Source organism: Desulfobotulus mexicanus (genome assembly GCF_006175995.1).
In the GTDB taxonomy this organism is placed as follows: domain Bacteria; phylum Desulfobacterota; class Desulfobacteria; order Desulfobacterales; family ASO4-4; genus Desulfobotulus; species Desulfobotulus mexicanus.
Map to the genome: position 1 here is coordinate 1 of NZ_VDMB01000003.1, position 57,671 is coordinate 57,671.

Sequence of the window (57,671 nt, forward strand, 5' to 3'; positions counted from 1 at the left end):
AGTTCCTTGGTAGGCCGACCCTTCCCGTCGYCAAAGAGATGAAACAGTTTCTTGACCGGAAGTCTGTGGAGGMTTTCTTCACGAAACAGATGCGCCCATGATGACTCCAGAAGAGCCAGCCTCTTTGGACCAAGATGCTCAAACGGGCTGAACATGTCGTACTGTTTGTGGTCTTTGACGTAGATCATGCAAAATCCTTATAATAGATTAATATCACAGGATATACATACCAAAAACGGCTCTTTAAATCAATAGCAAAATCATATAAAGACAACAAATTTAAACGGTTATGAAATTTTGTTTTTTTGCGAGTCCATCAAGAATATTAAAAGCCAGATCCTGATCTTCACTGGATAAAAGGGACAATCTGTGCCGAATGATGGTGGCACGACTGGGCCGGTACTCTGCTTCTGCAATCAGTCCTGCTTTTTCCAGAACCCGAATGGTATCCACCGGAATCACCCAGAGGGGAAATTCATCGGTGAGGTTCAGACCGGGACGTGCAGCCTCCACAAGATACATCAGAGTGAAGGAACAGTTTTCATCAAAGAAGAAATAATCCGAATAAATGCCCTCCATCTCACGGGTATGCCGGATCATGGCATCAAGCTCATGGGGCTCCAGATCCAGTCTGTACTCCCAGATATCCCGCTGATTTATTTCGCCGTACTCCTGCATTTTCTTATAATAAGGAAGCACGTTGAAATATCCCGGATAAAAACCGAAAATTCCCTTAAAAGCAAAAACAAATCCGTTGGTTTCCTGAGTAAATGCAGAGTAATTCACGGCCTTATCCAGCATTCTGGAGGTATTGTCCAGCCTCAGGGTCATCAGGGTATGGCCGAACATGGAAGCCGGGCTGTTCATGAAATAGGTGGGAAAAACAAGACGGGCTGAAGTGGGATGGATATCTTTAAGCTCTGGACAGACAGGCTCAGGAAAAATTCCTGGTTCCGGCTGAAGCTGTTCATGGAGCCAGTGGTACCGGGCAATATAAGGACAAAGGTTCTCAGCACTGCCGGAAAAAAGAAAACGTATGGCTGCATTCATTTCTTCCTTTGGGTTTTTTCTACCCACAGGTGAAATGAAAAAGGCAGGATCATCGATACGGCTTTTCACTCCCAGCCCCAAAGGATTGTGATAATGATAAAGAACATGCCAGTAGCTGTGCTCCGCCAGCTTCATCTCTTCTGCTTTAAGCACCAGTGTTTCTACCCTGTCTCCGGCTGCAACCCCGGAAAAGCCGAAGATCATAAACAAAAATAAAAACAAGGGCAGACGCATTCTTTTATTGTTCTGCAAAAGCTTATCCCCCAAGAAAAGATGCAAAAATCCGGTCTCCTTGATAAAAAGGAAGACCGGACTTTCAATTTCATAAGCTGCACAAAAAAAATCAGATATGTGCAAGAATTTCTGTAATCTGATCCACAACCTGAGTACCAGCTACCTTGCCGTCAGGGTAAATTTTATCAAAATTACCCTGCAGGGCAGCAAAGAAATCGCCTCTGCGGTTTTCATCCACTTCGGCCAGCTCAGCCAAAGCACCCAAAGTTTCTCCTTCACCCATGGCTATGTCCACTGCAAGGGCATCCATGTTGTCTGCCACAAAACGGTCCAACTGCTCACGCTTGGCAAAATTAGCGGGCTTTTCACAGCCAAGGGTACCGGAAGTAATACCGAAGGTCTGGTTACCGGAGGTACCGTTGGTGGAAGTAGCCATAATTTCCCAGAGAAGACCGTCTTTATCCTGCATAAGCATGGAGCCAAGACCACAACCTACATTGTCCCTGTTAACGGCAAAAGCAGGGGCGGCTACAAACAGACCAATGAGAACTGCTGCAAAAAACTTTTTCACAAAAGACTCCTTCCATTTCAGTTTCAGGTTTCCGGGACAAACAGTCTTAAGCTTATTATCCCGCAACAACAAATGCCATATCTGTAACCTGCCAAAAACAAACGGACAGCAGCAAAAACAAAACTCTGACATCAAAGCCCTACGATATCAGACATGCCGACTTCACAAACTCCTGCAAAACATTTTCTGCAAAAAATATTATTGTTTTTTTAACAATACAGCACCCAAAAAGCAAGAATATAAAATCATGGCTTCACGCCAACAGTATTATTTTTTATCTGCTGCCACTTTGAAAAAACCATCTTTATCAATACCATCAAAAACCATATCAGCAGCTCACTGATCCGACCCCAAAGAACTCCAGACCAGAAATACCAGACTTCAATTCATCTGAGGGCCCCTTGAAAACAGCAGCTTCATTCTCCTGCAAAACGCAGATAATGATAAAGTGCCCCTTCCTTTCCCATCACCCTTTCATGCATCACCTGAAAATAAAGGGCCGGGTCCGGAATTTCTCCCAGTACCGCTGTTATGGCAGCCAGTTCCGCTGAACCAAGGTACACTTTGGTATCATCGCCCATACGATCCGGGAAATTCCTTGTGGATGTGGAAAAGGCCGTGGTGCCCCTGGCAATGCGGGCCTGATTGCCCATACAAAGGGAACAGCCCGGCATTTCCATGCGGGCTCCGGTTCTGCCCATTACATTATATAAACCTTCCCTGCGAAGGGCCGATTCATCCAGCCGGGTTGGCGGACACATCCAGAGTCGGGCAGGAAGATCCTGCTTACCTTCCAGAAGGACAGCAGCAGCACGGAAATGAGCAATGTGGGTCATACAGGAGCCTATAAAAACTTCCTGAACCTCTGTGCCCGCCACTTCAGAGAGCAGTCGCACATCATCGGGATCATTGGGGCAGGCAAGGATGGGTTCTGTAATGGCTTCAAGGTCAATCTCAATAACGGCTGCATATTCAGCATCCTTATCCGCCTCAAGCAGGAAGGGTTTTTCACACCAGAGATCCATGGCATCGGCCCTGCGAATAAGGGTTTCTGCATCTGCGTAGCCTTCATTTACAAGTCTGCGTAACAAAGATGCAGAAGATCGCAGATACTCAGCCACCTTTTCCGGCTTAAGCCGGATACAGCTGCCCGCAGCAGAGCGTTCCGCAGAAGCATCTGTCAATTCAAAGGCTTCTTCCACTTCCAGATCCTCAAGCCCTTCAATCTCAAGAATACGACCGGAAAAAATATTTTTCTTCCCCGCCTTTTCCACCGTCAGCAGGCCAGTGTTAATAGCTGTCAGAGGAATAGCATTCACAAGATCCCTCAGGGTAATGCCCGGTTTTCTTTTCCCTTTAAAACGGACAAGCACGGATTCGGGAACATCCAGTGGCATGCTTCCCATGGCTGCGGCAAAGGCCACAAGGCCGGACCCTGCGGGAAAACTCAGGCCCACGGGAAAACGGGTATGGGAATCGCCGCCGGTACCCAGGGTATCCGGAAGAAGCATGCGGTTCAGCCAGGAATGGATGACCCCGTCTCCGGGTTTCAGGGAAACACCGCCCCTTTCGCTTATGAAATCCGGAAGGGTATCGTGCATGAGTATATCCACGGGCCTTGGATAAGCTGCTGTATGACAGAAGCTCTGCATGACCAGATCCGCAGCAAAGCGAAGACAGGCCAGCTCCGTGAGTTCATCCCTTGTCATGGGTCCTGTAGTATCCTGTGAACCCACAGTAGTCATAACAGGTTCACAGTACATTCCGGGACGAACTCCCTCAAGGCCACAGGCTTTTCCTATAATCTTCTGTGCCTGAGTGTAACCTTTGCCCGTATCTTCCGGCTGGGTGGGAGTAGCAAAAATGCCGGGCTCAGGTTCAAGCCCCAGGGCTTCTGCCGCCTTTGACTGTAATGTACGGCCAACGATTAAGGGGATACGACCACCTGCCCGGACTCCGTCCAGAAGCACTGATGTCTTCAGGGAAAAATCAATCAGGGTCTTTCCACCCTCATCTTCAATGCGTCCTTCATGGGGAAAGATACGGATGCGCTGCCCCATGGAAAGACAGCTCACATCACACTCGATGGGAAGAGCCCCGGAATCTTCAAGTGTATTGAAAAAGATGGGAGCAATCTTGCTTCCCAGCACCACCCCGCCCTGCCGCTTATTCGGAACAAAGGGAATATCTTCTCCTATATGCCAGAGCAAAGAGTTTGTGGCAGATTTTCTGGAAGAACCCGTACCCACCACATCCCCTGCAAAGACAAGGGGTAATCCCGAAGCCTTCAGCTCACTTATTTTTTCAAGGGGCTTTTCCATGCGGGAACGAAGCATGCTTAAGGCGTGAAGGGGAATATCCGGGCGGCTCCAGGCCTCTCCGGCCGGAGAAAAATCATCCGTATTAATCTCACCATCCACCTTGAAAACAATGCAGTCAATGGCATCGGCAACTGCAGGTTTTCCGGTAAACCACTCCGCAGCGGCCCAGGATTCCAGTACCCTTCGGGCCGTGGGCAGTTTTTCTGCAAGCTTTACCATTTCATCAAATACATCCAGGACCAGCAGGGTTCCGCCCAGTGCTCTGGCTGCGGCATCCCCAAGATCTTCATGGGAAAGGAGCGCCATCAGGTGGCGGACATTGTATCCGCCCCTCATAGTTCCCAGAAGCCGAACAGCCTCAAGGGGATCTAGCAGGGGGGATATTTTTGTACCCCTTGCAATATCCCCTAAAAAATCCGCCTTGACTTCTGCCGCAGGATCCACCCCCGGAGAAACCCTGTCCTGCAAAAGTGAAAGGAGAAAATCCTCTTCCTCCGATGGCGGTGAAAGCAAAAGCGCACACAAAGCCCCGGTCTGAACTGCATTAAGAGGTAAAGGCGGAAGGCATTCTTTGTCCCTCTCTGCCATATGACTCCGATATTGATCTATCATGGTAATCCTCTCATTCCTATTTATCCTGCAGGCCCCACGTTTCAGAGCCTGAAATCAGTGAACAGCCGCACACTTTTAAAATTAAGCCTGACAAGCCTTTTCAAACAGAAACCTTGTACTGAATCCGCCTTTCAGATTCAATCTCTTTTAAAAGATCATACCACAAGAAAAAATCCAAAACATACTGAAGGTCCACCGAAATGCTTCTCTAATCTGTCACCGCCAAGAAAATATATGCATCATTATATTCAAAAATCCCTGAAAGATGGGCCATCTACGGATGCTGACCGGATTTCTGACCTTGACAAAAGCTTGGTTTCTTATTAATCAGGCATCGTACTAAGAAATGAATGGTTGCCCAGCGGGGCAACTTTGGATCGCAATCCACATATTATAACCCCCCTTAAGAACAAAGGAGTAGAACGTATGTCCAATCTTGTAGCTCCCCATGGTGGAAAAGGCCTTACCTGCTGTCTTCTGGAAGGTGCCGAGAAAGAAGCCGAACTGAAAAAAGCAGAAGGCCTCAAAAAAGTAACCATCACCCCCCGTGAAGAAGGCGACCTCATCATGATGGGTATCGGTGGTTTCTCCCCCCTTACCGGTTTCATGACCAAGGCTGACTGGAAAGGTGTATGCGAAAACTTCCAGCTGGCAGACGGTACCTTCTGGCCCATCCCCGTTACCCTTTCCGCAGACAAGTCTGATGCCGAAGCCATTAAGGACGGCGATGAAATTGCTCTGGTTACGGTTGCCGGTGAAATTATGGCTACCATGAAGGTTACCGAAAAATTCGAGATGACCGAAGCCAACAAGCGCTGGGAATGTGAGAAGGTATTCATGGGCGAAGGCACTGCCACCGCCGAAGAATTCTGGAAGATTGCCGAAGAAGATCACCCCGGTGTTCAGATGGTTATGGGTCAGAAAGACTTCAACCTTGCCGGTCCTGTTAAGGTTCTTTCCGAAGGCATCTACCCCGAGCGTTATAAAGGTGTTTACCTTTCTCCTGCCCAGGCCCGTGCCATCTTTGATGAGCGTGGATGGAGCGATGTTGCTGCCCTGCAGCTGCGTAACCCCATGCACCGTTCCCACGAATACCTTGCAAAAATTGCCGTAGAAGTATGTGATGGTGTATTCATTCACTCCCTCGTTGGCAACCTGAAGCCCGGTGACATTCCTGCACGCGTTCGTGTTAACTGCATCGACACCCTGGTTGACAAGTACTTTGTAAAAGAAAACGTTGTACAGGGCGGCTATCCTCTGGATATGCGCTATGCCGGTCCCCGCGAAGGCCTGCTGCACGCAACCTTCCGTCAGAACTATGGCGTATCCCGCATGATCATCGGCCGTGACCACGCCGGTGTTGGCGACTTCTACGGCATGTTCGAAGCCCAGACCATCTTCGACAAAATCCCCTACCCCGCAGAAGACGGCAAGGCTCTTAAGTGCACCCCGCTGAAGATCGACTGGACCTTCTACTGCACCAAGTGCGACGGTATGGCTTCTCTGCGTACCTGCCCCCACGGCAAGGAAGACCGCGTTATCCTTTCCGGTACCATGCTGCGTAAAGGCCTTTCCGAAGGTGCACCCATTGCCGATCACTTCGGCCGTGACGAAGTTCTCGACATCCTGCGTGAATACTATGCAGGTCTGACCGAGAAAGTAGAAATCAAAACCCACTCCGCTGCAACGGGTGCCGGTCAATAAGAAGAATTCTGCCCCCGGGCGGATAATTTAATGATTTAAAGAAAGGGGTGCGGAAATTCCGTACCCCTTTTCTGTTTTAATAAGCTATATTCCTTCAAATGACTGTTACTATAAGACCGTCTCCAGCCTTCAGAATGCAATGCAGCCCCTATGGACCAGTTGAGGATGCACCATGATGTCTCGCATAAATCCCTATGATCACTTCACCATTAAACCAGTGCAACTGGAGCACTTGGAACAGTACAACGAGCTGCTCCAGTATGTTTTTCAGGTTACCAGCCATGATCTTCAGGAAATAGGCTACGAAAAAGGAGAGCTGATCCGGGCCAAACGACCTATTCTGCGCAAAGCCGATGTCATTGGATGGTTCGAGGGAGAAAAACTCATTTCCCAGCTGGCCGTCTACCCCTGCGAGGTGAACATCCGTGGATCGGTTTTTCCCATGGGATATCTCACAGGCGTTGGTACCTATCCCGAATATGCCAGCATGGGTCTGATGAGTGGGCTTATGAAAAAAGGCCTTGAAATGATGCGGTCAAACGGGCAGTGGATTTCCTATCTTTTCCCCTATTCCATTCCTTATTACAGAAACAAGGGATGGGAAATCATATCCGATAAAATGTCCTTCAGCCTGAAAGACTACCAGCTTCCGGCAAGAACAGAAGTTAAAGGTTTTGTCAAAAGGCAGGCCCTTAATCACAAGGATATTATACGCACCTACGATCATTTTGCCCGAAAAACCCATGGCGCACTTATACGTGATGATCTGGCATGGGAAGAGTACTGGCGCTGGGAAAATGAGGATGAACACTTTGCAGCACTTTATTATAATAAAAAAAAAGAGCCTTCGGGCTGCCTTTTTTACAGAATTGCCGAAGATATTTTTTACATAAAAGAAATGTTTTACCTGAATCAGGAAGCAAGAAAAGGCTTATGGAATTACATTTCCGCACATTTTTCCATGATCCATGAAGTGAAAGGTTTTTCCTACAAGGACGAACCCATTGCCTTCCTGCTGGAAGACAGTGAAATAACAGAAACCATCCAGCCCTATATTATGGCCCGCATCGTTGATCTTGAAAACTTTCTTCTGACCTGTCCCTTTGCGAACCTTGCAGACAAAGACTTCCATTTTATTGTTGAAGATCCTGTACTGGAATGGAACCGGGGTGTTTTCGGACTTTCCTTTGACAGGGATGAAAATCTGTCAATAAGCAGAACCCCCCAAGGCCAGCCCGTTTATCTGGATATTCAGACCCTCACCACCATGCTGATGGGGTACAAGCGGCCCTCCTACCTTGCAAGTATTGAACGCCTCCAGACAGACCCGAAAACCCTGCGTATACTGGAGCAACTCATCCCTCAGGCAACGCCCTATTTTTCAGACTATTTTTAGGAGAATGCTGACATCTAATTGTAACTGTTCAGTTTTCCAAGTACCATACCTGCAAGACAGATGCACAGGCCCCAGTACGAAGCTGCTGCAACTCAGCATTGGCAGTTCGGAATAAACCGTGCTGAATAATTACATCTGGTTTTTATATTGAAAAACAGGGGGAATCTGCATAAGCGTTTTCAGTTTATAATTTTGATCCGGCTATTGCTTTCTCCCCCCTGCCCATAAACTTCTGCTAATCAGAGACGAAACTATTATATATCAACCCAGCGCACGCCCCACCACCTCACGAATATCCGGTGATAAATTTTCTTTTGAATCTATATCTTTCAATGCCTTTTCCATGGCGCTGCGCCAGGGTTCTGCAAAGGTTTTCCATGGGTTGAACACAGAGACCATGCGGGAACCCACCTGGGGATTCAAAATATCCAGCTCCATAACCATCTCTGCCAGAAAATTATAACCCGAACCGTCCTTCTGATGAAAGCGTAAGGGATTACCTGAGCAGAAGGCTCCGATGAGCGCCCTGACCTTGTTGGGATTTTTCATGGAAAATGCAGGATGTGACATGAGTTCCCTTACCCTTTTCAAGGTATCCGGCCTGAGGGACAAAGCCTGTACCTGAAACCATTTATCCATCACAAGGGCATCCTTTTCAAACTGACGGGAAAAGGCATCAAGCATTTCCTTAACTCCCTGATCTTCAAAATGGGCTGCAAGGCTTAAGGCTGCCATGCGGTCTGTCATGCATTCAGCTTCCTTATATGCCCTGCCAACCATCTCAAAGCCTGTATCCGGCAATCGGGAAAGCCAGAAAAGGGCCAGATTTTTCATTTTTCTCCGGGCAACATCCTCTGCCTTAAAAACATAATCTCCCGGAGTCTGAAAATTCTCAAAAGCCCTTTCCCATAAATCCTTTAATCCAAAAGCAAGACGGTCCAGCAAAAAATTCCGGACGTCATGAACTTCAGGGGGAGAAACCGGTATCTTTTCTGCTGCCAGCAGATGATAAAGCTCAATTTCCGTGGGCATGCTTAAAATTTCAGCGGCAAGGGCAGGGTCTTTATCCGCATTTTCCAATACCGTTCCAAAGGCCAGAAGCAGTCCCTCGGGCAGATGAAGCTCCCGTTTTTCCCTGTAATCTTCCATCAGACCCAACAAGGTACGATTGATAAGAATGCGTCCTGCCTCCCAACGATTGAAGGGATCCGTATCCATGGCAAGGAGCAGGGCCAGATCCTTATCCTCAAGATTTGTTTTAAGGTGTACAGGGGCAGAAAATTCCCTGAGCAGGGAAGGCACAAGGCCTTCGCTGGCACCTTCAAAAACAAAGGTCTCCTCCTCAGACTCAAGGAGCAGCAGAAAAGCATCCCCTTTCCGGCCCCGGAATTCAAGGAATGCCTGTTCCCCTTTTTCGTTAAAAAACGCAGCCTTTACCGGAAGGGTCATGGGCTTTTTATCGGACTGCCCCGGTGTGTCCGGCACCTCTTGTTTCAGGGTAAGATAAAGGATGGATTTTTCCTTATCCAGTTCCGTACTGGCATAGACTATCGGAGTTCCGGCCTGAGAATACCAGAGCCTGAACCGGGAAAGATCTTTTCCAGAGGCATCTTCCATGGCCACCACAAAATCCTCGCAGGTGACAGCCCTGCCGTCATGGCGTTTGAAATACAGATCCATGCCTTTACGGAAACTCTCAGGGCCTATGATTGTATGGATCATGCGAATCACTTCCGCACCCTTATCGTAAACCGTGGCCGTGTAAAAATTGTTCATCTCCATATAGGCTTCAGGCCGGATTGGATGGGCCATGGGACCGGCATCTTCCGGAAACTGCCTTGCCCTTAGGCTTCTCACATCCTGAATGCGTTTTACGGATCTGGACTGCATGTCTGAGGTAAATTCCTGATCCCGGAATACGGTCAGGCCTTCCTTCAGGGAGAGCTGGAACCAGTTTTTCACCGTTACCCTGTTGCCGGTCCAGTTATGGAAATACTCATGGGCGATAACACTTTCTATACCCTCAAAATCGGTGTCAGTGGCCGTATCAGGCTTTGCCAGCACATACTTGCTGTTGAAAATATTAAGACCCTTGTTTTCCATGGCGCCCATATTAAAATCATTGGTGGCCACAATCATATAGGTGGAAAGATCATAGGAAAGACCAAAAACCAACTCATCCCAGTGCATGGCTTTTTTAAGGGACTTCATGGCATGACCGGACTTATCCGCATTCTCATGCTCAGTATAAATTTCAAGGGAAACATCAAGACCCTCTGCAGTATGAAAACGATCTTTTAAGCAGGCAAGATCCCCTGCCACAAGGGCAAAGAGATAGGAAGGTTTGGGATGGGGATCTTCCCAGACAAGGGAATGGCGTCCTCCATCCAGATCCTGTTTTTCCATGGGGTTTCCGTTGGAAAGCAGGGCAGGATATCTTTTTTTATCCGCCTCAATCCGTACCCTGAAAGTGGCCATGACATCGGGTCTGTCAGGATAAAAGGTAATCTTCCGAAATCCTTCAGCTTCACACTGGGTACAAAGCATTCCGCCTGCACGGTAAAGTCCTTCCAGAGCCGTATTCTGATCCGGGAAAATCCTTACTCGGGTGAACAGGGTAAAGGTATCCGGCACATCAAAAATTGTCAGCCCCTTGCTGTCCTGCAAAAACTCCTTTGGGGAAAGAAGGCGGCCATCAAGACTGATTTCTAAAATTTCAAGCTCTTCTCCGTGAAGAAAAAGAGGGGCTTTGATCTCGCTGTCCTTTTTACGGGAAAGTATCAGCCGGGTTCTCACCTCCACGGAATTGTCATGAATACAGATATCCATACGGGTTTCACTGAGATCAAAATCCCAGGGCCGATAATCTTTAAGATAATGCATAGATGCAGTATCACTCATCTTTCATCCTTTCAGTATCCGGTATAATGCTTAAAGTAACAACTATATGCGCAGGCGTGTAAAGGACACCTTTCCGCTGAAACATACATCCACATCACAGCCTGCGGGTCTGGGCCGTGCGTGCATATCCGCCGTATAGGCATAACGCTGGTCATCCACACGGATACAGGTGTCATAGGGTGTGGTTTCAGGCCATCCACTCTCCCATTGCGGAGTATTTCCCGGCGTCCCTGAAGCCTGAGGCAGATTGATATTGAAATACTCAAGGGATTTTACCTGCATGGCAAGAAACTCCGGCAACAGTACCTGCAATGTTTCCCTGGCTGCATTCCAGTCCGGCTTGCAATCTGCAGCAATATACTGGGACAGGGCCATGGCAGGTTTACCCTGAAAGGCCGCCTCCCTTGCCGCCGCAACGGTTCCGGAAAGATAGATGTCATATCCCAGATTGGCACCTATATTGATACCGGACAAAACATAGTCCGCCTCGGGAACAATCTCCCTCAGCCCTATGCGTACGCAGTCCGCAGGGGTACCGAAAACCCGGTAGCGGTTCTCCCCTTCCTGAATCACATCCACAGTTTCCCATATGGAAACCCTGTGGCTGATGCCGGACTGTGGGTGGGCCGGAGCCAGAACCACCAGACGCCCCAGAGGAGAAACAGCCTCTTCCAGAGCTTTAAGACCGGGGGCATCCATACCATCGTCATTGGTCAAAAGAAAAGTTTTCATAAATGCATCAAGCCTTTTTTTCAGTTAGATTTTCATAAACGGCAAGACTATATCAGGAATGATCTGCCGGTACCATGGATAAAAGCGGATGAATTACAATTCATATTATAAACTAAACATTCTCGCAACAATCTGATTTATTGCTAAAAAAACAGCTTGATTTTCATACCTCCCCAAGGTAAGTAATACTCACTTATTTAAATCTACATTAGTTTTAATACCTCTTTCCGACACAAAAATATTCATGCGAGGTCCCATGGCTCAGGCTGCCAGAAAACAACCGCCCGGCAGAATAAAAATCATGCAGGCCCTCCGGCTCCTCCTTGAGCAGGAAGGCTTCGATGCCATCACCACGGCGGAAATTGCCCGCGCGGCAGGGGTCACAGAAGGTCTCATCTATAAATATTTCAAGGATAAACGGGATCTTCTCTACCAGGTTCTGGAAGAAATGTTTGAAGGGGTAATTCTACGCATCCGTACCCGCATGGATCATGAAACTGATACTTTTTCAAGGCTCTATGCCTTCATTGATGAAACTGTTCTTGTATATTCCACCCAGCATGTCTTTGCCCGTATCATTCTCATTGAGGTCCGCAGCCTTCCGGATTTTTTCACAAGCAGGGCCTATGAGTGTGTACGGGTCTACAGCCGCATGCTCCAGAATGTTCTGGAAGACGGAATCTCAGAGGGTTTGATCAGAAAAGACATAGATGTCCGCTTTTTAAGGGACACCCTTCTGGGAGCCATTGAACATACCTGTCTCTGGGGTGTACTTTTCCACAGGGAAATGGATGTTCAGGGTGTTGCGGAACAACTCCTGCGTTTTGTCAGTGAAGGAATACGGCCTTCCGTCTGAGGGGTCCGGGACAGGGCAACGGGGGCACCCCGCAAGGGGGTTCTCTGTTCCGGATCTCTTTTTTTTTATAATTAAACGCACCTTGGTTATTTACCAGTGACCTTGCAATCGTTTCGAACAGAGCTTCGCAAACCTGTGCAGACCAACAATCATCTGCCCAAATGGGTGGGTATTACTTACTTAAATCAGAATGCCTTTAAAGGCAGGAGGTATTTTTTCTCATGGAAAAAATGTTCAACCCGGAATCCATCGCAATTTTAGGTCTTTCTGCCAAAGAGGGAAACATCCCCCGGCTGATCCTCGATAATCTTCTGCGCTGGGGCTATAAGGGTCGTATTTTTGGTGTGCATCCCGATGGCAGTGAATTTCAGGTGTCGGGCATTTCCATGTATCAGAATGTGGAAGAGCTGCCCATAGTACCGGATCTGGCCGTTCTTCTCATCCCTGCCCGTTATGTACCGGATATGGTGGAAGCCTGCGGTCGTTTCGGTATCCGCCGTCTGGCTCTCCTTTCCGGTGGCTTCAACGAGCTGGGCGAAGAAGGTGAACGCCTTGCATCCACAGCCCTTGCCCATGCAAAAAACTACGGCATTCGCTTTATCGGACCCAACTGCCTTGCTCTGGCGAATACAGCAAACGGCATGTGCCTGCCCTTTGTTCCCATACACAAACCGCCTGTGGGTGGGTTTTCCATGATTTCCCAGAGTGGCGGCCTTGGAATCTTCCAGTGGAACCATCTGCGCAACGAGAATGTGGGGCTGGCCAAGTTTGCCAGTATTGGCAATAAGCTGGATATATCTGAGATTGAGGTTCTCGAATACCTTGGAAAGGATCCCGCTACCCGTGTCATCGGCATGTATCTGGAATCCGTAGCCGATGGCAGGGCACTTGTTGAGGCTGCCAGAAATATTGATAAACCCATCCTTATTTATAAGGCCAGTGTCACCCAGGCGGGTCAGCAGGCCGCCATGAGCCATACCGCAGCCCTTGCTTCGGATGAAACCGTCATGGACTCAGCCTTTAAAGATGCAGGGATCATCCGGCTTCACAATTTTGATGACTTCATCAATGTCATCAAAGCCTTTGAATTTCCACCCCTCAGGGGGAACCGCCTGATGGTCATGAGTCCCATCGGTGGTGGCTGCGTGATGATGGCGGATAACTGCGAAAAAAACGGTTTTGTAATGGCTGATCCGGGCAAGGCCTTTTATGAGGATATGCAGAAAAGGGGCAATGCAGGTATCATTCAGTTCACAAACCCACTGGACCTTGGGGATGTCTATGACATGAAGCATTATGCCCCGATTTTCCATGGGGTCATGCACAGCGATGGTGTGGACGGGGCCGTGTATCTCAACCAGTGGCCGGACATGCCCAAAACCGATGAAAGGGATGTTTTTACAAAACTTTTCCATACGGATGTTTCACGGGAAGTAATTGGAGCCGTGCGCTCATCGGGCAAACCTCTGGGGGCCGTTCTCTGGGGCAGCTCACCTACCTTAGACAAAATCAAACGTCACTTGGGCTACCCCCTCTTCAATACACCGGAGGGCATGATTTATGGTCTTGCCATGCAACGGGATTTTTATGCAAAAAGACTTGCCCTTGAAGCAGAAGGAAGTCTGCCGACCGCAGTATGTTCGGATGAAGTAAACAAAATGCTTGAAAAATATGAAGGGGATATAGGAGAGGATTTTCTGGAAGTGCTTAATTCCCACGGAATTGCTGTCCCGGAAAACCGCATGGCCCTGTCCGAAGATGAAGCTGCAGCTGCAGCAGAAGCCATGGGCTATCCTGTGGTTCTGAAACTTGTAAGCCCCGATGCTCTGCACAAGTCCGATGTGGGAGGTGTAAAGGTGGGCCTGCCCGATGGCGCAGCCGTTGCCAGAGCCTTTGGAGAAATCCGGGATTCTTTGAAAAAACATCTGCCCCATGCCCGCTTTGAAGGTGTGCGCGTGGTGGCCATGGCCGATGAAGGCCATGACATGTTTGTGGGTGCCAGCCAGGATTCATCCTTCGGTCCGGTGGTATTTTTTGGTTATGGCGGAGTATTTGTGGAAGTTTTCAAGGATGTGGACAATCTTATCTGCCCCACCACGGCGGAGAAGGTGGAAGAAAGACTTTCTTTACTGAAATCCCATGCCCTTCTTCAGGGAGCAAGGGGCGGCCTGAAGGTGAATACCCTTGATTTTTGCCAGCTGGTTGCAAAGGTATCCACCCTTGTGGCAGCCCACCCGGAAATTTCTGAGCTGGACCTGAACCCTGTACGGATATTCAAAGATGGCAGCGTAATGGCTCTGGATGTCCGGGCACGGATTGAGCGCTGATCCTCAGCGTGCCACCTCAATTAGTCATGTGTCCCACTCAGGCCTCATCCAAACCGACTTATGGATGAGGCCTTTGGGTGACAACAGGTATTTATTTTTCAGTAACCAGACTTAAAGCCGAGGGTTAAGGCTGGAGTATGGTTAAATTTCCGGATGAATTCAATGCCGGAAGCAAGCTAAAAGCTGCCAAAAACCGTTCCCAGAGTAATCAGGACAATCAGTGAAATAAAAGGAATAAACATGGCGGTTATGGCCAGATCAAAATAGGCCTGTTTATGGGTCAGCCCCGTAATGGCCAGCAGCGTTATAACTGCACCGTTATGGGGCAAGGTATCCAGACCGCCTGTGGCCACGGCTGTAACACGATGCAAAAGCTCAGGACTTATATCATAGGCCTGGGCCATCTGCAGGTAGGTGTCTCCCAGGGTGGCAAGGGCAATGCTCATCCCGCCGGAAGCAGAACCCGTCATACCCGCAAGGATATTTACACCAATTGCAAGGGATATCAGAGGATTCTCCCCGCCAATCCCCACAACCCCGTCCCTGATCAAGAGAAAAGCCCCCAGAGAGGCAATGACCGAGCCAAAACCCACAAGGCTTGCCGTATTGAAAATGGGTAAAAGGGATGCATTGGCTCCGTTATCCAAAGACTGTTTCAGAGAAGGCAGCCGCTTCCAGTTAAGGGCAATCAGCAGAACAAGAGAGATCACCAGTGCCGCAATAACAGACCATATCCCCCTTACCTTTTCTATGCTTGTGTCTCCATAAAGGGGCTGAGACAAGTAGGTCGTATCCATAAGGGGAATCAGTATGAAGGTAAAAATCAGGTTCACGGCAATAACAAGAACCAGTGGCAGGGCAGCAATGGTAAAGGAAGGCTTGTCCTTTGATTTCTCCTCTGCGGGCAACTCCATGAGGTCAAAGCCCTCGCATGCGGATCTTTCCCGAAGGTCCTTGTCCGGAACAAAATCTTTGTCTTCATGCTCCCCGTAACCCTCATCCGCCATCTGTCTGGCCCTGTGCTGCAGCCAGAGCATACCTAAGGTAAACATCACCATGGCTGTAATCACACCCAGACCGGGGGCTGCAAAGGGTGATGTACCAAAGTAGGGCATTGGTATGGCATTCTGTATGGCCGGTGTTCCCGGCAGGGCTGTCATGGTAAAGGTGAATGCACCTAAGGCAATGCTGGCGGGTATGAGTTTTTTGGGAATATCCGCCTGCCGGAACAGGGCCGCTGCAATGGGATATACTGCAAAGGCCACAACAAAAAGGGACACGCCTCCATAGGTCATCACCGCACAGGATATTACCACGGCAAGAATGGCCCGGGCCGTTCCCAGCCTGGCGATGATACCGTTAGCCAGGGCTTCGGCACTGCCGGAATCCTCCATCAGTTTTCCAAAAACCGCACCCAGCAGAAAAACAGGAAAATACAAAGCGATGAAATCCGCCGTTGATCCCATGAAAATCTGCGTATAACTTGCCAGCACACGCCCTTCAAGACTGGCCACCACGGCAAAGGTTGCCAGTACCGGTGTCAGAATCAGAAGGCTGACCCCCCGGTAAGCCAGATAGATCAGAAGACCCAGCGCAACAAGAATAACCAGAATTCCCAGCATGTTCTATCTTCCTTTCTTTTTTGAAACAGGGGTTTCGTCCACTTCCGGCGGTCTGAAGGTATCCGTGAAAAGGGTTTTGAGGTCAAAGGAGGAACGAACTCCCAGATCATCATAATGATTTTCAAGGAAACGACTGGCCCAGCTCCTTCCCCTCTCTTTCAGATAAAGCAGATAGGGCCATTCCGCATTCATTTTGCTGGAGGCTTCCAGTCCCTTGAGATCTTCATCTGCATGGATGATGTGAACCAGAACATCCCTGTAACTTTCGGACTCAAGCTTTCCAGATTCAATGATCTGATGCAGAAGCTCAATGGCCCTGAGTTCCTTGATCAGGCTGGAGTTAAAGGTGATTTCGTTGATGCGGTTGATTATTTCACGGCTGGTTTTCGGAATGCCTTCCCTGACCATTGGGTTAATCTGTACCACAATAAGATCCCTTGTGGCTTTGTCTTCCACCAAAGGATGCAGGGCCGGATTCCCGATGTAGCCTCCGTCCCAGTAGGCTTCACCATTTATTTCCACCGCCTGAAACAACAAGGGCAGGCAGGCCGAAGCCATGACCGTATCCACGCTAAGTTCAGGCTGGGTAAAGACTTTACCCCTGCCAGTCCTCACATTGGTGGCCGTAACAAAAACCTTGATCTCCGTGCAGTGGTTCACACAGTCAAAATCCACAATGGAACTGACCAGATCCCGCAGGGGATTAATGTTCATGGGATTCAGCTCATAGGGTGAGAACTGCCGGCTAAGCTGCTCAAAAAAAAGATAGCTGGGCGACCTGTCCATGGAATAATTGTCCGTAAGCCTGTCCCAGATGCTGCGCTGGATGGGAGAGTTCATAGCCCCATCACTCACTGCTTTCCAGAATTTTTCAAGGTTTTCACGGGCACCCTCCCGTCCACCGCAGTCCATACCTGCGGCAACCACCACGGCATTCATGGCTCCGGCACTGGTGCCGCTGAGGGTGGCAATTTCTATTCTTTCATCTTCCAGAATACGATCCAGTACTCCCCAGGTCAAAGCTCCGTGGGCCCCGCCTCCCTGAAGTGCCAGATCCACAACCTTTTTATTTGTAACTGATCCCATACTTTCTGCTCCTTTTTTCACTGTGATGTTCCTGATCCCGGATTCAGACGGCATCATAATTCAATACCTGAGCCGAAAACGGAAAAAACACGAATCCTGACTGAAACGAAAAAAGACGTGTATTTGATCATGATGAAATATAGATTACCTGCCTGCTTACCGCAAGGGCTGCCTGAAAACAAAATACCTATGCTGCTTTGTTTTTTCAGATTTCAATCAGGACAAAAAGCGGGTATATTATTCAGAACTGTTTTCACCCCTCCTTCAACCGTCCCTACTTCACCCCGAAACAAGGAAATCATATGACCGCCTGCAGCTTTATTTTTCCATATCTGCAAGATCATAAGGGGTTACAGAAAAGGTCGGGAGTCCTTTTTGATCTGTCGGCACATCACCTGAACCGGGCGGTGCTTCCATGATAATCAATCATTATGGCATCCGGGCGACACTGCATGAAAGCAGCCGCTCCACAGTTTACAGGGCCATTGATGTGAGAACCGGTCAAAACTGCATCATCAAGCATCTGCGCTCCCATCATCCGGAAGACGTGGTGCGGTATATGCATGAACACAATACGGGCATGCATCTGGCCCTGCATGGTGTTTATGGCGGTTGCAGGCTGGAAAAACACGAAAATACAATCATGCTGGTCTTTGATGATATGGGTGGGCGCTCGCTGGACCATCATATCCTTCAGGGGAACACAGGCCTGAGGGAGGGACTTTTTCTTGCCATCGGCATCACAGAAGCCCTGGAACGGGTCCATAAGGCTCAGGTCATTCATAAGGACATCAATCCGTCCCATATTGTGTGGAATCCGGAAAACGGACTTGTGGAAATCATCGGTTTCAGCAATACCACAATCCTGCCCAGTGAAGAGCCCCGTTTTCACCATACCGAGGGTCTGGGTGGCTCTCTGGCTTACATTTCTCCGGAACAGACGGGCCGGATGAACCGCGATGTGGATTACCGTACGGATTATTATGCGCTGGGCGTTACCCTGTACCAGCTTTTTAGCAGCACCCTGCCCTTTACCGGCAAAGATCCTCTGGAGCTGATCCACTGCCATATTGCCCGTCAGCCACCTGAACTGCATTATCGGAAACCGGGCATCCCCGTAAACCTCTCCCGCATTGTCATGAAGCTTCTGGCAAAAAATCCGGAAGACCGTTATCAGAGCATACCGGGGCTAAGGTCAGACCTTGAAATCTGCCTTGAACAGGTCCGCAAAGGTTATGAAGAATTCTTTGAAATCGGACAGAAAGACGGTATGGAGCGTTTTCAGATCTCCCAGCGCCTTTATGGCCGGAAAAGGGAAGTGGACACGCTGGTTCAGTCCTTTGAGCAGGCCAGTCAGGGGGGCAACTGCAGTGTTTTCATCGGCGGATACTCCGGATGCGGCAAAACCACGCTGGTGAAGGAAATGTACAAACCCATCACCCAGTCATGGGGCTATTTCATCAGGGGAAAGTTTGATCAGCTCCACAGCAGCATTCCCTACAGCGGTATTGTACAGGCATTTTCCGGTCTGATACGTCAGTATCTGGGAATGGGAAAGGAAGCCCAGGAAGCCCGGCGCAACCGACTTATCCGTGCCATGGGATCCTTTGGCCAGATCATGGTGGACCGCCTGCCGGACCTTGAGGACATCATCGGCCCCCAGCCCCCCGTACCGGAAGTGGGAATGGCCGAAGCCAGCAACCGTTTCCATCTGGTTTTTAAAAAATTCCTCATGGCCTGCTGTGAACCAGCCCGCCCCCTCACCCTTTTTCTGGATGATCTGCAGTGGGCGGAACCCTCTTCCCTCTCCCTCATTGAACAGATTGCAGCAGACGATGACATCCAGGATTTTTTTCTCATTGGTGCCTACAGGGACAATGAAGTAAACAAGGCCCACCCCCTTGAAAAAACTATGGAAAATATCCTGAAAAAAAATCCCCTTGCCCGGAAGATACTTCTGGGGCCACTTGGTACGGAAGACATCCGTCAGATGGTGGCGGATACCCTTCACCGTCCGGCAGAAAGCCTGATCAGCCTGACGGATCTTATTTCAGATAAAACCGGAGGCAATCCCTTTTTTGTCAACCAGTTTCTGAAAACCCTGCACGAAGAAAAAAAGCTGTCCTACAATGATCAGGAGCAGGCATGGGACTGGGATATAGAAGGCATACGAAACATGGGAATCACAGGCAATGTGGTGGATCTCATGGTTTCAAGGATTGAAAAACTCCCTCCTCCCACAAGAAACCTTCTATCCAGAGCCGCCTGCATCGGCAATACCTTTACACTGGATCTCCTTGCCATCATTACACAAAGCACAAGGGTTCAGACCTTTAAATATCTTCTTCCGGCTGCTCTCATGGGACTGATTCAACCCCTTTCCCAGCCAGAACCAGCGCCTGATGATGCAGATGCTCCCCCCATGGTCAACCATCACCGTTTTCTCCATGACCGGGTGCAGGAAGCGGCCTACGGACTGATTCCCGAAGAGGCCAAGGCTGTCACCCATCTGGAAACGGGCAGGCTCATGCAGAGCAGTGACCCGGAATTGAAAAGCCTGAATCTTTTTGATGTCACCCGTCACCTCAATGCGGGGATTCCCCTGATAGAGGATGCCGCCGAACGCCTGCGCCTTTGTCAGCTGAACCTGAAGGCCGCCCACAAGGCCAAAGCCGTCAATGCCATTGATGCCGCAGCCCTGCACGCCTCTGCCGGTCTCTCCCTGCTCCCGGAAAAAGCACATGAAAACCATACCAGTCTGTGGCTGGAACTGATGCTGATACAGTCCGACTGCCATGTTTTCCAAGGATATTTTGAGAAGGCCCGTATACTTTTTGACCAGATGCTGGACCATACGAAAGATGAAATGGACCGCTGCCGGGTCCATGAACGTCAGCTTCAGGTATACATCAGCAGCAACCTCATGGAAGAAGCCCTGACCCTCACCACAGGGGTTCTCAGCCGTTGGGGCATTGTCCTCAAAACCGATCCCTCCCATGAAGACCGGGAAATCTTAAACAAGGCTTTCCGGGAACTGATGCAGGGCTGTTCCATAGAAGAGATTCTGGATATTCCAACCATTGACAACCCGCGCATGGAAGCCGCTCTCCGCCTTCTGATGAATACCCTGCCCGCAGCCTACCAGACCCGCAGCCGCAGGCCCTGGTGCATGATCTGCCTGATGACGGCCATGATGAATATCGGCTTAAAATACGGACACTCGGATATCTCTGCCTATGCCTATTCCGCCTATATCTATTGCATCACGGACCAGCACCGGTATGAGGAAGCCTGGCGGTTTGGCAGAATGGCACTTGATCTTAATGATATCATTAAAAATCCCACCATACGGGGCAAGCTCCTCATTTATTTTTCCTGTTATGCCCAGTTCTGGCGAGAGCCATTTTCCAGCTGCGAACCCCTCTGGGAAAAAAGCTACCATGCGGCTCTGGAATCGGGGGATCTCATCCATGTGGCTTTTCTTTTTATGAATAAAATCCCCCTGCGCCTTGCCCAGTCTCCGCCCCTGCCGGAGCTTTATGGGGAAGCCCGTACTGCCGTTGAAATAACGGAAAAAACCAATTACCTTCTGGTACAGTATATCGTTGAGATGAATTTCAACCTCATCTCGAACCTCATGGGCCGGACGGGCAATCCGGAAAGTTTTGATACGGAAAGGCTTACGGAAAAAAAGTATCTGGACTTCATGGAAAGGGAAAACAATTCCATGGGCATGGCCTATTACCATGCTGCCCGGCTGATTTCTGCCTCGTATTTCAACAGATGGCAGGAGGCCATCCACCACGGTGAGGCCTTTGAAAAGGTCATGCTTTCCGTACCCGGCATGATGATCATGGCAGAACACGGTTTTTATTTTGCCCTTGCCATTGCCGCAGAATTTAAGAATATTCCAAAAAATCAGCAGACATATTATGCGGATAAATTTGCCCTTTATGCGGAAAACAACCACATCTGGTCTGACAACTGCCCTGAAAACTTTCTCTGCCGCCACCTTCTCCTACAGGCGGAAAAGGCCAGACTTGCAGGTGATACAGATGCAGCCCATGGCCTTTATAAAAAGGCCGCTGAAGATGCCAGAAACAACGGCTTTTTAAACATCGAAGCCCTGTGCAATGAAGCAGCGGCCCGATTCTGGCTGGAAAAGGATTTCATCAAATATGCCGCCATCCACATCAAAGACGCCATGCTGGGTTATCAACTCTGGGGAGCAGATGCCAAGGTTCTTGAACTCCGCCGCCATTTTCCCCATATGGATCAAAACCGTTTTCCCGGAGATCCGGCATCAAAACCCAGCCTGAATACCGACCTTATCCCGGACACCAGACTTCTGGATCTGGATGCCATCCTCCGGGCAACACGGGCCATTTCCGGTGAAATTGTACTGGACAGACTACTCCAGACCCTGATGACCACTATGTTGGAAAGTGCCGGAGCAGAGTCTGCCCTGCTGCTGACCCCAAAGGCAGGCGGGGGATTCCGCATTGAGGCCCATGCCCATACCCGGTGGAAAGAGGGCAGCTACGCAAGCCTTGTCACACTGACACCGGATAAAAACACCCTTTCTTCCTACCCTTTAAGTCTGGCACAGTATGTGGCCCAGTCCGGCCACCATATATCTCTGGACAATGCCAGAATGGATCACGATTTTTCCAGCGACGCCTACATCCTCACCCAGCAGCCCCTTTCCGTCTTCTGCCTGCCCATCATAAGACAGTCCAAGCTTCTGGGGGTGCTGTATCTGGAAAACAATCTCACATCAGGGGCCTTTCACGAAAAGCACATTAGCCTTCTAACCACCCTCTGCTCCCAGGCTGCCATCTCCATTGAAAATGCAAAGCTCTATGAACAGGTACAGGAATATTCAAAAACCCTGGAAGAACGGGTGGCGGAACGCACGGAAAAACTCGAAGAACTCAACCGCCGTCTCCGGGATCTGGCCCATCAGGATGGCCTGACGGGTGTTGGCAACCGCCGCCACTGCGATGTCTGCCTTGAACAGGCATGGACATCCATGAAACGCCAGAAAAAACCCCTGAGTATCATTATGTGTGATGTGGATTTTTTTAAGAACTACAATGACAGCTATGGTCACCAGAAAGGCGACGACTGTCTCATTGGCGTGGCTGCGGCCCTGCGGGCACAGATCCACAGGCCCGATGATTTCCTTGCGCGTTATGGCGGGGAGGAATTTATCCTGATTCTGCCGGACACCTGTGAAAATGGAGCAAAAAAAATTGCCGAAGACCTGCGGCAGGCGGTACAGGATATGGGAATCATCCATGAAAGTTCTGCCGTTTCAGACAAAGTTACCATCAGTGCCGGTACGGCCACCTGCATTCCATCGGATGGGGATACGGCGGAAAATCTTGTGCGTCAGGCGGATGCGGCCCTTTACCGGGCCAAGGAAAAGGGCCGGAACTGTGTTGTTTCTGCCTGAAATAAGGTGGGCTGGGATGTCCGCAGAAAAAAAAACAATTATTGGGTTTTCACTGATTTATCAGAGCCTTGCTAATCCGCTGCGCAGCTTTTTGCTTCGGCTGAATGGTTCTGGATTTGTCTTTGTGATGTTATTAAATAAGCATGCTTAATGGCTAAACCTGAAAAATTACTATCTGATATTTCAGCCAATCCATGTTCAACCCACCCTGCCCGATGTATAGCTTTCAGGGCTTCATCATCCCTATCAAGAATTACAATACGTGATAACATAAGCAATTCCGGGTCTGATAATTCCTTTCGGATTTCTTCAATTATAGTATTAATTGAAGCTTTTTTGTTGGCTCTCGCCCATTCAGCCGATATTAGCAGGTCCCATCTTTCAGGTGAATCTTCTCTCAAAAACAGTGCAAATAATTCAAACGGCCCTTTCGATTCACTAAGACTTTTTTCAGCTTTTTGAAATTTTTCTATTTGTTCTTTCATAATTGTTTTATTAACTCCTTTGCAGAATCCAGCATGTCCTTGGCGTCATCCTCTTTTACGCTTCCAATTGGCTTATAACGAGCTTCTGGATTCCACTGCGCAACAATAGACCATTTTATTTTACACATCCTATAGTTGAACGCAGCCGCTTCGCAGCAGAAAAGAGTAAAATAAGGTACACTCCTTCTATTGCAACCTACGGTTGCAATAGAAGGAGTGTACCATGAACCAGCAGGAACAGAAACGATTCAACAGGCTTTACGAGAATCATCTGAAAACCCTGAAACTTCAGGGCAAAGCCCAAAAAACCATTGAAGCCTATGCCAGAGCGGTACGCAGAGTCAGCAGTCACTTTGACTGTTGCCCGGACAATCTCAGCCCTGAGAGAACCTGCAGGACTATTTTGCAGATCTGGTAGAAACCCATTCCTGGAGCACCATCAAAATAGACAGAAACGGCCTTCAGCACTTCTGGAAGTTTGTTTTAAAAAAAGAATGGGAATGGGTTGAAATTGTAAAACCCCCCAAAGTTMACACYCTTCCTGATATCCTCACCCCGGATGAAATTCAAAGGATCATTTCCGCCACCCAGACAGATCGTTACCGGGTATTTTTGCTCACCACCTATTCCATGGGCCTTCGCCTTGGTGAAACCCTGGCCCTTGAGGTGGGGGATATTGATGCAAAACGCCAGAAAGTCCACATTCGTCAGGGCAAAGGAAACAAAGACCGGTTGGTGCCGCTCCCGGATCTGACCCTCGCGGTCCTTCGGACATTTTGGACAACACACCGACACCCGAGGCTGCTTTTTCCCAACCCAAAWGGTTCAAAAGAAACCATCCGTCAGGCAACAGGCCCTATGGACAGAGGCGGTGTYCAGCAGGCCATGAAAGCAATCGTTGCACAATGCGGCATTAAAAAAAAGTCTCAATTCACACCCTCCGCCACAGTTTTGCCACCCACCTTCTTGAACAGGGCTTAAGTCTTCGCCATATTCAGGGAATCCTCGGTCATGCCAGCCCAGTCACCACCGCCAGATACGCCCATCTTACCGATGTGACGGAAAAAGACAGCCTTCTTGCCGTCAACAGGCTTACAAACAATCTCCGTGGGAATCTAACGGAGGTGCCATCATGAAAATAACCGACATCATTGATGAATACTACGAACCCTTTGTCGCTAAATACAAAGACACCCTGCTGCCTGGGCAGATGAAAGCCCTTCATGCCATGCGGGGTTGCCGCAGCGGAAGTTGCGGAGAGATTTTCATCCAGTGCACAGACTGTGGTCATCAGGAATGGCGGCCCCTCTCCTGTGGCCATCGCAATTGCCCCCAGTGCCAGCACCATGAAGCCAGTCAATGGATCGAACGTCAGCAGGAAAAATTGCTTCCGGTTGAATATTTCATGGTAACCTTCACACTTCCCTATGAATTGAGAGAGCTTGCATACTGGCATCAGAAGATAGTGTTCAGTCTCTTCTTTTTATGTGTATCCAGTACACTGAAGGATTTTGGTCTAAAGCCCAAAAACCTTGGCGCAGAAATTGGCATGACCATGGTGCTTCATACCCATTCCAGAAGACTTGATTATCATCCCCACCTGCATGTGGTGATTCCGGGTGGGGGAATAGACAAACTAAGGAAGCAATGGAAGAAAATAAAAGGGAAGTATCTTTTCAATGATAAAGCCCTTGCAAAGGTTTTTCGTGCCCGCTTCCTTGATGCTCTGAACAAAGAAGGTCTGACGGTACCGACAGGAATCCGGTCGAAATGGGTGGTGCAATGCAAAGGAGTTGGAAAGGGACTTCCCGCCATCAAATATCTCTCACGTTATCTCTACCGGGGTGTGATATCAGAAAAAAATATCATTTCCAGCAAAGATGGGATGGTAACCTTCCGGTACACCGAAAACACAGGTAAAATTCGATACAGGACGCTGAAGGGCGAGGATTTTCTTCGTCTTATCCTTAAGCATGTCCTGCCCAAGGGCTTTCGAAGGATCAGGGACTATGGATTTCTTCATAGCAAAGCCAAAAAGCTGCTTTCACTCGTTCAATATGTCCTGCGTGTCCAGCTTGAGAGTATAACTCCTGTCCCAAGAGCTTCTTTCAGCTGTCCTCGCTGCAAGGCTCCCATGGAGGTTCTGTTTTTCCTTCTGAGACCCGGATGAAAAGGACTCTTTGGCTATCACCAGGCATCAACTGAATAGCGGAGGTGGCAAAGCTATGAAAATACAGTGCTTTTTTGGAGCCTTGTAAAAGGCTTTGCCCCTCTGCGTCCTCAAAAAATTCTTCCTTCCAGACTACCTCCGGATACACCGCTTCCAAAAAATGCTATTTTCTTATAATAGAAACCTGTCGGGGATGCCGCTACGGGCTGGTTCAACGTCGGATAAGATCGTGGTTCGTCCCTCACACGATCTATCCTTATTTGTTAGGCTGGCATACATCATACTGTTCCACTTCTTCTGGAAGAGTTATAGTCATCCTTCATTTTATTAACCAACCGCTCAGAAATTTCAACCGCCCAATTCGCTAAGCTCCCCGTCAATATCTTAAACGGCCAGCTATGCGGCTCATCCCGAGTAACGACCGAAGTAGGAACTTTTGAATAAATGATACCCTTCGTTCTTGGCGGAGGTACAACCTGCTCATAACCATTCGTTTTAAAATGAACTAATTCATTTCTAATATAGATAAGATCTTTTACATCCTTCCATTCAGCAAGGCTTTCAAGCCAGCCTGATCCATTTAGACAGTTAGATAATGCCTTCCACTTCTCCTCTAGGCTCGTTGTCCTTTGATAGTTGTAAGCACCCTTATCTTTTAGGTCGTCGGGGATATCCAAAATTTCAACCTCAGGATGATCAATATTGTCAAGCAGAAAGTATGAAACTTGATTAATAAACGCCTCTAGGTGGCATACGGCTAATATGACAGCTGATAACGATGAGTTTAACTCGTCGTTTCCTGATGCTTTATTGGCCATTTCCTTAGCAGAAATAATGTGCAATGAAGCCATATCAGGAAGTTCCTTCATAGATATCCAGCCATCATGGACTCCATGCTCCGTCCAGGACTTTCTTTGTTGATGTCTTGGTATTGTTCGGAGAATAAAATCTAATGGAGAAGTAGCCCTTCCTGTCGAACTAATTTCATCATGAATTCTTTTCGCTTCTTCTGAAATCCCACCATAAATTTGAGGCATGCTGACAGGCTCGAAATCAGCTAAACCACAGCATTCAACGTATAGCTTGTCGCTACCACATGCACACTCTGCCTTATCCCCTATCCCAACTTTATTAAGGCCGCACAACTTTGCCTCGGAATTAATATAATTAAGTTGTTGTTCACAAATATGGTGCAACATATCATCTGATAACTCCTCAGCAAGGAGCTTTGCTTTCCTAAGCATTTCTCGGCCTTGTTTGAACTGCTTAAGCTCGGCATACATGGTTGCAAAATTTCCAAGTGTGGATGCAATATCCCTCTTATTCCCTACCATTTCGCTTAAAAATAAGTCTTTTCTATAATATGAAATTGCTCGGGCGTATCTCTTCTTTTTCCTAAAATATGTACCCAAATTACAGTAGTTATTTGCTAGGCCCTGAGCATCACCAATTTTTAACTTTCTTCTGGATGATTCTTCAAGTTCATTGATCCCCTCTTTTTGGATTGACTCTTTGTCGGAACCTAGTTTAGCGAATGCAATATTTGCTCGTGCTCTCCCTATGTGTTCTGCTTCGGATTCTGAAAATTCTTGTAGGTACTCAATTGAGCTAGTCCAGCATTCAATTGCTTTCTCAATGTTCTTATTTGAATGGAAAGACTTTCCAGCCTCTATTAGATAGATTCCTCGCTTTTTTCTATCTTCAGAAGATTTGCAATTAACATTTTCCCAGCTTTCTAATAATGACTCATAAATACGACAAGATTCATCATAGAAGCCTAGTGCCTCATAAGAAATAGCTAGTGAATTAAGGATGTATTGAGAGAAATCACTTTCTCCATCGTAGAACTCTTCAAGTTCCTCTAGAGTATCAATTGCCTTTTTGTGCTCACCAAGATGCCTATAGGCTACCGACAAGTTTAATTTCGCATTCTTTAGGCTGTCTTCCGACAAATTGGAATCCAGCAAAACTTTCTTTAAGATTAATATTGATTTATCAATAGATTTTTTATCATGTTCAAGAGCCATCATGCCTGCATCATGAATTAAACCATCAATACTCTTACTGTCTTTGGAATTGGCCTGCTTTTTATTTATACAGCACTTCTTATACTTTTTCCCACTACCGCAAAAACACTTTTCATTCCTTCCTGTCTTCATATGGTTCCTATTATAATTTTCCATTTTCTATGAAGAATTGCATGCCTAACGCCGCGTTCACCGGCTCGTCCGGTGCAACGCTTGGTTAGCGCCAAGCCCTTTACCCATGAAAATCGATGAGCCCGGGCACAGCCCTGAAAATTGTTGTGTCTCTGTGATGGCGCTCGGAGCATCCGAGCGAGATAGTTCCTCATAGCCCAACTGCTCAAAGAAATTATCAGCCGTGGTTGTAAGAAGATATAGCGCTTTTAGGTTAGAGCGAGTTGCCCATTCTTCCGAAAATGCTACAAGTTTCCGGCCAAGGCCATTACCTCTATGGGCAGCAGAAATCGCGAGTGATCGAAGAAGCCCGTAATCACCGCGCACCTCAACTCCTATGACACCCACAATCTCGCTTACATGACGGAAGACGAAGAAGCAAACGTCACAATCTTCCCGCAAATCAGCAACTGGCAGATCACAAGCAATCAGAAGAGCACCAACTTCTTGGTTATAGGCAACTTGTTCCACGAAAACCTCTCTAAGCGCTAATCGTGGTGCTGACCGGCGCCGAGCGCCGATCAAGCAGACGAAGTCTGGTTGATCGGTGTGAGGTGTCCGGTCGAGTACCTTGTTCAGGCGCGTAGCGCCGGGGCAAGGTATTCGACGTAGTCAGCACCACGATTCACGGCGGCGCAGCCGCCGTGAATCGCCGCAAATCACCGGCAGCCGAAAGCTGCGTAGCGAGGAACGAGCGGCGCAGCTTTTGGCTGTCCGAGTGAATTTGCCTTGTTAGGCCAAATCCTTAATGAATACATTCGTACTTCCAGTCGTGTGAACCAAGTTGTATCCATTCTTAAGATAAAAATTACTTGCTAGCTTCTTAGTCTTTTTAGATGGATATAGAACACTATTGACTAGAATTATAGCTCTATACTTTTGGGATGACTGTCTTTCTAGCTCACTCAACATCATAGATCCCACGCCTGAGTCTCTTTGTGCCTCCAGTACAGCAATGTTTAGTAGCTCCAATATGTCAGGCGCAAACGATGACGAATAAATAAAGCCTACCAGCTTGGCACCCCTTAGAGCCAATACCGAAGGATATTTATCAATACAACTCTCTATTCGCTGTGCATCAAGTTCTTTATCTGATATATCTCTAAATAAATTTACTATCGCAGTAGTGTCGCCACTATTTGCACGCCGCAATTCAACCGGCAACATGCTATTGGCCTCTCCTGATAAGCACATAGGCTACACCCTTTTTCTCAATCCACACCTTTCCAAACTCATCAATCTTGTATCTTCTTCTCACATTCGAGTCACTATCTGCGGCCGGATCATTGCAGATAATAAAACCATCTTGTATGCCTACCACAACCACCAGATGCCCCGGAGTTTCTTCTATAGCCGCGTTAGTTAATTCTCCCTTTTTGTAGTTAATTGAAACAATCAATGGAAGCCCTGTCTTTAGAAGACGCACAACCTCGAAAAAGTCAGGAATCCTGCAAATATAGCCAACGATGTTTTCATTAGACATTGCCCAGATATTTTGGGGCCAAATTCCAAACATATCATGGATAGAGTTGTATGCTTTGTAGGCAATTTCGACAACATCTGATTTCACTCCATAATAGGCCTCCACCATGTGGATTGATGTAGGCGAACATATTCTTCTACGAATATCTTCTGGGAACGTCATTTGGCTTTTCCGTGGAACTGCTAATTCAACAGCATCAGGTAATTGCTCATTTATCGCAGCAACACCATCACCAAGCTCATTTATAGATATTGAGAGGAGATACTCCCCGCTTTCTATCATTGCAATTATATTTTCACTATTGACACAGAATTCTATGTAAACATCTTCTATAGATTTATTTACAAGAAACAAATCTATCTCCGAGCTAACTTCCTCTGTCCCGATTTCGTCCTTCCGGCATTCTTCTGGTAATTCGCCTATAGCCGCCACCCTGGACAATCCTTCAATTATCCCATGACGGTAAATTAGCTGTGCCTGGTAGCCATACTTGCATCCCGTTGGGATAGACAGGCAAGGTATAATCTCTGTGTTCGCGTTCAACCATTCTCCGACAAGAACAGATATTTTCGCCTCTGTAGGACTAGCAACCTCCACAGAAACCCTGCTCTCTATTAACTCACTTGCGAACGTCGGAAATTTTTCTTTGGCAACAGCCCAACCATTAGGACACTTTACGAGGATAGTATTCATATCACGCCTTCTCAATAACTTCAAAGCTATCTGGTAGCACCTTGTCTATTACATGATGCTCTCCTAATGTGACCGCGTCCTTGAATTTTCCCGTTTTCGCATCATGCGGTAGCCTATATGTCTTATAAACGTAAACGTTCTTATCACTATAGGAATCGATCATATTTATACAAACATCAACAGTGCCTTCTGGTAGTTTACGGGATTCTTCTAAATGATTCTCATCTGGCAGAATAAGGCAATCTCTAGGCAATATGGCCCGAAATGTAAGGTATACCTTCACTTCATTGGCTTGCATTGGCGTGAGTTCTAGTGGGATCTGATCTCTCTCATTAGATTCGTTTGCGAGGTGAAGGGTAACGGTGATGTCGGGCTTTAATATCGGTGGATAAGGGAAAACGATTAACCTGAACTCTAACAAATACCTGCTTGGTCTTTCATCTAGGAAACCGGAACCATCATGAAAGTAAACTGCGCATCTATTGGCTAAACGCGCTTTATTTCTATTCTCACCAATTCTTGCAATCAAGAGTGCCGTAAAAAAGCCAAACCATATATATCCATAGAAACGTAATATAACAAGAAAAAGTTGAGATATATCAGATACAGATAGTGCTGCATTTGGTTTGTAAGGAGCTCCGATTGTTGTTGATAGGGATAACAGAATAGCGTCGCTCATTATAAATGCTTTCGACTCGATATAGTAAATAACAATCGATACCGCAGCTGGAAGCATGACAAGTAAAAAAATAAACGTCAGAATAAAGCGCAACCAACTCCAACGTACAACTTGCTTAATAATGGATAGCTCTCGATATTTCATATAACTACCATGAGTGGTTTATTATGAGCCTAACGAAAAATTAACGGGCCTGGTGGCATAAAACGACAAAGGCCAATTAACGAATTTGATTGATAAAATAGTAACAAACCAAAAAACCGTGCCGCAAACCAGGTCCCGTTGAATGCCTTGTTCTCATATGCTTCACTGTATCGAATCTTGCCCTGGCCGGAAAATGTGTGCTTTAATTCCTGCCGGGGGATTTGAAAAAATGAATTACCCGGAAAATGAAAATTGTTCTCTTGCTTCAATTCCCGGAACTGCAATTCACCCGGTTGAACGATACCTTTTCTTGTAAACTGAAAAGGTTGAAAAAGCAAAATAATAGTTAATAGGATGAATACATGAAAATTTGAAAAAGATCTTTTTGAGATAAAGCCTGTTCAATGTATGAGAACATATTATTGTGTGGTTCTGCACAACTACATCTTTATTTTAATACTTGACAACCCTCAAGCTGTCAAGTAATAATTCTGCTAACTGGATAACACATCATTTTTAAAATTATAAAGAAAACTGGATAAGTTATCAATCTTCCTGAGGCCCTTGAGGCAAAATTTCAGATACTTCTGGAAAAAAATGCCATCCCACCCAGAGAAAGACCACATTATCTGAAATGGCTTCGTTATTATCTGGATTTTTGTAAAAAAAAGGTCCTGCCCTATGCAGATTCCCGAAGCATCCTTCCCTTTACGGAAAAACTGAAAGAAAAAAAACAGACAGCAACACAGATCCATCAGGCAGAGCAGGCCGTAAAAATATACCTTGCAGGCATAGACCCTTCTCCTGAACCTTCTCTCCGGCCTGCGGATTCCCCTTCCTCAGGCAACAAGAATCAGACCAATGCCCCTCCATGCCCATGGAATCAAGCCCTTTTATCCCTCAGTAATGAAATCAAGGTAAGGCAGTATTCTCCCAAAACCCTGAAATCCTATACCCTCTGGGCTGAAAAGCTCCGCTACTTTACCCTCCATAAACCACCGGAAATGCTGGATGTTGAAGATGTGAAACGCTTTCTCACCCACCTTGCCGTGGAAAGAAAGGTGGCGGCATCCTCCCAGAATCAGGCCTTCAATGCCCTTCTCTTCTTTTTTCGCCATGTGCTTCACAGGGAATTCGGGACGATGGAGGGGGTGGTGCGGGTAAAAAGGAAACCCTATATTCCTGTGGTGCTTTCAAGGGAAGAGGTGTGGCGGGTCATAGAAAATTTAAAATACCCCTTTGATCTTATAGTAAAAATTCTTTATGGCTGCGGACTGAGGCTTTCCGAATGCATGAAGCTGAGAATACAGGATTTAAATTTTGATGCCATGATTCTCACCATCCATGATGGAAAAGGAAAGAAAGACCGGACCGTTCCCATACCCCAAAAACTGAAAATAGAGCTGGAAAACCATCTGCACCTTGTTGTGGAAAAACATGAAAAGGATCTTGCATCAGGCTATGCAGGGGTTTTTCTGCCTTCCGCCATTGAACGCAAATACCCCGGTGCGGCAAAGGAGCTTGTCTGGCAGTGGGTTTTTCCATCCAAGGAACTCACCCTTGTTCCGGATACGGGGGAGCTGCGAAGATACCACCTCCACGAAACCCATGTACAAAAGGCCATAAAAATGGCCGTGAGAAAGTCAAAGCTTTTGAAGCGCGCCTCTGCCCACACCTTCCGCCACACCTTTGCCAGTCATCTTCTGGCGGCCAATGTGGATTTACGCACCATACAGGAACTTCTGGGGCACAGCGACATCCGCACCACCATGATCTACACCCACACAGTTATTTCCACCACCATTAAAGAAAAGAAAAGCCCCTTAGATTTTGATGACGGAATCTTCTGAATATACGGGGCTGGCCCCGATGGCAAAAAAGCCAGCCCTCCGCAAGCAGCTCATAAAAACAGCGCATGGCATCGGAAAAGAGCCGGAACTGCCTTGCGTCTGTCTGAATGGAGCTATCCCCCCCTCCGATCCAGAAAAGCCACCACCCGCTGCTCCACGGCATCGGCCATAAGGGTAATGCGGGTACCCTCGGGCACCACAAGGGAGGTATCCAGCACCCGGATCATGTCCTGCCATTTTTCCATATCCGGCAAAAGCTCCGTCAGACGGTTGGGGGCGTTGAGGAATAAGGACTCTTTCAGCTCATTGCCCTCCCCTTCGGGAAACAGGGCCAGATAGAGCATATTCATTTCCACCAGCTCATTGAGGAAATGGGTTCCGAGGGAAACATCGGGGATGAGATTTTTCCTCATGGTCACCACCTCACAGAGTACCCGCACCCGGTCAATTTCTGCAAAATGAGTGGGAATACCCAGATCCGGACTGCTGGTTCCCCATCTACCCGGCCCCATTACCATGAGGTTACAGTTTTCCCTGTCCGTCAGGCGGTTGAGCCTGCCGATGATGCGGGCCACCTCGTAACGCTCCTTTACGGGCAGCTCCCCATACAGGGCAGGAACCACATAAATAAAACGGTCTATAGTGAGAATACGGCTTTTTCCCACCACTGCCCCACGGGTTTCAAGGATCATATCCTTAGACGCTATCTCCACCTCGGGCAGGGCCACCTCATCCACACCTTCCACTTGCAGGGGGCGACACTGCAAGAGGTTGATTCTGTAGGATTCATCTCCCATGAAATTCAGGGCAAACTCAATATCCACAGGATGTTCATAGGCCATCTGCAGGGTCTGGAGAATTTCCTTCATATCCTCCACAAAGGGAGTCTGACTCAAAAGTCTGTCAAAGGTTACAATCCAGTGCCTAGGCCCCTTACCCAGCATACCTCCGCCAGCAGAGGAAGCCACCAGAGGCAGGGGCATGTCTTTGTTTTTTGCTCCAATATCGGAAAAATATCCGGAAAGGAGTTTGTTGGCCGCCAGATCCAGATAATCCATACGCCTCTGGGAATATTCACAAACTTCATCAAAGTTGGATTCCGGCCTGCGGGAAGGAGCATTAAGGGCCACCACCCTTGTATAATCATCATCGGATCTGTCCACGGCCCGTGTTCCAAGACCAAAGACAAGGCGCAGCACCCCGGCTTTAGGGTCAATCTCCCTGCTCCAGACATAGGGATTGTAGGAAAAACCAACACCTGCGGCATGGGGATAAAAGGCATTATCCGCAGGCTGCCCCGATACCCGCATAACCAGCAGGGCCATCTGCTCATCTTTATCCAGAAGTCCCCGCTGATTGCGGTAACGCAGGGCGTTTTCACTCATGGTACTGGCATAAACGTGGCGTATGGCATTGAGCAGCATGTCAAGACGTGCCTCACGGGACCCCTGATTCACGCAGAAAACACTGTCATATTTTCCGGCAAAGGCATTGCCGTAATTGTCTTCCAGAAGGGAGCTGGAACGGACAATATAGGGGGACTCACCGAAATAATCGATGAGCTTCATGAACTGCTCCATATGATAATTGATGAAATGCCCCTGCCGGATACGGGTCTGGGCTTCGGCTATATCCGCAAGGAAAGCCTCAGGGCTACGCTGTTTCTGACGTATCCACCAGATGCCGTTTCTCACAAGAAAGGTATGAAAGACATCGGAGCCGATATAAAAGGAATCATGAGTTTCCAGCAGCTCATGGAAACGGGAATTCTCTTTTTTTAAAATCGCCCTTGCCACCAGCATACCCACGGCTTTCCCCCCAATGAATCCGATACCCACCATGCGGTCCCGGATACTGAGAATATCCTCAAGACTCATGTATCTTCGGATCAACTCCAGCATGCGGCCGTCTCTGGATAGCATCTGGCGGGCAAGGCGCATGAAAAGGTTAATCTCCTTTTCTTTGGGGCAAAGCCCCGCCCTGGATTCTGCAAGTATTCTTGGTACATCACTAAAGGATCTTCGCCAGAACCCCAACCTTCTGTCCGCATGCAGCCCCGGCCAGCTGGCGGAAGCAAGAATTTCTGCGATCAAGGCACTGCGGGTAACGGGAGGGAAAGTATCTGCATCTTCCCAGAGATGAATGGTGTTCATGGAAGAGGTGGAACGGTACTGCACCTTTACAGGCCGGATATAAAGCCTTTCATTGTAACGAAAAATATCCAGAAGATACTGGGTGGTTTCCGTGATGGGATCCGTTGCAAAGGAAGAGTGGGCATTGCGTTGCAGGGCAAAATAGGTAACGGTTTCAAGCTCATATAGCCTCGGGCAGGTAAGCACAAAGAAATTGCCCAGCATCTGATCCGATTTCCAGGCCCCGGCCAACCCGGAAAGGCAGTCAAAAACATAGGCAGCACCGTATCCAGCCTCTTCAATCACCTGATGGAGATGGGTGGTAAAGGTTTCAAAACCCGTATGTGGATCAAAATGATGGACTTCCGCAGGGCTGTCTTCGGGCAGAAGGGGGGGGTGGGAGGCAAAACGAAAATAAATCAGTCTCCGGTTCTGACCAGCTGCGGCTTCGGCAAAGGGAAGCACCAGTGCCTGATAATCTTCTATGCTGTCAATCTGCCAGACAATATTGTCTCCGGCCATGACACCTTTAAAAACCTTGTCCAGTCCGGGAAGGCCGGAAGTGAAGGGAATGGGCATGAAATCTCCTTTCATGTACTCAAAAATGCACAGACAACTATTTTGACAGCAGATAAAGGATGTGTACTGACAGCATCGGAACTTAAGGGGGATGCCCAGAAAGTGCGGTGGAACTTTCCGGACTGGTCGGACATCTGAGGGAACTTTTATTCCAGTTCAAAGTCAGAAAACAGAAGAAAAATCAGAAAAGAGATTCTCGAAGAAAATCAAAACAATGGATGTTCTGAATAAAAATCCCAATCCTTCTTAAAAAACCCATGCCAGGTGAAGGACCGCACTACAGATCCTTTCACCTGAACAGGCCAGCTCCGAGGGTCTTCACCAGACCGGAGCTGGAATTATTGGGTAAAACAGGATAAATACCAGAACAGAGCATCATCGCTATCAGTACTACTCTATACTCTTTTCTCTGCCTTAGGGCATTTTCTGGAATGCTATTTATAAAACAAGCTATATAAGCATCTGACACTTCGCCCTTTTGGCAGTATAAAAAGTCTTAAAAAAAAAGATTAACGCATGCGTTTGCTTTTTTTCTGACGATCTATAAACATACGTATTCTGGCATAAGGCGCAAAACGCTGATCCTCTGAACGGATATGGGCCAACAGCCAGTCTCCAAGATACCGTAGACTTTCATCCTTAACATTGTCAGGATTATCTGCAAGGGCACGCCTGACGTTCAGCGTTTTCCTTATAAAAAGCTTATGCAGCTTTCTGTGATCAATCAGTTCTGGATATCCCTGCTGCTGCATGATTTTTTCTTCAAGGGCAAAATGCATGCGCAAACCTTCACCCAGCTCGTTCAAAAGGTCAAAAAGAACCTTGGGCTCTGCCCTCTCTGCATGCTTCTGGTATATTTTATTGATGTGTTCAACTATTTTTTGTTTCTGCTCATCAATATTCTGCACCCGAACATTTAAACTCTCATCCCAAATCATCTGTTCCATGGTGTCTCCTGACAATTAAAAACCGACCCGTCTTTTCAAAAAAAATACAATTATCAGCTCCTGACCTTTTCTCACATATTTCCAATATCATGGGGAAAGCTGGTGAGCAAGGGCAGTATATAATCATTTTCCTTAAGCCGCATGGCAACTTTAATATGAATACGTGTTCCCGCACCGGGCGCAGAAATGATTTTCATCTCTCCCTCCAGAAGCGCAACCCTTTCTTCCATACTGCGAAGTCCCATACGCTTTTCCCTTAACGCTTCTCCCATACGGACATCAGGTTCAAACCCTTTACCATCATCCTCTATGCGAAGAATAATATGGGGATGGGATGCAACCAGCCGGACAGTCACTCTGGTTGCCGAAGCATGCTTACGAACATTACTCAAAGCTTCCTGCAAAAGCCTGTAAAGGTTAATCTCCGTATCAAAATCCAGATTCAGGGCATCCATGCCTGCAGAAGAGAAATCCACAAGGATACCATACTTACTGCTGACATCCTCACAGTACACAAAAAGCGTGCGGACAAGCCCCAGAGCATCCAGAGTCGGAGGTCTCAGATCATAGGCAAGGTCCCGGACCGACTGAATGGAATTGCCCAGAGTACGGTTTAAAATTTCAGCCTTCTGCCTCAGTACATGGGGTACATCTTCCCATACATCAAAAAGATTCTGTGACATGATTTTAAGGGTGGCAAGATCCTGGGCAATATGATCGTGCAAATCCCTTGCAATCCTCTGCCGCTCGTTTTCCTGAGCCCTGATAAGCTCCTGTGTCAAAACTTTAATACGGTTTTCAGCAGATTTCAGGAGGGTGATGTCTCTGGCAGTACACAAAACACTTACAACCTTACCATCTCCAGACCATTCAGGAACCATCCGCCAGTCATAAATGCGACCTCCCCTGTTGTCCGGGCAGGAAAATATAAAGCTGCTGGATATCCCCTCCTCAAAGACAAGGGAAAGCTGCTGTTCCATAAGGTGACAGAGATTATCATGAAACTGAGCCTGATAAAGAGTTTTACCAATGACTTCATGGGCCGGAAGACCCGTCATACGTTTTACAGAGCTGTTGGCAAAATCCAGAGACAAATCCTTTGCAAAACGAATGATAATATCCGTAGAATTTTCCGTTAGGGCTCGAAAGGTTTCTTCCCTGCGTAAAAGTTCTGTTTCAATACGTTTACGATCTTCAATTTCACGAAGCAGTTTCTGATTGGTATGCAAAAGTTCTTCTGTTCGTTGAGTAACCCTTTCCTCCAGCTCATCTCTGGATTTTCTCAAGGCTTCCTCAACCTGCTTGCGATCAGAAATATCCCTTATTGAGCCTATAATACGCAAAGGTTTGCCCTGATCACTAAAAACCACTTCTGCATTCAAAGAACAGCTACGGATATTTCCAGCTCTGTTTCTTAGATTAAGTTCAAAATCATGCAAAAAACCCTGCTCATGCAGACTGCTGAAAAAATCTGCTTGAGATTTTTCACTGCTTTCACAATGGGAAAAAAGATATGTACCAATAAGATCCTCTCTCTGATACTGAGAAGCCTTTTCTATGGCAGGACTTAAATCATCAATTTTACCCTCAAGGTCCATCTCATAATAAACATCATTAATATTTTCAAGAATCCCTTTGTATCTCTGCTCACTTTCCTCCAGAAGGCGTATGGTTTTACGCCACTCCGTGACATCCCGCATTGTACCATAAATACAGAGAGGCTCCCCCCGCTTATCCCTTTCCAGTACACAATTCAGAGAACCCGTATAAATACTTCCCCAACGGGTGCGAAAATCCAGCTCATAATTTTTAAGCTCTCCATGGTCCAGAAGGTGCCGGACCATAATATCCTTTGTTCCGGGGTCTGCATAAAATCTGTGAATTTTTTTCCCTAAAAAATCTTCCCGACTATAACCTGTAAAATTGATAATGGCAGGACTGACCTCCATAATTGTACCATCAAAAAGAATTTCACAATAAATGTCCCTGATATTTTCAGAAATTTTATGATAGCGAATTTTACAGGATTCAAGCTCCTTGTCAGTTTTATGCAAAAGGCCAGCGAGACGGATCTGATCCCAGCTTCTGCGAAAACCATACAAGATAAGAATCAGCACAAAAAAAAGAACCAGCCAGTTTTTAAGAAAAAAAACAGATGAATACTGCCATTGATGAAAAAAATATAACTCCGGCCCGGAAGCAAAAAAATATACACCCAAAAACAAAAAAACGAGGACAAGAAGAATATCCTTAATAATACTTCTCACTTCCGGATATCTTAAAAATGAAAAACGCTGGCTTTTATATGTACCGGACCGCCATACCATTTTTAGAGAATTTCAACCTCCGAAGGTGTCAACACATCCGCCCCACCTGCATCACTGAAGGAAGGCATACGAACTCCCCTGGCCCGCCAGCCCCGATGGCGCAGAATACCCTGGAATGGCGGCTCTCCTGCAACCTTTCCCACAAGCTTGATCCGTGAAGGATCAAATCCCTTGGGAACCGTAATCCGGCTGCCTTCCTCTTCTTCCATTACAACACCCAGATCCATATAACGGGACAGAATTTTACGGGCACTTTCATGGACAGGTCTCACAGCAGCACCTATCTGATCATCTTCATAGAGATCCAGATCTTCTGCAAAAAAATCCAGCAGTCTGCCTTCTTTCTGCAAAACGGAGAGGAGATACAAAAACATGCGCTCTTCCCTGGCTTTTCTTGTAGCCGGATCTTCTTCGGGTTTTAATCTGGCTGGTTTCATTTCCTTTGCAGAGGGTTGTGGAACAAGGGTCTTCTGCTGCTTATTTAAAAGCAGACTACAGATTGCCCTAAACACAATGGCAGAAAAAAGACCCGCCAGAGCACCTGCATGGGGAATGACAGGCCGGAAAGCATCCATGGATGATGGCAGAATACCAGCTTCAGGGGGTACATAGGCCGCAAGCCATCCTGCAAAGGTGAACAGGGGAATGAAAAACAAAAGCGCAAGCCAGAAAATACGTCTTAAAACAACAACTGAAGGGTTCACGGTCTCTCCTTAAAGATACAAACCTTAAACTCACAAAAAAATAAGCTTACAGTTCCTCAGATATCCGGCAGTACCGGAACCTTGAAGGTTCAGGTAAAAAACAGCCTTGCCAAAAAAAGAGCCCATGATATAGGCTTAAATGAAACTATATTTTTGCAAGCTTCCTTAAAGGGCATGAATCATGAAAACAGTGGATCACAGAAAAAAATATATCAAGCGGGATCGTTTTGACTTTGAGATTGGGTATTTAAAAAAAAGTCCCTGCCTTGACTGCACGAAAAAGGAATCTTTTCCGGCATGCCTTAAAAAATGCCCTCTCCTTGATGCCATTCAGACTGAACTTGCAGCAGGTCTGCAACTCAGTCGAAACAACGAAGAAAGCCTGTAATAGTATAATTTCCAAAGATAAAAGAGCATCTCCCTCCCTGCAGGGCAGAGAGGGAAAACCTTTTTTACCCCTCCCGCTGAAAAGCAGGCTCAATAATAATTTTTGCTCTGTTCTTCAAAGAAGCCATCCACTGGGTATACATACGATTTTCTTTGCGGTCTCTGAGTTCTTTTTTAATATTTTCCCGATCAGCCATAAATGCGGCTTCATCGGGCAAGACCCTTTCAACAATACGGAATACCCCATAACCTTCTTCCAGAACAACGGGTTCTCCCGGTAAATTTTCCTCCTTACCAAGGGAAAAAACCGCACGACTCAAAGCAGGCAGAGAACCCAGCTGCGGAATTGCACCCTGCCGTCCAAAAAGGCCCGTACTTATGAGCACTTCCCCCGTATCCTCTCCATTCTTCAATGCTGTAAGCACATCCATGGCCCGTTTATGGGCCAGAGCATCTGCAGCCTCTTTCATCATATCTGCCAGCACACGCTCCCGAACTTCTTCCAGGGGAGGAATCCTGGATTCCATACGATCTTTCACTGAAATAAGATAAAGAGCTTCATTAATTTCTAAAAGTTCACTTACCTCATGCTCCATAAGAGAAAAAGATGCTTCAGCAAAGGCCCTGCCATCGGAAACGCCGGAAGAAGGACCCCTTCTCCCAAAAAAAGCAGTTTCATTCAAAGGAAGATTCCATAAGCTTGACACCTCTCCAAGATCTGCTCCGGCAAGGGTGGCATCATAGGCTTGATCCGCCGCATCAAAGGCTGCATGACTTGCTTTTTCCTGCTGCAGTTCCCATCGTATTCCTTCAGCAACAAGCTCTAAAGGCTTTACACCTTCAGGAAGCTTCTCATCCACCAGAATCAAGTGCCAGCCAAAACGGGTCTGCACAGGCTCACTCAGCTCACCTTCATTCAGGGCAAAAGCAGCTTTAGAAAACGGGGCTACCATGGCCTCCTTCGGGAAAACGCCGAGATTTCCGCCATCCTGTGCACTGGGGCACTGGGAGAACTCCCTTGCCACATCGGAAAAACCAGCTCCTGCAAGAATCTTTTCCCGCAGAACAAGAATTTCCTTTTCCGCAGCAGCTACCGCATCAAAATCTTCAGCATTATCTGCCTTAATGAGGATATGACGGGCAGCAACCCTTTCAGGTTCCCGGTAATTTGCCAGACGCATTTCATAGGCATGGCGCACATCTTCCTCGGAAACCCTTACCTGATCAATAAAATTTTCCGGGTCAAAACGCAAATAAACAGCCTTGACCATGGGTTCTGTCCTGTATGCCTCTTTATGGCTTTCATAGCGGGCAAGAAGATCTTCTTCAGATATGGGTTCCGGTGTAAAGTCCGAAGGTCGGAAAAGGGCAGCCTCAATGGCTACTTTTCTGTTTTCTGAATTATAAAAGTCCAAAGCTTCCAGTTCGGAGACCGTAACCCCGCCAAAAATCAGATCCTGCAGTTTCGCTAAAAGCAGATCCTGTCTTTGTCTCTGCTCAAAATACGCCACACTCATGCCATTGGCCTGCAGCAGATTCTGATAAACACCTGAATCAAAACGTCCGTCTTTCTGAAAAACCGGAATAGACGCAATAGCATGGGCCACTTCATCATCGGTGACCTGCAATTTGTAACTGTCTGCCTCCTGAAGAAGCAGTTCACGCTCGATAAGCCGCTGCAGGGCCTGTTCCCTTACCTGAAAAAGTTCCAGAATTTCATGGGAAACAGTGCCACCGAACTGGCGGCGGATCTGATCCACAAGGGCCTGATATTCCGCCCTGTAGTCATCCACAGCAATTACCTTGCCGTTCACCGTAGCAGCCTTGTTATGTTGTCCCATATGATACGACTCAACGCCCAGAAAAACAAAAACAAGGACGATAATGCCCAGGATAAACTTGACCATCCAGGAGGACGCCTTCGCCCGTATCCGTGCCAGCATAGAAAGATCCTTTTCTTTTCAAAAAGTTATATCAAACACTAACCAATTTTCAATCCAACATGGTTTTACAAATAAATTAGAATATAGCATCCGATCGGTTTTTCAATACATTTTTCTTTATACTGCAAAGGTTTCCTCTTTTCAGAGATTATGCCTTGGTCAGAAAATACCGGGCAGTTTTTTTATTGACAGCCTCTGTTGCATCCGCTAAATCCACACACGATGTTTTTCTTATGTGGGGTTGTAGCTCAGCTGGGAGAGCGCATGGCTGGCAGCCATGAGGTCAGGGGTTCGATCCCCCTCAGCTCCACCAAATATTTAAAATCATTCGATTTTCTTTATGTTTGGGGTTGAATTTTGAGCCTGGATACAAATTCCAGGAACAAATGAGGCCCTTTTTTATGTCCGGAAAAACGTACCTGCTCACCACTCCCACATCCTGCTTTTTCCGCCTTACAATTCCCGTTGACCTTGGCATTCTACCTCACTCCAGCACCCAGCTCAGCCAGTCCGTACCTGCACCGGATTTCTGGCTACTGAAAAAAAGAATATTCCGGCCAACTTTTCCCCAAAGGCTTTCAGCCTTTTCTTTTTCCCAAAGATAAAAAATCCGTCCGTTTTTATCCCTGTAAGTTCCATTTCCTTCCTTCAGGGAAACATAAATCCTTCCGTGACCTGTGAGGAGGGAGCCAAGCCTTTCCATAACAGAAATAACTCTTTCTTCGGGCAGATGCACAAGGGAACCTGAAAAAAGAAGACCATCCGCCTTAATATCTTTAAAATCCCAGTTTTCAAAATCAGCTTCCCAGACCCTGCAACCGGAATAACTCCTTGCAAAAGCCGCAAGCTCCGGAGATCGTTCCAGACCTTCTGCATGGAATCCCTGTGCCTTCAGCCATTTCAGATCCCTGCCCGACCCGCAGCCCATATCGAAAACCCTTGCCCCTTCCGGAAGAAAACTCACAAAATCACTGAGAAAAGCAGAAGAATCCAGCTTCAGTGTTCTTTCAATAAATGTAGATGCCAGCTCCCGGTAGTATGCAATAACTTTTTTCTCATTCAAGACATCAGGGCTTGATGTAGGCACAGCCCTCCTCCTGCTGAAGGCGTACCAGCTCCAGAATCCCGGCAGGTACGGTTTTCATACCCAAAGGAAGTTCAGAAACATCCATCCCTTTGGCCCTGAGAGCATTCTGGCAGGCAACAAAATGAACTCCTGCCTCGGCAAGACCGAAAAGCCTTTCTGCAAAATCCGCTGCAAGCTCACGGAAAAGCAGAACACCCGGACCATTCACAACAAAGTGGGCATTCACATGGGCAGGACCACCTGCGGCCCGGATAAGATTTTCAAGATTGGTCAGTCCGATACCCAAACGCCTGTCATCGGGATCATCCATATGCAAAACCACATTCAGAACCGCCATAAAACCTCCCTGTTTACATTGCTGTTTTAAGAACATGCTTTTCATACCCGTATCCACCCGGCATTTCAAGATTCCTTTTCCCTGTGCAGAAAGCCATGTATCTGTTATGGCCTTTATGGCTGACTTGTCTTCAGCGCCTCATGCTATGGGCCCTGCACCTCATCCATCTTAATTTTTCCGGAGGATTCAATGAAAAAAACGGTTATCATTCCCGCCCGATGGGGCTCCAGCAGGCTTGAAGGCAAACCCCTGCATCCCATCGATGGTATTCCGATGATTCAGCACGTTTATCAGCGCTGTGCAAAAGCAGCCGTGGATACCGTGGTGGTGGCCACCGATGATCTGAGGATTATCAAGGCCGTGGAAGCCTTTGGGGGCAGAGCCGTCCTCACATCAGAAAAAAACAGATCCGGCACAGACCGGGTTGCAGATGCCGCACGGATTCTTGAACTCTCCCCGGATGATATCCTTGTAAATGTACAGGGGGATCAGCCCTTGATTCATCCCTCATGCATAGATGAAGTGACAGCACCCTTTGAAAAAGAATCGGATCTGCCCATGGCAACCCTTGGCTATATCATTCAGGACACAAGGGAAATCCATGATCCCAAGGATGTGAAACTGGTAACGGATATCCGGGGCAATGCCCTCTACTTTTCCAGGGCCACCATTCCCCATGCAAGAGATGAAAATACACCAGTTACTTATATAAAGCATCTGGGCGTCTATGCCTACACCAGACGCTTCCTTGATATATTCAAAGATCTTTCCACAGGCCAGCTTGAAGATATCGAAAAACTGGAACAGCTCAGAGTACTGGAACATGGCTATACCATCCGTGTGGTGATGACCCCCCACGACTCACCTGAGGTGGATCTTCCCGAAGACATTATCCGTATCGAAACAAAATTAAAATCAGGGAGCTGAAAGAATCATGCACAAGGTAAAAAATTCATCCCTGCTCATCCTTGCCTCCGCCTCTCCGAGGCGAAAGGAACTGCTTTCCAATACAGGTATGCAATTCGCTATTATCTGCAGTCAGCTTGACGAAGAAAGCATTCAGGCAGACACCCCTGAAAATCTTGCCACAGCCATTGCATCAGCCAAAGCCCGCGAGGTATCTGCTCTTTACCCTGAAAACTGGGTTCTTGCCGCCGACACCCTTGTGGTGAAAGGAAATAATATTCTGGGCAAACCCGGCAAGGCCTCTGAAGCCGCATCCATGCTTCGTATGCTCAGCGGCTGTACCCACCAGGTCATAACCGGCGTCTGCCTGATGAACAGGCTCAAGGAAAAGACTATTTCCTACGCCGTCACAACGGATGTGGTTTTCAAGCAGCTTTCGGACAGGGAGATTTCATGGTATACAGCAGATTCTGAGCCCTATGATAAAGCAGGGGGCTACGCCATACAGGGGCTGGCTGCCCATTTCATAAGAAGTATCAAGGGCTCATATACCAATGTTGTGGGCCTGCCAATCTGTGAGGTCATGGAAACCCTTGCTCAGGAAGGCATCAGCCCAGAATACCAGGATTAACATAATGGAGATAATATTTCGTGAGCATCACCCATAGACTGCAGGACATTAAAAAGCGTATGGAAAAAAGCTGCCTGTCATGCGGGAGAAATCCTGACAGTGCAAATCTTGTTGCGGTCAGCAAAACCAAAGGGGAATCCCTTATCCGGGAGGCCTTTGAAGCAGGCCAGATTCTTTTCGGAGAAAACTATGTGCAGGAAGCCACAACAAAGGCAGAAAACCTCGCAGAGCTCCCCATATCCTGGCATTTTATCGGACATCTGCAGCGTAACAAGGCCCGCTTTGTGGTCCGTTATTTTGATCTCATCCACTCCGTTGACTCCCTGCGCCTTGCGGAAGAAATCCATAAGCAATCAGAAAAGCAATCAAAAACACAAAACATTCTGATCCAGATTCATCTGGGTGGAGAAGAGAGCAAAGCTGGCATTCCTCCAGAAGACCTGCCGGAACTTCTCCGGAACATTGCAGGACTAAAGCATGTATGTGTTCAGGGACTTATGGCCATTCCTCCACCCGTAGAAAATGCGGAAGAAAACCGCATCCACTTTAAAACCCTCCGGGAGCTCATGGAAGAAAATAACGCCAGAAATATTCTGCCTTCGCCCATGACCATTCTTTCCATGGGAATGAGTGATGATTTTGAAGTGGCCATCGAAGAAGGTGCCACACTCATACGCATCGGAACCGCAATTTTTGGTACAAGATCTTAAAAAAAAGCGAATCCAGCCATGAAAATACTTCTGCACACCTGTTGCGGCCCCTGCACCATATATCCTTTAAAAACCCTCAGGGAAGAAGGCCACAGCCTCATGGGCTTTTTTTACCGCCACAACATTCACCCCCTGACGGAATGTCTCCGCAGGGAAGAAACCATGAAAGAATATGCCCTTGAAATGGATATGAAAGTCATCTTTCAGGAAGGATACGAACTGGAGGAATTCCTGCAATCCATGGTTTTCAGGGAAAAGGAACGCTGTCGTATATGTTACCATAAACGCCTTACAGCAACGGCACTTCTGGCAAAAAGAGGAAAATTTGATGCCTTTTCCACAACCCTTCTCTACAGCCGTTTTCAAAACCATGCCCTGATCCGTGATACGGGAGAAGCCGCAGGAAAAAGCGCCGGCATTCCCTTTTTTTACAGGGATTTCAGGGAAGGCTGGCAGGAAGGGATTGAAACTTCAAAGGAAAAGGGCATGTACCGCCAGAGCTATTGCGGATGTATTTACAGTGAAAAGGACAGGTATTTCAGGGCGGGCAAAAAAAATTAACCTGATCACACTGTAAAATGCCTAAAATATGGATACCCTATGTTCTATCAACTGTTTTATACCATTGCGGCTCTGATTCTTGTTACAGCCTGGGTGCCAGCGGCAGAGCTCCGGCACAGCTTTACCGGCTGGTTTAACCTTCTGACCGTATGCCTGGTTTTTTTTATTCTGACAACGCTGTGGAACAGAAAATCCTTACGAAAATACAGCCATCTATCCCCTTCAGGCATTGCTGAAAAATGGCACAGACGAATACAGGCCCAAAACCTCCTGCTTCTTGTTTTTTTCGCCTTCTTTGTTCACGGACTTGACCTCCCTTTTCTGCTTTGCCCCATCTTTCTGGCAGACACCCTGCCCTTTCTCCGGGACTTTTTTGCCCTTGCCTTTTATTTTGTCCTTCTCTGGGGACTCTGGCATATGGCTTCAGGCAGCATGGCATCCAGCAAAGTCATTGAAGAAAGTGACCGGCAATCCTTTGTCCGGGAACAGATGGGACTAAGCCTCCCTGCCCTTCTGCCATGGCTTGTATTATCCGGACTCCACGATTTTTTCATGCTGCTGCCCTTTTCCGGTTTCAGGGAAATTTTTTCCAGCAGCACAGGGCAGACTATTTATTTTCTCAGCATCTTTATCGCCATTTTTTTATTTGCCCCTGTTTGCATCCAGAGATTCTGGGGCTGTTCTCCCCTGCCTCCCGGTCCTGTGCGCCACCGCATTGAAAAAGTACTTCAAGAAACAAAAACCGGCTTCAAGGATATCCTGATCTGGCCGCTTTTCGGGGGACGCATGCTGACCGCAGGCATTATGGGACCATGGGCGAGATTCCGCTATATTCTGGTAACCCCTGCCCTGCTGCGATACCTTTACCCGGAAGAACTTGAGGCCGTCATTGCCCATGAGGCAGGCCATGCCCATTACCGCCATCTGATTTTTTATGTTTTTATTCTTGCAGGTTTTCTTCTGGTTTCATGGTTTTTTCTGGATTTTCTCTATCAGCTTATTATCCTTGGTCCGGGGCTTATGCTCCTTTCCTTTTTTTCGTTTTTATCCCCTGCAGCACTGGCAACGGCCTTGGGTATTTTCATAACCCTCACACTTTTTATCCTCTATTTCCGTTTTCTTTTCGGATATTTCATGCGGAATTTTGAAAGACAGGCCGATGCCTTCGCCTTCAGGGTACAGGGGACCGCCCGACACCTTATTCAAACCTTTCACACCCTAAGCAATATGACAGGTCAGAATCCGGACAAACCCAACTGGCACCATTTCAGCATCAGCCAGAGAATAGGTTTTCTGGAAAAGTGTGAGAAAAATCATAACATTGCCTTTCAGCATGACAGGCAGGTCAAGCGATCTGTGCTGGCTTATCTGTTTTTTCTGATTCTGCTGGCAGCAGGTGGGGGATATATAAAATGGGCTGGCTGGGATGACAACATTCAAAAAGTCCTTTTTATCCGTGCCCTTGAGATGGAAATCCACAATGAAAAACAAGATCCCCTGCTTCTGCGCCATCTAGGAGACCTCTATCAGGAAAAAAAGGCTTATACCAAGGCCCTTTCCGCTTATCACAAGGCCCTGAATACAGGAAACAGGGATGCCGATCTTTTAAATAATCTTGCATGGCTTTACATCACCGCCGAAGACAGCGGTATTGCTGACCCAGTACTTGGAAGCTACTTTGCAGAAAAGGCCGTACACGAAAAACCGGAAGCGCCCTATATTCTCGATACCCTGGCAGAAGGATACCACAGAACAGGACGCAGGGAAGAAGCAGTTTACTATGGACGTAAAGCATTGTATTATCAGAAAAGAAATATGGATGAGACAGATTATTACGAAAAACAGCTGGAAAAATTCTTAAGGGATAAACTTGAATAGCAAAGCTCACCATGTTGCGGCATCTTATCCTGAAATAAATTATAATTACTAAAAAAGCGACTCTGCTCTTTTATTTGATGCATACCTTGCGAACCTGAAGCAGATCCGTATGCCCGCCAAAGACCTTGATAATCCCATCCTGCTTCAGGGTTCTCATGCCTTCGTCAATGGAAAGATCCCGGATTTCCTCCATGGGTGCCTTGCGCTGAATCAGACGCTTGACCGTATCCGTACCCACCAGAAGCTCATGCAGCCCCATACGACCCGCATATCCAGTCTGGTTGCAGCGGTCACATCCTTTGGGCCTGCGGAACTCAAGGGCTTCTGAATAAGAAATACCATTATGTTCTTCAAACTGCCCTTCTTCACCATACTCCCTGACAATCTCTTCATACTCCTCCCTTGTGGGGTGATAGGATTCCTTGCAGTTTTTACAAAGTGTCCGCACAAGGCGCTGGGCCAGAATACATAGGATGGCATCTGCAAAGTTGAAGGGGTCCATGCCCATATCCAGAAGACGGGTCACGCTCTCCGGAGCACTGTTGGTATGCAGGGTGGAAAAGACAAGATGACCTGTGAGCGAGGCCTCAATACCGATCTGTGTGGTTTCCTTGTCACGCATTTCCCCAACCATAATAACGTCCGGGTCGGCACGGAGAAAAGACCGCATGGCTGCGGCAAAGTCAAAACCGATCTTGGGCATGACCTGCACCTGCCTGAGACCCTTCTGGGTAATTTCCACAGGATCTTCAGCCGTCCAGATTTTTCGATCAGGCTTATTTATATAACCAAGGGCAGAATGCAGGGTAGTGGTTTTACCGGAGCCCGTAGGCCCGCAGACAAAAATAATTCCATAGGGCTGCTGTATGGTCTTAATAAAATTATCATAATTATGTTGGGAAAAACCCATTTTATCCAGCGGAATGGGTTCACCAGCAGCCAGAATACGCATAACCACATCTTCCAACCCTCCCTGGGTCGGTACCGTTGCCACACGTAGTTCTATATCCTTCCCCCCATATTTACTGAATTTTATCTTACCGTCCTGGGGCTTTCTGCGTTCTGCAATATCCAGATCCGCCATAATTTTTATACGGGAAACAATGGCATTTCTGTAACTGTAGGGAATTGTCTGATAAAGGGCACAGGCTCCGTCCACCCTCACCCGGATATGGGTATTCTGTTTTCCGGGATAGGGTTCTATATGAATGTCCGAAGCACCCCTTGCAAAAGCATCCAGAACCATTTTGTTCACAAGCTGTACCACTGCACTGCTTTCCTCGGAAAGAGCGGACTGGGCTTCCTCCTCCTCTTCCTCCGCATCCTGAAGCTGGGAAAGGATTTCATCCATGGACATGCCCTGCTGATGATCAGCCTGGGTGAAACGATCAATGAAACGGCTAATATCCTCTTTAAAACAAAAATTGAAAACAGGAGATTTATTGGGAAAAAGAGCACGAATTTCAGAAAGCCGCTGCAAATCATGGGGATTATCAATGGCTATGCAGGGTTCTTCATTCTCAGTACCCACTGGTACCCAGAAATTTGCCCGCATAAAGCCCACCTTCAGTCCATGGAGCAAATCTGAAGGAATGGGTAATTTATCATCGTAGGGCTGAAAGGAAACCTTATAGAAACGGGCAAGGGATTCCCCTATATGTTTCTTATCTATCTTGAAGTCATCTGACAGAAGAATTTTTTCTATATTTTCTTTGCGGTTTCTTGCAAGGGCCACCGCATCATTTAGCTCCTTCTGGGTTAAAATATGGTTTTCCAGAAGATAATCAAACTTGGTAACCCGTTTGCTGCTGGCAAGACGTTTCTGATTGTGAAGAGCAATACCCAGCACCTCGGCCAGCTCCGTCACATAAACTTCATCCCTTTGATCAAAAACAGTCCCGTCTTTACGGTTTATGAGCTGCAAGGCACCCAGAAGAAAACTTTTATAAATGATGGGAACCACCAGAACCTGACGGGTAACAAAACCGGATTTTTTATCCCAGCTTTTATCAAAGCCAAGGGCAGCATCAATTTTCTTCAGCTCCGTGTCATCATAAACATTACCAACATTCACTAGTTTTTGATTAAAAACGGAATATCCTGCTATGCTGCCGGGAGAAATAGGAACCCGGATCTCACCGATCTCCTCACCACTCTTAAAACGGGAAACCAGCTCCCTTTTTATACCATCCACATAGTAAATTGTCAGACGTTCACAGGCAAAAAGAGATGTAATCTCATCTTTAAGATCAATAAAAATTTCATCTATACGTGCGGCAGAATATATTTTATTGGTAATTTCCTGAAGACGGGTACGATACTCAACCTCAGACTTCAAATTCTGCACATCATGATTCTTTTCAATTGCTTCCATGGCAGCTCCCGAATTTTTTACTGTTTTTCAGTGGGAAATAAACTCAAGCCCTGAAAAAACGATACCACAACTTCCTTATACCGCCGCCAATCAAAATAAGTGCCATAAAATAGAAGCAGATACGAATAAAAAAACCGGATCCGGCAAAGGATTCTACGGCTAGAATATCCGGCATCACCTGGGGGATCCTGAAAATGATTCCCACACCTGCTCCGATCAGTGCCACAGCCCAAATTATATCCAATGGATTATCACTGTTTTTTGCCAATGCTTTATCACCTTTGTATTTAAGCTGTACATAGGTCAAGGTTTGCGATCTTCAGATCAAAATCAGCCTTGATCGTCTCATATGAAATAGTTTCTTCCTCAAGGGTCAGGTAAAGGGTATCAATCTTTGACTGCAGAAGGCCTATTTCTTTTGCAACTGTTGCCATTTTTAAACCATCACCCGTCAGGGCCAGGTCCTGCATTTCAAGAGTAAGATTCTGTAACTTTTCTTCGGATATTTCTATATCTTTTTCCAAAAGGGCCATCTTTTTTTCTACAGGCTTTAGAAGAAGAGATTTCTGCTGAATAATTTCAGATCGCATTTTCCTCAAATCTTTTCTGCTGGGCGTATTTTTTTCTGCACCAGAGACTGCTGACGAAACAACAGATGATTTACCCATGCTTCCCTGCTCTTCATTTTCCTCATCCCAGCCTTCATTCTGAAGAAAATCTCCATAGCCGCCATCAAAAACCACAGGACCATTCTCTTTGAAGACCACCAGACGATCTGCAAGGGCATGGAGAAACATCTCATTATGGGTAACCATTACAACGGTGCCCTCAAAGGCATCAATGGCTTCCAACAGGGCATCACAACTGTTCATATCCAGATGATTGGTCGGCTCATCCAGAAAAAGAAGGTTGTGGGGCTTTATCAGCAGACGGCCCAGCATAACCCGGCTTTTTTCCCCACCGGAAAGAATGCGTATGGGCTTTAAGGCCTGATCCCCCTCAAACATCATGGCACCACAGATGTTCCTTGCCATCTGCCGCTCACAATCACCATGGGCCGCCTGAATTTCCTCTTCCACGCTTCGTTCCGGATGCAGCCTGCTGATGTGGGTCTGCTCGTAAATACCAGTCTCAATCCCGGGGTTCAGACTTATTTTTCCTTCTGAAGGCTCAGCAATCTGAGCCAACAGTTGCAGAAGCGTTGTCTTTCCTTTTCCATTTTTACCGACAATGCATACCCGTTCTCCCGCAGACAGGGTCAGGGAAAAATTCTGGATCAGTGGTGGCTGTGATCCATAACCAAAGGAAATTCCGCTGGCCTGAAGCATGTTCTTTCCCTTATAAGACAGGTAGGGAAAACTGAATTCCAGATCCTTGATATTTTCCAGCTTGTCTTTCTTTTCCATTTTGCCCAGCGCCTTAACCCTGGACTGTACCATACCCGCCAGCCTGGCCTTAGCCCTGAATCTGCGGATAAACTGCTCCATTTCTCTGCGGCGTTTCTCATCGTTGACCCGTGTCTTTTCATAAACCTCTTCTTCCTGGGCCATCTGCATATAATATTTTTCCGTATCTCCTGCCACCTTACGGATACGTTTCCTGTGAATACCCACCACATGGGTAACAACCTTATCCATAAAACTTCTGTCATGGGTAATCAGAAGAAGCTCTCTGGGCCAGGCGGAAAGGAAGCGCTCCATCCAGCGAATGGAAGTAATGTCAAGATAGTTGGTGGGCTCATCCAGAAGAAGAAGATCCGGTTCTGAAACAATAACCTTTGCAAGGTGCACCCGGATCTGAAATCCACCGGAAAACACATCCGGTGAAGAAGCCATATCCTTTTCTGAAAAACCAAGTCCTGCAAGAATTTTCTCTGCTTTCCACACAGCATCCTTCTCTTCTGCTGGCAGACCTGAAGCCACTTCATCCAGTATGCTTGACTCTGAAAATGATAAATGCTGACTCACATAGCCTATACGGTAATTTTTCGGCATAAGGATCTGCCCTTCATCGGGCAGCTCTTCTCCGGACAGAATCCGCAGCAACGTTGTTTTTCCATGACCGTTGCGGCCCACAAGACCAATCCGCTCCCTGCTGTTGATCTTAAAACCCACTCCATCAAAAATATCCTGGCTGCCGTAACTTTTCTTAAGATGATCAATCTGTATCATTTTTTATCCATCCATGGGGCATACATTAAAAAACAAACTAAAAGAAAAAACATACCATGCCCCAGCCTGAGGGAAAAGACTCTTTAATAAAGAGCCCCCCGTTTCCGGGCATGGCACAGTAAAAAGGAAAACCCTGTTTTTCCTTGACTTCACCTCTAAAAATACTTAGACAGACGCTGATTTCTGGTCTCTGAACTCTGGTCCACTGAACGTTCCTCTTCTGCCATATTCTGTGACAGATAACAAAAAGGAACGGATTCGATACTCCCTTATACGTATAACATGTTTTTCGATGGCAAGCATAAGACATGGAATATATGAATAAATAATTTTATCATTTTTTTTATTAAAGACGTATGAAAACTTTGTTATCTCCATGTTTCTGCCAGCCAGACCCGATTCATCTGCCGGAAACATCTGGATTTATTTGTCCGCACCATCGCCATTCTGGTTGTGGACCCTTCAAAAAGCGGTGATATCACCCGAAATATTAACTTCATCAGTCTTTTCTGTATTTGTGAAAGGAAGGAAAAAAGAATGACCACCTACGTTTACAGCTTCGGTAATGGAGCGGCAGATGGCGATGCAACCCAGGCCGAACTTCTCGGAGGAAAAGGTGCAAACCTTGCAGAGATGGCCCAGCTTGGCCTTCCCGTTCCCGCAGGTTTTACCTTAAGTACAGACTGCTGCAATGATTTTCTTTCTTCCGGTGGAAACTATCCCGGAAAACTGCGGGAGCAGGTTCAGGCAGCCCTTGCCACCGTGGAAGGTATTATGGGTATGAAATTTGGAGACACGGAAAATCCCCTCCTGGTTTCCTGTCGTTCCGGTGCCCGCCAGTCAATGCCCGGCATGATGGAAACAGTACTTAATGTGGGTCTTTGCCCTGCCACCATTCCTGGCCTGATCAAAAAAACGGGTAATGAGCGTTTTGTCTATGATGCCTACCGCCGCCTTATCATGATGTATGCAGACGTGGTCATGGAAAAAGCCGAGGGTGTTGAACCCATAGATGACATGGGTATACGCAGCCAGCTTGACCGGATCATGGAAGATCTCAAAGAAGAAAAAAACTACATCAATGACACGGACATCCCTGCCGAAGACCTCAAAAACCTCTGTGACACCTTTAAAAAAACCGTCCGTGAAGTACTGGGCGTGGATTTTCCCGACAAACCCGAGGATCAGCTTTGGGGAGCCATTGGTGCTGTTTTCAAAAGCTGGAACGGCCGCCGTGCCATCTCCTACCGCCGCATTGAAGGCATTCCTGATCAATGGGGTACGGCCTGTACGGTGCAGAGCATGGTTTTTGGCAATATGGGAGCCACATCCGCCACAGGAGTTGCCTTTACCCGGAACCCCGCCAACGGAGAAAACCGCTTTTACGGAGAATGGCTCCCCGATGCCCAGGGAGAAGACGTTGTTGCCGGAACCCGTACACCAAACCCATTGAACAAAGATACCAAAAATGATCAGAATGAGCATCTTCCTTCCCTTGAGGAAGAAATGCCCGAGGTATATGCTCAGCTCTATGAAATCCGAAATAATCTTGAAAAGCACTACCGGGATATGCTGGACATTGAGTTCACCATACAGGAAAAACGCCTCTACATGCTTCAGTGCCGGGTGGGTAAAAGAACAGGTCCTGCAGCTCTGAACATGGCCATGGACATGCTGGAAGAAAAAATGATCACGGAAAAAGAATGCGTGATGCGGGTCAAACCCTCCCAGCTCGATGAACTGCTTCACCCCATTGTAGATCCTGCCCACGAAAAAACTTCCACCGTCATTGCCAAAGGCCTTCCTGCAGGTCCGGGCGGTGCCTTCGGTCAGATTGTCTTTACTGCAAAAGATGCCGTGGAATGGCATAAAAGCGGTAAGCAGGTAATCCTTGTACGCGAAGAAACCAACCCCGAAGACGTGGAAGGAATGCGTGCTGCAGAAGGTATTCTCACAGCCCGCGGGGGTATGACCAGTCATGCTGCCCTTGTGGCCAGAGGCTGGGGCAAATGCTGTATTGTTGGTGCCGCCATGATCAAACTGGATTTCAAAGCCAAAGAAATGCGCATTGGTGGTAAAGTATACAAAGAAGGTGATGTGGTTACCCTGAACGGCTCCAAAGGGCTTGTGTATGAAGGTGCCCTTAAAATGGTGGACGCCACGGAAAATCCCCGGTTCAAGGCTTTCATGACCATTGTGGACAAGTACAGAACAATGGGTGTACGCACCAATGCGGACAGCCCTCAGGATACTCTGGTTTCTCTGGAGTACGGCGCCGAAGGCATCGGGCTTTTCAGAACCGAACATATGTTCTACGGTGGTGATTCCGAAGAACCACTTTTCCTTCTGCGTAAGATGATCCTCAGCGATACTGAAGATGAGCGCCGCCAAGCCCTGGAAGAGCTGTTCCCCTTCATGAAGCGGGACATTCAGGCCACCCTGGAAACCATGGACGGAATGCCAGTCACCATTCGTCTGCTGGACCCCCCGCTGCACGAATTTGTTCCCCATGGAAGAATCCATCAGGAAGAACTGGCCAAAGCCCTTGATATTGAAGTTGATGATGTGGTCCGAAGGGGCGAAGAACTCCAGGAAAGCAACCCCATGATGGGACACCGCGGAGTACGTCTGGGGATCACCTATCCCGAAATCACGGAAATGCAGGTCCGGGCCATTCTGGAAGCCGCAGCTGAACTGATCCGTCAGGGAAAAAATCCCCTTCCTGAAATCATGGTTCCTGTAACCTGTGATGTGAAAGAACTGATCTTTGCCAAAGCAATTACGGACAGAGTCTATGCTGATATCCTGAAAACATTCAGCCTGGATTCCATTGATTATAAATATGGCACCATGATAGAAATTCCAAGGGCCGCCCTTATGGCCGATAAAATGGCAGAGTGTGCTGACTTCTTCTCCTTTGGAACCAACGATCTTACCCAGATGACCTTTGGATTCAGCCGGGATGATACCGGTGGTTTCATGGCAGATTATCTGGACAAAGGAATCATAGATGCCGATCCTTTCCAGACCATTGACCAGGATGGTGTCGGTCAGCTGATCCAGTATTCCGTAGAGCGGGGCCGGAAGACAAGGCCTGACCTTAAAATAGGTATCTGTGGAGAGCAGGGCGGTGATCCCGCATCCGTTGCCTTCTGCTATGCCAACAATCTGACCTACGTCAGCTGTTCACCCTTCCGTCTTCCCATTGCACGGCTTTCCGCAGCACAGGCTGCTTTAAAAGCTGAAAGCAAGTAAAAAATATAGCTTCTGAATAACTGCAAACTATTCAGAAGCTACAAAATTTTGACCCAATAAAACAAAAGCCGGTTTCCATAAGGAAGTCGGCTTTTGTCTTACTTAAACCATATCATCTATTTTTTAGGAGGACTCATCAGGGCTTCACCATCCACCACAAGGGTTCCGTCCTGATTGGTACAGGTTGTTCTCAGGGTAATACGGTTCTTTTCAACCACAAGACCTGTAACTTCCACCTTGGCCGTGATGGTATCTCCGATGCGTACCGGAGCAAGAAATTTAAGCTCCTGACGGAGATAAATTGTTCCAGGTCCTGGCAGGCGGGTTCCCAGAACCGCAGATATAAAACCGGCACTCAGCATTCCATGGGCAATGCGGGTTTTAAACACGGTCCCCTTTGCATACTCCTCGTTTATATGGGCAGGATTTAAATCCCCTGTAACTCCGGCAAACTGATAAACATCCGACTCAGAAATCGTTTTGGTAAAAGTTGCGCTGTCTCCCATGGAGATCTGATCAATGCTTAATCCATTCATAGGTGTCCTCACATATGCTTAATCAATGAATATCATGGACAGGGTACTCAAGCCACCCTTATCCCTTCGACCTTTACCGTGGAAAGCCTTCATACCCTGCCCGCAGTACCTTTTCCCTTGTTCTTAGCGGCATAGGATTTTCCACTACCAGCCTGCTTTTGCCCGGATGCAACTTTTTTGCCTGCTGCTCTCGTATTTTTAGCAGATTCGGAAGCCGCATCAGCATTGGACTCTTCCAAAGATTCCTTCAGGCTCTGCTTTTCTACGGCACCATCCCTTTCAAGAAGCCATTGGGAAATGGTCGGTACAAACTCCTTCTGATACTTGGAACTCACATAAATTCCGATATGGCCTGTATCAAGGCAGATGTCTTTAGTATCTTTACTTCCTATCTTACTGGTAATCTGATTGCTGGCAGCAGGCGGCACCAGATGATCCAGGCGGGCATAGATATTTAAAACAGGCATGGTCACTCTGCCCAGATCAATGAGATGGGGACCAATCTGAAGCTTATTCTGAATAAGAAGATCCTTCTGATACAAATCTTCAATAAACTGGCGAAAGGTTTCACCGGGAACATCGGGACTGTCATAGATCCATTTTTCCATGCGGATAAAGTTTTCCACAAAGACCTTGTCCCCAAGATTGTTTATAAAAGAGCGATATTTATCAATCATCAAACGAGCCGGATTCAGAAGAAGAAATCCAAAATTCATCATATCTCCGGGCATATTCCCGTAATTTTTCAAAACAGCTTTCGCATCCAGGCTCCGCATCCAGACATGAAGAAGGCCCTCTTCATGCCCAAAACTCGTTGGCGTAACCGTCAGAACAAGATTCTTTACCTTTTCAGGATGAATTGCAGAATAAATAGTACAAAAAGTTCCACCCATGCAGATACCCATGAGATTCAGAGAAGCAACCTCTTCCCTTTTGCGGATAAAATCCACGGCATCATCTATATAAACATTCACATGGTCATCAATGGACAGATACTTATCTTTTTGGGTGGGATATCCCCAGTCCAGCATGTAAACATCCATGCCATCCGCCAGAAACTTTTCCACAACACTACGCCCTGGCTGAAGATCAAGCATGGTTTCTCTGTTAATGAGGGCATAAACCACAAGCAGGGGAGTTTTTCTGGGGGTCTTACCCTCTGCCGTAGACCTGTAATGCTTAAGCCGCACACGGTCTTCCTGCCATACTATATCATAGGGGGTTGCTGCGATCTGATCGTCAAGGGAACTTAAAAGCACATCAACAGCATCTTTCAGATAAGCCTGATTTTTTTCCGTATTGTTTTCCAGATCCGTAAGAAACTTGTCCGTTAACCTGCTCATATCCATCATATTAATCCCCCGTTACTTGTATTGACGCCAGTATTCGAAACAATAACCCTGATAATTTTATAAAAAACAATGCCAGTGTGGCAGGAAAAAAACGTCAGGCTATTTTTCTGCATTCTTTTCCAGATCCCGGATCCGCCTTTTTAAAGCATAAAGTTCTTTATACAGTTCATCCATTTCAGAACGTGTGGGAACAGGGACACTCTGAAGACTGTCTTCTATCATGGCATCCCTTGCGGATTTAAACTCTCCCATGGCTCCCAGTGTTTTACCCAGGGCAGTTGT

The 57,671-nt window shown here is 47.2% G+C and carries 42 protein-coding genes, 1 tRNA gene and 1 pseudogene (1 of these 44 running past the window's edge); 17 read left to right on the forward strand and 27 right to left on the reverse strand.

Features of this window, described 5'->3' with window-relative positions; genetic code table 11:
* From FIM25_RS17265 to FIM25_RS03465, 4 genes are all read right to left on the reverse strand, one after another.
* Nucleotides 1–188, reverse strand: a 188-nt coding sequence (locus tag FIM25_RS17265; protein WP_218961246.1) for a hypothetical protein, incomplete at its 3' end; no start/stop codon positions are given.
* Nucleotides 189–279: 91 nt separating this feature from the next.
* The gene (locus FIM25_RS03455) at nt 280–1,329 is read right to left on the reverse strand and encodes an Lnb N-terminal periplasmic domain-containing protein (RefSeq protein WP_179953128.1); all 1,050 of its coding nucleotides are present in this window, start codon (nt 1,327–1,329) and stop codon (nt 280–282) included.
* 64 nt (nt 1,330–1,393) lie between these two features.
* Nucleotides 1,394–1,855 carry a DUF3015 family protein gene (locus tag FIM25_RS03460; RefSeq protein WP_218961248.1) on the reverse strand — a complete coding sequence of 154 codons (462 nt, stop codon included), beginning with the start codon at nt 1,853–1,855 and terminating at the stop codon, nt 1,394–1,396.
* Between the two features lie 416 nt (nt 1,856–2,271).
* Nucleotides 2,272–4,788 (reverse strand): bifunctional aconitate hydratase 2/2-methylisocitrate dehydratase, encoded by a 2,517-nt coding sequence (locus FIM25_RS03465; RefSeq protein WP_139446357.1) that lies wholly within the window; start codon nt 4,786–4,788, stop codon nt 2,272–2,274.
* Between the two features lie 426 nt (nt 4,789–5,214).
* On the opposite strand from FIM25_RS03465, the gene sat reads away from it, so the two are divergent.
* A complete protein-coding gene (gene sat, locus FIM25_RS03470) occupies nt 5,215–6,492 on the forward strand; it encodes a sulfate adenylyltransferase (protein WP_139446359.1) in 1,278 nt (425 codons plus the stop codon).
* Between the two features lie 172 nt (nt 6,493–6,664).
* Nucleotides 6,665–7,888 carry a GNAT family N-acetyltransferase gene (locus FIM25_RS03475; protein WP_218961250.1) on the forward strand — a complete coding sequence of 408 codons (1,224 nt, stop codon included), beginning with the start codon at nt 6,665–6,667 and terminating at the stop codon, nt 7,886–7,888.
* A gap of 261 nt (nt 7,889–8,149) precedes the next feature.
* Here FIM25_RS03475 and pepN read toward each other — a convergent pair whose 3' ends face one another.
* Both pepN and surE read right to left on the reverse strand, forming a co-directional pair.
* The gene (gene pepN / locus FIM25_RS03480; protein WP_218961252.1) at nt 8,150–10,789 is read right to left on the reverse strand and encodes an aminopeptidase N; all 2,640 of its coding nucleotides are present in this window, start codon (nt 10,787–10,789) and stop codon (nt 8,150–8,152) included.
* Between the two features lie 42 nt (nt 10,790–10,831).
* Nucleotides 10,832–11,521 carry a 5'/3'-nucleotidase SurE gene (surE, locus tag FIM25_RS03485; RefSeq protein ID WP_139446361.1) on the reverse strand — a complete coding sequence of 230 codons (690 nt, stop codon included), beginning with the start codon at nt 11,519–11,521 and terminating at the stop codon, nt 10,832–10,834.
* Nucleotides 11,522–11,765: 244 nt separating this feature from the next.
* On the opposite strand from surE, the gene FIM25_RS03490 reads away from it, so the two are divergent.
* Both FIM25_RS03490 and FIM25_RS03495 read left to right on the forward strand, forming a co-directional pair.
* The gene (locus FIM25_RS03490) at nt 11,766–12,377 is read left to right on the forward strand and encodes a TetR/AcrR family transcriptional regulator (RefSeq protein ID WP_139446364.1); all 612 of its coding nucleotides are present in this window, start codon (nt 11,766–11,768) and stop codon (nt 12,375–12,377) included.
* Between the two features lie 221 nt (nt 12,378–12,598).
* Nucleotides 12,599–14,704 carry an acetate--CoA ligase family protein gene (locus FIM25_RS03495; RefSeq protein ID WP_139446366.1) on the forward strand — a complete coding sequence of 702 codons (2,106 nt, stop codon included), beginning with the start codon at nt 12,599–12,601 and terminating at the stop codon, nt 14,702–14,704.
* A 176-nt stretch (nt 14,705–14,880) separates the two neighbouring features.
* Here the strand turns inward: FIM25_RS03495 and FIM25_RS03500 are convergent, their stop codons facing one another.
* Nucleotides 14,881–16,326, reverse strand: a complete 1,446-nt coding sequence (locus FIM25_RS03500; RefSeq protein WP_139446368.1) for a GntP family permease — start codon at nt 16,324–16,326, stop codon at nt 14,881–14,883.
* Nucleotides 16,327–16,329: 3 nt separating this feature from the next.
* The gene (locus FIM25_RS03505; protein ID WP_139446371.1) at nt 16,330–17,412 is read right to left on the reverse strand and encodes a patatin-like phospholipase family protein; all 1,083 of its coding nucleotides are present in this window, start codon (nt 17,410–17,412) and stop codon (nt 16,330–16,332) included.
* Nucleotides 17,413–17,827: 415 nt separating this feature from the next.
* Between FIM25_RS03505 and FIM25_RS03510 the strand changes: the two genes are divergently transcribed.
* The gene (locus tag FIM25_RS03510; RefSeq protein WP_139446373.1) at nt 17,828–22,870 is read left to right on the forward strand and encodes a diguanylate cyclase domain-containing protein; all 5,043 of its coding nucleotides are present in this window, start codon (nt 17,828–17,830) and stop codon (nt 22,868–22,870) included.
* Between the two features lie 71 nt (nt 22,871–22,941).
* Here FIM25_RS03510 and FIM25_RS03515 read toward each other — a convergent pair whose 3' ends face one another.
* A complete protein-coding gene (locus tag FIM25_RS03515; RefSeq protein ID WP_139446375.1) occupies nt 22,942–23,355 on the reverse strand; it encodes a hypothetical protein in 414 nt (137 codons plus the stop codon).
* A 223-nt stretch (nt 23,356–23,578) separates the two neighbouring features.
* On the opposite strand from FIM25_RS03515, the gene FIM25_RS17500 reads away from it, so the two are divergent.
* From FIM25_RS17500 to FIM25_RS03525, 3 genes and pseudogenes are all read left to right on the forward strand, one after another.
* The gene (locus FIM25_RS17500) at nt 23,579–23,773 is read left to right on the forward strand and encodes a phage integrase N-terminal SAM-like domain-containing protein (RefSeq protein WP_246051997.1); all 195 of its coding nucleotides are present in this window, start codon (nt 23,579–23,581) and stop codon (nt 23,771–23,773) included.
* 158 nt (nt 23,774–23,931) lie between these two features.
* Nucleotides 23,932–24,491 (forward strand): annotated as a pseudogene (locus FIM25_RS17860) (tyrosine-type recombinase/integrase).
* The gene (locus FIM25_RS03525; RefSeq protein ID WP_139446377.1) at nt 24,488–25,525 is read left to right on the forward strand and encodes an IS91 family transposase; all 1,038 of its coding nucleotides are present in this window, start codon (nt 24,488–24,490) and stop codon (nt 25,523–25,525) included. The pseudogene FIM25_RS17860 and the gene FIM25_RS03525 overlap by 4 nt, the downstream one beginning before the upstream one ends.
* A gap of 278 nt (nt 25,526–25,803) precedes the next feature.
* On the opposite strand, the gene FIM25_RS03530 is transcribed toward FIM25_RS03525, so the two are convergent.
* From FIM25_RS03530 to FIM25_RS03550, 5 genes are all read right to left on the reverse strand, one after another.
* Complete coding sequence (locus tag FIM25_RS03530; RefSeq protein ID WP_179953129.1) at nt 25,804–27,684, reverse strand: tetratricopeptide repeat protein; 1,881 nt, start codon at nt 27,682–27,684, stop codon at nt 25,804–25,806.
* Nucleotides 27,685–27,741: 57 nt separating this feature from the next.
* The gene (gene arsN2, locus FIM25_RS03535) at nt 27,742–28,194 is read right to left on the reverse strand and encodes an arsenic resistance N-acetyltransferase ArsN2 (RefSeq protein WP_179953130.1); all 453 of its coding nucleotides are present in this window, start codon (nt 28,192–28,194) and stop codon (nt 27,742–27,744) included.
* 261 nt (nt 28,195–28,455) lie between these two features.
* The gene (locus FIM25_RS03540) at nt 28,456–28,890 is read right to left on the reverse strand and encodes a GNAT family N-acetyltransferase (RefSeq protein WP_179953131.1); all 435 of its coding nucleotides are present in this window, start codon (nt 28,888–28,890) and stop codon (nt 28,456–28,458) included.
* A 1-nt stretch (nt 28,891) separates the two neighbouring features.
* Nucleotides 28,892–29,899 carry a C39 family peptidase gene (locus FIM25_RS03545; RefSeq protein ID WP_139446386.1) on the reverse strand — a complete coding sequence of 336 codons (1,008 nt, stop codon included), beginning with the start codon at nt 29,897–29,899 and terminating at the stop codon, nt 28,892–28,894.
* 1 nt (nt 29,900) lies between these two features.
* Nucleotides 29,901–30,722: a hypothetical protein gene (locus FIM25_RS03550; RefSeq protein ID WP_139446388.1), complete on the reverse strand. Its 822-nt coding sequence runs from the start codon at nt 30,720–30,722 to the stop codon at nt 29,901–29,903.
* Between the two features lie 791 nt (nt 30,723–31,513).
* Here FIM25_RS03550 and FIM25_RS03555 point away from each other — a divergent pair.
* Entirely contained in the window at nt 31,514–32,572 is a 1,059-nt protein-coding gene (locus tag FIM25_RS03555; protein ID WP_281279296.1) for an integron integrase, read from the forward strand.
* Between the two features lie 113 nt (nt 32,573–32,685).
* Here the strand turns inward: FIM25_RS03555 and FIM25_RS03560 are convergent, their stop codons facing one another.
* The 4 genes from FIM25_RS03560 to FIM25_RS03575 form a co-directional block, all read right to left on the reverse strand.
* Nucleotides 32,686–35,283 (reverse strand): PEP/pyruvate-binding domain-containing protein, encoded by a 2,598-nt coding sequence (locus FIM25_RS03560; RefSeq protein ID WP_139446393.1) that lies wholly within the window; start codon nt 35,281–35,283, stop codon nt 32,686–32,688.
* 509 nt (nt 35,284–35,792) lie between these two features.
* Complete coding sequence (locus tag FIM25_RS03565; protein ID WP_139446395.1) at nt 35,793–36,230, reverse strand: bacteriohemerythrin; 438 nt, start codon at nt 36,228–36,230, stop codon at nt 35,793–35,795.
* Between the two features lie 71 nt (nt 36,231–36,301).
* A complete protein-coding gene (locus FIM25_RS03570; RefSeq protein ID WP_179953132.1) occupies nt 36,302–38,347 on the reverse strand; it encodes a PAS domain-containing sensor histidine kinase in 2,046 nt (681 codons plus the stop codon).
* A 212-nt stretch (nt 38,348–38,559) separates the two neighbouring features.
* Entirely contained in the window at nt 38,560–39,261 is a 702-nt protein-coding gene (locus tag FIM25_RS03575; RefSeq protein ID WP_139446399.1) for a DUF2760 domain-containing protein, read from the reverse strand.
* Between the two features lie 181 nt (nt 39,262–39,442).
* On the opposite strand from FIM25_RS03575, the gene FIM25_RS03580 reads away from it, so the two are divergent.
* A complete protein-coding gene (locus FIM25_RS03580) occupies nt 39,443–39,649 on the forward strand; it encodes a hypothetical protein (protein WP_139446401.1) in 207 nt (68 codons plus the stop codon).
* A 64-nt stretch (nt 39,650–39,713) separates the two neighbouring features.
* Here FIM25_RS03580 and FIM25_RS03585 read toward each other — a convergent pair whose 3' ends face one another.
* Nucleotides 39,714–41,591 carry a peptidylprolyl isomerase gene (locus tag FIM25_RS03585; RefSeq protein ID WP_139446403.1) on the reverse strand — a complete coding sequence of 626 codons (1,878 nt, stop codon included), beginning with the start codon at nt 41,589–41,591 and terminating at the stop codon, nt 39,714–39,716.
* Nucleotides 41,592–41,828: 237 nt separating this feature from the next.
* Here FIM25_RS03585 and FIM25_RS03590 point away from each other — a divergent pair.
* A tRNA-Ala gene (locus FIM25_RS03590) sits at nt 41,829–41,904 on the forward strand.
* 171 nt (nt 41,905–42,075) lie between these two features.
* Here the strand turns inward: FIM25_RS03590 and FIM25_RS03595 are convergent.
* Nucleotides 42,076–42,678 (reverse strand): class I SAM-dependent methyltransferase, encoded by a 603-nt coding sequence (locus tag FIM25_RS03595; protein ID WP_179953134.1) that lies wholly within the window; start codon nt 42,676–42,678, stop codon nt 42,076–42,078.
* The gene (locus FIM25_RS03600; protein ID WP_179953135.1) at nt 42,659–43,015 is read right to left on the reverse strand and encodes a DsrE family protein; all 357 of its coding nucleotides are present in this window, start codon (nt 43,013–43,015) and stop codon (nt 42,659–42,661) included. The genes FIM25_RS03595 and FIM25_RS03600 overlap by 20 nt, the downstream gene beginning before the upstream one ends.
* Before the next feature lie 189 nt (nt 43,016–43,204).
* On the opposite strand from FIM25_RS03600, the gene kdsB reads away from it, so the two are divergent.
* From kdsB to FIM25_RS03625, 5 genes are read left to right on the forward strand one after another with little or no spacing between them, the layout of a single operon-like run.
* Nucleotides 43,205–43,942, forward strand: coding sequence for a 3-deoxy-manno-octulosonate cytidylyltransferase (kdsB, locus tag FIM25_RS03605; protein WP_139446409.1), 738 nt, complete (start codon nt 43,205–43,207; stop codon nt 43,940–43,942).
* A gap of 7 nt (nt 43,943–43,949) precedes the next feature.
* Nucleotides 43,950–44,552, forward strand: a complete 603-nt coding sequence (locus FIM25_RS03610) for a Maf family protein (RefSeq protein WP_139446411.1) — start codon at nt 43,950–43,952, stop codon at nt 44,550–44,552.
* A gap of 20 nt (nt 44,553–44,572) precedes the next feature.
* The gene (locus FIM25_RS03615; RefSeq protein WP_246051999.1) at nt 44,573–45,262 is read left to right on the forward strand and encodes a YggS family pyridoxal phosphate-dependent enzyme; all 690 of its coding nucleotides are present in this window, start codon (nt 44,573–44,575) and stop codon (nt 45,260–45,262) included.
* 18 nt (nt 45,263–45,280) lie between these two features.
* On the forward strand, nt 45,281–45,823 hold the full coding sequence (locus FIM25_RS03620) for an epoxyqueuosine reductase QueH (protein WP_139446414.1): 543 nt from the start codon (nt 45,281–45,283) through the stop codon (nt 45,821–45,823).
* A 39-nt stretch (nt 45,824–45,862) separates the two neighbouring features.
* The gene (locus tag FIM25_RS03625; RefSeq protein WP_139446415.1) at nt 45,863–47,701 is read left to right on the forward strand and encodes a M48 family metallopeptidase; all 1,839 of its coding nucleotides are present in this window, start codon (nt 45,863–45,865) and stop codon (nt 47,699–47,701) included.
* 70 nt (nt 47,702–47,771) lie between these two features.
* On the opposite strand, the gene FIM25_RS03630 is transcribed toward FIM25_RS03625, so the two are convergent.
* The 3 genes from FIM25_RS03630 to FIM25_RS03640 are packed head-to-tail and all read right to left on the reverse strand — an operon-like array spanning nt 47,772 to nt 52,246.
* Nucleotides 47,772–50,075: a GspE/PulE family protein gene (locus FIM25_RS03630; protein ID WP_139446417.1), complete on the reverse strand. Its 2,304-nt coding sequence runs from the start codon at nt 50,073–50,075 to the stop codon at nt 47,772–47,774.
* 43 nt (nt 50,076–50,118) lie between these two features.
* Nucleotides 50,119–50,343: a hypothetical protein gene (locus FIM25_RS03635; protein WP_179953136.1), complete on the reverse strand. Its 225-nt coding sequence runs from the start codon at nt 50,341–50,343 to the stop codon at nt 50,119–50,121.
* A gap of 19 nt (nt 50,344–50,362) precedes the next feature.
* Nucleotides 50,363–52,246, reverse strand: coding sequence for an ABC-F family ATP-binding cassette domain-containing protein (locus FIM25_RS03640; protein WP_139446421.1), 1,884 nt, complete (start codon nt 52,244–52,246; stop codon nt 50,363–50,365).
* Nucleotides 52,247–52,783: 537 nt separating this feature from the next.
* Here FIM25_RS03640 and ppdK point away from each other — a divergent pair.
* Nucleotides 52,784–55,501, forward strand: coding sequence for a pyruvate, phosphate dikinase (ppdK, locus tag FIM25_RS03645; protein ID WP_139446423.1), 2,718 nt, complete (start codon nt 52,784–52,786; stop codon nt 55,499–55,501).
* A gap of 116 nt (nt 55,502–55,617) precedes the next feature.
* Here ppdK and FIM25_RS03650 read toward each other — a convergent pair whose 3' ends face one another.
* The 3 genes from FIM25_RS03650 to FIM25_RS03660 form a co-directional block, all read right to left on the reverse strand.
* Nucleotides 55,618–56,037 carry a MaoC family dehydratase gene (locus tag FIM25_RS03650; RefSeq protein WP_139446425.1) on the reverse strand — a complete coding sequence of 140 codons (420 nt, stop codon included), beginning with the start codon at nt 56,035–56,037 and terminating at the stop codon, nt 55,618–55,620.
* A gap of 89 nt (nt 56,038–56,126) precedes the next feature.
* Nucleotides 56,127–57,389, reverse strand: coding sequence for a class III poly(R)-hydroxyalkanoic acid synthase subunit PhaC (phaC, locus tag FIM25_RS03655; RefSeq protein ID WP_218961254.1), 1,263 nt, complete (start codon nt 57,387–57,389; stop codon nt 56,127–56,129).
* Between the two features lie 99 nt (nt 57,390–57,488).
* Nucleotides 57,489–57,671: the end of a poly(R)-hydroxyalkanoic acid synthase subunit PhaE gene (locus tag FIM25_RS03660; RefSeq protein WP_179953137.1), read on the reverse strand. It continues 711 nt past the right edge of the window; only the last 183 of its 894 coding nucleotides appear in the window; its start codon lies off the right edge, out of view; the stop codon is at nt 57,489–57,491.

What these genes read in the sequence shown, in the direction of transcription:
- FIM25_RS03465 (WP_139446357.1), bottom strand. Translation starts at nt 4,788, where the DNA reads ATGATAGATCAATATCGGAGTCATATGGCAGAGAGGGACAAAGAATGC.
- sat (WP_139446359.1), top strand. Translation starts at nt 5,215, where the DNA reads ATGTCCAATCTTGTAGCTCCCCATGGTGGAAAAGGCCTTACCTGCTGT.
- FIM25_RS03475 (WP_218961250.1), top strand. Translation starts at nt 6,665, where the DNA reads ATGATGTCTCGCATAAATCCCTATGATCACTTCACCATTAAACCAGTG.
- pepN (WP_218961252.1), bottom strand. Translation starts at nt 10,789, where the DNA reads ATGAGTGATACTGCATCTATGCATTATCTTAAAGATTATCGGCCCTGG.
- surE (WP_139446361.1), bottom strand. Translation starts at nt 11,521, where the DNA reads ATGAAAACTTTTCTTTTGACCAATGACGATGGTATGGATGCCCCCGGT.
- FIM25_RS03490 (WP_139446364.1), top strand. Translation starts at nt 11,766, where the DNA reads ATGCGAGGTCCCATGGCTCAGGCTGCCAGAAAACAACCGCCCGGCAGA.
- FIM25_RS03495 (WP_139446366.1), top strand. Translation starts at nt 12,599, where the DNA reads ATGGAAAAAATGTTCAACCCGGAATCCATCGCAATTTTAGGTCTTTCT.
- FIM25_RS03500 (WP_139446368.1), bottom strand. Translation starts at nt 16,326, where the DNA reads ATGCTGGGAATTCTGGTTATTCTTGTTGCGCTGGGTCTTCTGATCTAT.
- FIM25_RS03505 (WP_139446371.1), bottom strand. Translation starts at nt 17,412, where the DNA reads ATGGGATCAGTTACAAATAAAAAGGTTGTGGATCTGGCACTTCAGGGA.
- FIM25_RS03510 (WP_139446373.1), top strand. Translation starts at nt 17,828, where the DNA reads ATGATAATCAATCATTATGGCATCCGGGCGACACTGCATGAAAGCAGC.
- FIM25_RS03515 (WP_139446375.1), bottom strand. Translation starts at nt 23,355, where the DNA reads ATGAAAGAACAAATAGAAAAATTTCAAAAAGCTGAAAAAAGTCTTAGT.
- FIM25_RS17500 (WP_246051997.1), top strand. Translation starts at nt 23,579, where the DNA reads ATGAACCAGCAGGAACAGAAACGATTCAACAGGCTTTACGAGAATCAT.
- FIM25_RS03525 (WP_139446377.1), top strand. Translation starts at nt 24,488, where the DNA reads ATGAAAATAACCGACATCATTGATGAATACTACGAACCCTTTGTCGCT.
- FIM25_RS03530 (WP_179953129.1), bottom strand. Translation starts at nt 27,684, where the DNA reads ATGAAGACAGGAAGGAATGAAAAGTGTTTTTGCGGTAGTGGGAAAAAG.
- FIM25_RS03540 (WP_179953131.1), bottom strand. Translation starts at nt 28,890, where the DNA reads ATGTTGCCGGTTGAATTGCGGCGTGCAAATAGTGGCGACACTACTGCG.
- FIM25_RS03545 (WP_139446386.1), bottom strand. Translation starts at nt 29,899, where the DNA reads ATGAATACTATCCTCGTAAAGTGTCCTAATGGTTGGGCTGTTGCCAAA.
- FIM25_RS03550 (WP_139446388.1), bottom strand. Translation starts at nt 30,722, where the DNA reads ATGAAATATCGAGAGCTATCCATTATTAAGCAAGTTGTACGTTGGAGT.
- FIM25_RS03560 (WP_139446393.1), bottom strand. Translation starts at nt 35,283, where the DNA reads ATGCCCATTCCCTTCACTTCCGGCCTTCCCGGACTGGACAAGGTTTTT.
- FIM25_RS03565 (WP_139446395.1), bottom strand. Translation starts at nt 36,230, where the DNA reads ATGGAACAGATGATTTGGGATGAGAGTTTAAATGTTCGGGTGCAGAAT.
- FIM25_RS03580 (WP_139446401.1), top strand. Translation starts at nt 39,443, where the DNA reads ATGAAAACAGTGGATCACAGAAAAAAATATATCAAGCGGGATCGTTTT.
- FIM25_RS03585 (WP_139446403.1), bottom strand. Translation starts at nt 41,591, where the DNA reads ATGCTGGCACGGATACGGGCGAAGGCGTCCTCCTGGATGGTCAAGTTT.
- FIM25_RS03600 (WP_179953135.1), bottom strand. Translation starts at nt 43,015, where the DNA reads ATGGCGGTTCTGAATGTGGTTTTGCATATGGATGATCCCGATGACAGG.
- kdsB (WP_139446409.1), top strand. Translation starts at nt 43,205, where the DNA reads ATGAAAAAAACGGTTATCATTCCCGCCCGATGGGGCTCCAGCAGGCTT.
- FIM25_RS03610 (WP_139446411.1), top strand. Translation starts at nt 43,950, where the DNA reads ATGCACAAGGTAAAAAATTCATCCCTGCTCATCCTTGCCTCCGCCTCT.
- FIM25_RS03620 (WP_139446414.1), top strand. Translation starts at nt 45,281, where the DNA reads ATGAAAATACTTCTGCACACCTGTTGCGGCCCCTGCACCATATATCCT.
- FIM25_RS03625 (WP_139446415.1), top strand. Translation starts at nt 45,863, where the DNA reads ATGTTCTATCAACTGTTTTATACCATTGCGGCTCTGATTCTTGTTACA.
- FIM25_RS03630 (WP_139446417.1), bottom strand. Translation starts at nt 50,075, where the DNA reads ATGGAAGCAATTGAAAAGAATCATGATGTGCAGAATTTGAAGTCTGAG.
- FIM25_RS03640 (WP_139446421.1), bottom strand. Translation starts at nt 52,246, where the DNA reads ATGATACAGATTGATCATCTTAAGAAAAGTTACGGCAGCCAGGATATT.
- ppdK (WP_139446423.1), top strand. Translation starts at nt 52,784, where the DNA reads ATGACCACCTACGTTTACAGCTTCGGTAATGGAGCGGCAGATGGCGAT.
- FIM25_RS03650 (WP_139446425.1), bottom strand. Translation starts at nt 56,037, where the DNA reads ATGAATGGATTAAGCATTGATCAGATCTCCATGGGAGACAGCGCAACT.
- phaC (WP_218961254.1), bottom strand. Translation starts at nt 57,389, where the DNA reads ATGATGGATATGAGCAGGTTAACGGACAAGTTTCTTACGGATCTGGAA.